The sequence below is a fragment of the Gordonia sp. DT101 genome (assembly GCF_049844895.1).
Classification (GTDB): Bacteria; Actinomycetota; Actinomycetes; order Mycobacteriales; family Mycobacteriaceae; genus Gordonia.
In genome coordinates this window covers 1-56,552 of sequence record NZ_JBNCLX010000007.1, presented here as the reverse complement: position 1 = coordinate 56,552, position 56,552 = coordinate 1, and the positions used below count along the sequence as shown (strand labels likewise).

General features: G+C 65.0%; 53 protein-coding genes and 3 pseudogenes (1 of these 56 running past the window's edge). 29 read left to right on the top strand and 27 right to left on the bottom strand.

Annotated elements, in window-relative coordinates; all coding sequences use genetic code 11:
- Together ACLQ3I_RS21370 and ACLQ3I_RS21365 are read left to right on the top strand one after the other, a co-directional pair.
- Positions 1–164, top strand: partial view of a TetR/AcrR family transcriptional regulator gene (locus tag ACLQ3I_RS21370; protein ID WP_425804563.1) — the 3' portion only. 478 nt of this gene lie to the left of the window's left edge; 164 of the gene's 642 nt are visible here — the last part of the coding sequence; the start codon falls outside the window, past its left edge; the stop codon is at positions 162–164.
- A gap of 78 nt (positions 165–242) precedes the next feature.
- On the top strand, positions 243–1,352 hold the full coding sequence (locus ACLQ3I_RS21365) for an alpha/beta hydrolase (protein WP_425804560.1): 1,110 nt from the start codon (positions 243–245) through the stop codon (positions 1,350–1,352).
- A gap of 24 nt (positions 1,353–1,376) precedes the next feature.
- Here the strand turns inward: ACLQ3I_RS21365 and ACLQ3I_RS21360 are convergent, their stop codons facing one another.
- Positions 1,377–1,931 (bottom strand): nuclear transport factor 2 family protein, encoded by a 555-nt coding sequence (locus tag ACLQ3I_RS21360; protein ID WP_425804557.1) that lies wholly within the window; start codon positions 1,929–1,931, stop codon positions 1,377–1,379.
- Positions 1,928–3,100, bottom strand: coding sequence for a flavin reductase family protein (locus ACLQ3I_RS21355; RefSeq protein WP_425804554.1), 1,173 nt, complete (start codon positions 3,098–3,100; stop codon positions 1,928–1,930). Before ACLQ3I_RS21355 ends, ACLQ3I_RS21360 begins: the two co-directional genes overlap by 4 nt.
- A 180-nt stretch (positions 3,101–3,280) precedes the next feature.
- Here ACLQ3I_RS21355 and ACLQ3I_RS21350 point away from each other — a divergent pair, with 180 nt between their 5' ends.
- The 3 genes from ACLQ3I_RS21350 (at position 3,281) to ACLQ3I_RS21340 (ending at position 5,602) form a co-directional block, all read left to right on the top strand.
- Positions 3,281–4,576, top strand: a complete 1,296-nt coding sequence (locus tag ACLQ3I_RS21350) for an amidase (RefSeq protein WP_425804551.1) — start codon at positions 3,281–3,283, stop codon at positions 4,574–4,576.
- Positions 4,577–4,605: 29 nt separating this feature from the next.
- Positions 4,606–4,887 (top strand): hypothetical protein, encoded by a 282-nt coding sequence (locus ACLQ3I_RS21345; RefSeq protein WP_425792913.1) that lies wholly within the window; start codon positions 4,606–4,608, stop codon positions 4,885–4,887.
- A 61-nt stretch (positions 4,888–4,948) separates the two neighbouring features.
- Complete coding sequence (locus ACLQ3I_RS21340; RefSeq protein WP_425792914.1) at positions 4,949–5,602, top strand: response regulator transcription factor; 654 nt, start codon at positions 4,949–4,951, stop codon at positions 5,600–5,602.
- Between the two features lie 26 nt (positions 5,603–5,628).
- Here ACLQ3I_RS21340 and ACLQ3I_RS21335 read toward each other — a convergent pair whose 3' ends face one another.
- Genes ACLQ3I_RS21335 through ACLQ3I_RS21310 form a run of 6 tightly spaced genes read right to left on the bottom strand, consistent with a single transcriptional unit; the run spans position 5,629 to position 10,767 of the window.
- Positions 5,629–6,579, bottom strand: coding sequence for a PDR/VanB family oxidoreductase (locus ACLQ3I_RS21335; protein WP_425804548.1), 951 nt, complete (start codon positions 6,577–6,579; stop codon positions 5,629–5,631).
- 28 nt (positions 6,580–6,607) lie between these two features.
- The gene (locus tag ACLQ3I_RS21330; RefSeq protein WP_425804545.1) at positions 6,608–7,366 is read right to left on the bottom strand and encodes an SDR family NAD(P)-dependent oxidoreductase; all 759 of its coding nucleotides are present in this window, start codon (positions 7,364–7,366) and stop codon (positions 6,608–6,610) included.
- Between the two features lie 11 nt (positions 7,367–7,377).
- Complete coding sequence (locus ACLQ3I_RS21325; RefSeq protein WP_425792917.1) at positions 7,378–7,872, bottom strand: aromatic-ring-hydroxylating dioxygenase subunit beta; 495 nt, start codon at positions 7,870–7,872, stop codon at positions 7,378–7,380.
- A complete protein-coding gene (locus ACLQ3I_RS21320) occupies positions 7,865–9,142 on the bottom strand; it encodes an aromatic ring-hydroxylating oxygenase subunit alpha (protein ID WP_425804542.1) in 1,278 nt (425 codons plus the stop codon). The genes ACLQ3I_RS21325 and ACLQ3I_RS21320 overlap by 8 nt, the downstream gene beginning before the upstream one ends.
- 47 nt (positions 9,143–9,189) lie before the next feature.
- Positions 9,190–9,546 carry a hypothetical protein gene (locus ACLQ3I_RS21315; RefSeq protein ID WP_425792919.1) on the bottom strand — a complete coding sequence of 119 codons (357 nt, stop codon included), beginning with the start codon at positions 9,544–9,546 and terminating at the stop codon, positions 9,190–9,192.
- A gap of 48 nt (positions 9,547–9,594) precedes the next feature.
- On the bottom strand, positions 9,595–10,767 hold the full coding sequence (locus tag ACLQ3I_RS21310; protein WP_425792920.1) for an acyl-CoA dehydrogenase family protein: 1,173 nt from the start codon (positions 10,765–10,767) through the stop codon (positions 9,595–9,597).
- 193 nt (positions 10,768–10,960) lie between these two features.
- Between ACLQ3I_RS21310 and ACLQ3I_RS21305 the strand changes: the two genes are divergently transcribed.
- The 3 genes from ACLQ3I_RS21305 (at position 10,961) to ACLQ3I_RS21295 (ending at position 15,667) form a co-directional block, all read left to right on the top strand.
- On the top strand, positions 10,961–12,433 hold the full coding sequence (locus ACLQ3I_RS21305; RefSeq protein ID WP_425793458.1) for a PAS domain S-box protein: 1,473 nt from the start codon (positions 10,961–10,963) through the stop codon (positions 12,431–12,433).
- A gap of 244 nt (positions 12,434–12,677) precedes the next feature.
- Positions 12,678–14,207, top strand: coding sequence for a GMC family oxidoreductase (locus ACLQ3I_RS21300; protein WP_425804539.1), 1,530 nt, complete (start codon positions 12,678–12,680; stop codon positions 14,205–14,207).
- 5 nt (positions 14,208–14,212) lie between these two features.
- A complete protein-coding gene (locus tag ACLQ3I_RS21295; RefSeq protein WP_425804536.1) occupies positions 14,213–15,667 on the top strand; it encodes an aldehyde dehydrogenase family protein in 1,455 nt (484 codons plus the stop codon).
- Between the two features lie 65 nt (positions 15,668–15,732).
- On the opposite strand, the gene ACLQ3I_RS21290 is transcribed toward ACLQ3I_RS21295, so the two are convergent.
- Positions 15,733–16,329 (bottom strand): TetR/AcrR family transcriptional regulator, encoded by a 597-nt coding sequence (locus ACLQ3I_RS21290; protein WP_425804533.1) that lies wholly within the window; start codon positions 16,327–16,329, stop codon positions 15,733–15,735.
- A 186-nt stretch (positions 16,330–16,515) separates the two neighbouring features.
- Between ACLQ3I_RS21290 and ACLQ3I_RS21285 the strand changes: the two genes are divergently transcribed.
- The 3 genes from ACLQ3I_RS21285 to ACLQ3I_RS21275 all read left to right on the top strand — a co-directional run bounded on the left by ACLQ3I_RS21285 (position 16,516) and on the right by ACLQ3I_RS21275 (position 20,263).
- The gene (locus tag ACLQ3I_RS21285; protein ID WP_425804530.1) at positions 16,516–17,970 is read left to right on the top strand and encodes an APC family permease; all 1,455 of its coding nucleotides are present in this window, start codon (positions 16,516–16,518) and stop codon (positions 17,968–17,970) included.
- A 34-nt stretch (positions 17,971–18,004) separates the two neighbouring features.
- Positions 18,005–19,363, top strand: a complete 1,359-nt coding sequence (locus ACLQ3I_RS21280) for a flavin monoamine oxidase family protein (protein ID WP_425792925.1) — start codon at positions 18,005–18,007, stop codon at positions 19,361–19,363.
- 108 nt (positions 19,364–19,471) lie between these two features.
- Positions 19,472–20,263 (top strand): SHOCT domain-containing protein, encoded by a 792-nt coding sequence (locus ACLQ3I_RS21275; protein WP_425804527.1) that lies wholly within the window; start codon positions 19,472–19,474, stop codon positions 20,261–20,263.
- 13 nt (positions 20,264–20,276) lie between these two features.
- On the opposite strand, the gene ACLQ3I_RS21270 is transcribed toward ACLQ3I_RS21275, so the two are convergent.
- A complete protein-coding gene (locus ACLQ3I_RS21270) occupies positions 20,277–20,744 on the bottom strand; it encodes an SRPBCC family protein (RefSeq protein ID WP_425804524.1) in 468 nt (155 codons plus the stop codon).
- A 59-nt stretch (positions 20,745–20,803) separates the two neighbouring features.
- Here ACLQ3I_RS21270 and ACLQ3I_RS21265 point away from each other — a divergent pair, with 59 nt between their 5' ends.
- Positions 20,804–21,685, top strand: coding sequence for an alpha/beta fold hydrolase (locus tag ACLQ3I_RS21265; RefSeq protein WP_425804521.1), 882 nt, complete (start codon positions 20,804–20,806; stop codon positions 21,683–21,685).
- A 119-nt stretch (positions 21,686–21,804) separates the two neighbouring features.
- Positions 21,805–22,188 (top strand): histone-like nucleoid-structuring protein Lsr2, encoded by a 384-nt coding sequence (locus tag ACLQ3I_RS21260; protein WP_425792929.1) that lies wholly within the window; start codon positions 21,805–21,807, stop codon positions 22,186–22,188.
- A 329-nt stretch (positions 22,189–22,517) separates the two neighbouring features.
- Here the strand turns inward: ACLQ3I_RS21260 and ACLQ3I_RS21255 are convergent, their stop codons facing one another.
- Both ACLQ3I_RS21255 and ACLQ3I_RS21250 read right to left on the bottom strand, forming a co-directional pair.
- A complete protein-coding gene (locus ACLQ3I_RS21255; protein ID WP_425804518.1) occupies positions 22,518–23,129 on the bottom strand; it encodes a hypothetical protein in 612 nt (203 codons plus the stop codon).
- Positions 23,130–23,203: 74 nt separating this feature from the next.
- Positions 23,204–24,553 (bottom strand): replication-associated recombination protein A, encoded by a 1,350-nt coding sequence (locus tag ACLQ3I_RS21250; protein WP_425804515.1) that lies wholly within the window; start codon positions 24,551–24,553, stop codon positions 23,204–23,206.
- Positions 24,554–24,657: 104 nt separating this feature from the next.
- On the opposite strand from ACLQ3I_RS21250, the gene ACLQ3I_RS21245 reads away from it, so the two are divergent.
- From ACLQ3I_RS21245 to ACLQ3I_RS21210, 8 genes and pseudogenes are all read left to right on the top strand, one after another.
- Positions 24,658–24,966 (top strand): hypothetical protein, encoded by a 309-nt coding sequence (locus ACLQ3I_RS21245; protein ID WP_425792932.1) that lies wholly within the window; start codon positions 24,658–24,660, stop codon positions 24,964–24,966.
- 46 nt (positions 24,967–25,012) lie between these two features.
- On the top strand, positions 25,013–26,347 hold the full coding sequence (locus ACLQ3I_RS21240; protein WP_425804512.1) for an arylsulfotransferase family protein: 1,335 nt from the start codon (positions 25,013–25,015) through the stop codon (positions 26,345–26,347).
- 385 nt (positions 26,348–26,732) lie between these two features.
- Positions 26,733–26,942: pseudogene (locus ACLQ3I_RS21235) on the top strand (helix-turn-helix domain-containing protein); the annotation flags it as partial.
- A 165-nt stretch (positions 26,943–27,107) separates the two neighbouring features.
- Positions 27,108–27,917, top strand: coding sequence for a gamma carbonic anhydrase family protein (locus tag ACLQ3I_RS21230; RefSeq protein WP_425804675.1), 810 nt, complete (start codon positions 27,108–27,110; stop codon positions 27,915–27,917).
- 156 nt (positions 27,918–28,073) lie between these two features.
- Positions 28,074–29,039 (top strand): AurF N-oxygenase family protein, encoded by a 966-nt coding sequence (locus ACLQ3I_RS21225; RefSeq protein WP_425804509.1) that lies wholly within the window; start codon positions 28,074–28,076, stop codon positions 29,037–29,039.
- A 2-nt stretch (positions 29,040–29,041) separates the two neighbouring features.
- A complete protein-coding gene (locus tag ACLQ3I_RS21220; protein ID WP_425804506.1) occupies positions 29,042–30,487 on the top strand; it encodes an FAD-dependent oxidoreductase in 1,446 nt (481 codons plus the stop codon).
- Between the two features lie 280 nt (positions 30,488–30,767).
- Positions 30,768–30,962 (top strand): annotated as a pseudogene (locus tag ACLQ3I_RS21215) (integrase core domain-containing protein); the annotation flags it as partial.
- 258 nt (positions 30,963–31,220) lie between these two features.
- Complete coding sequence (locus tag ACLQ3I_RS21210; RefSeq protein ID WP_267631317.1) at positions 31,221–31,457, top strand: CsbD family protein; 237 nt, start codon at positions 31,221–31,223, stop codon at positions 31,455–31,457.
- A 119-nt stretch (positions 31,458–31,576) separates the two neighbouring features.
- Here the strand turns inward: ACLQ3I_RS21210 and ACLQ3I_RS21205 are convergent, their stop codons facing one another.
- The 3 genes from ACLQ3I_RS21205 to dnaB form a co-directional block, all read right to left on the bottom strand.
- A complete protein-coding gene (locus ACLQ3I_RS21205; RefSeq protein ID WP_425804503.1) occupies positions 31,577–32,512 on the bottom strand; it encodes an NADP-dependent oxidoreductase in 936 nt (311 codons plus the stop codon).
- Between the two features lie 513 nt (positions 32,513–33,025).
- Positions 33,026–34,219 carry a hypothetical protein gene (locus tag ACLQ3I_RS21200; RefSeq protein WP_425804500.1) on the bottom strand — a complete coding sequence of 398 codons (1,194 nt, stop codon included), beginning with the start codon at positions 34,217–34,219 and terminating at the stop codon, positions 33,026–33,028.
- Positions 34,220–34,426: 207 nt separating this feature from the next.
- Entirely contained in the window at positions 34,427–36,676 is a 2,250-nt protein-coding gene (dnaB, locus tag ACLQ3I_RS21195; protein WP_425804497.1) for a replicative DNA helicase, read from the bottom strand.
- Between the two features lie 566 nt (positions 36,677–37,242).
- Here dnaB and ACLQ3I_RS21190 point away from each other — a divergent pair.
- Complete coding sequence (locus ACLQ3I_RS21190; protein WP_425792939.1) at positions 37,243–37,884, top strand: hypothetical protein; 642 nt, start codon at positions 37,243–37,245, stop codon at positions 37,882–37,884.
- Between the two features lie 46 nt (positions 37,885–37,930).
- On the opposite strand, the gene ACLQ3I_RS21185 is transcribed toward ACLQ3I_RS21190, so the two are convergent.
- From ACLQ3I_RS21185 to rpsF, 5 genes are all read right to left on the bottom strand, one after another.
- The gene (locus tag ACLQ3I_RS21185; RefSeq protein ID WP_425792940.1) at positions 37,931–38,194 is read right to left on the bottom strand and encodes a hypothetical protein; all 264 of its coding nucleotides are present in this window, start codon (positions 38,192–38,194) and stop codon (positions 37,931–37,933) included.
- Between the two features lie 282 nt (positions 38,195–38,476).
- On the bottom strand, positions 38,477–38,929 hold the full coding sequence (gene rplI / locus ACLQ3I_RS21180) for a 50S ribosomal protein L9 (protein ID WP_425792941.1): 453 nt from the start codon (positions 38,927–38,929) through the stop codon (positions 38,477–38,479).
- Between the two features lie 17 nt (positions 38,930–38,946).
- Positions 38,947–39,204 (bottom strand): 30S ribosomal protein S18, encoded by a 258-nt coding sequence (gene rpsR / locus ACLQ3I_RS21175; protein ID WP_161060863.1) that lies wholly within the window; start codon positions 39,202–39,204, stop codon positions 38,947–38,949.
- Between the two features lie 18 nt (positions 39,205–39,222).
- Positions 39,223–39,732, bottom strand: a complete 510-nt coding sequence (locus ACLQ3I_RS21170) for a single-stranded DNA-binding protein (RefSeq protein WP_267631311.1) — start codon at positions 39,730–39,732, stop codon at positions 39,223–39,225.
- A 125-nt stretch (positions 39,733–39,857) separates the two neighbouring features.
- Positions 39,858–40,139: a 30S ribosomal protein S6 gene (rpsF, locus tag ACLQ3I_RS21165; RefSeq protein ID WP_425792942.1), complete on the bottom strand. Its 282-nt coding sequence runs from the start codon at positions 40,137–40,139 to the stop codon at positions 39,858–39,860.
- 251 nt (positions 40,140–40,390) lie between these two features.
- On the opposite strand from rpsF, the gene ACLQ3I_RS21160 reads away from it, so the two are divergent.
- Both ACLQ3I_RS21160 and ACLQ3I_RS21155 read left to right on the top strand, forming a co-directional pair.
- Positions 40,391–41,839, top strand: a complete 1,449-nt coding sequence (locus ACLQ3I_RS21160; RefSeq protein ID WP_425804494.1) for a hypothetical protein — start codon at positions 40,391–40,393, stop codon at positions 41,837–41,839.
- A complete protein-coding gene (locus ACLQ3I_RS21155) occupies positions 41,836–42,423 on the top strand; it encodes a GNAT family N-acetyltransferase (protein ID WP_425804491.1) in 588 nt (195 codons plus the stop codon). Before ACLQ3I_RS21160 ends, ACLQ3I_RS21155 begins: the two co-directional genes overlap by 4 nt.
- A 7-nt stretch (positions 42,424–42,430) precedes the next feature.
- Here the strand turns inward: ACLQ3I_RS21155 and ACLQ3I_RS21150 are convergent, their stop codons facing one another.
- From ACLQ3I_RS21150 to ACLQ3I_RS21135, 4 genes are all read right to left on the bottom strand, one after another.
- Positions 42,431–42,835, bottom strand: a complete 405-nt coding sequence (locus ACLQ3I_RS21150) for an HNH endonuclease (RefSeq protein ID WP_425792945.1) — start codon at positions 42,833–42,835, stop codon at positions 42,431–42,433.
- 174 nt (positions 42,836–43,009) lie between these two features.
- The gene (locus tag ACLQ3I_RS21145) at positions 43,010–44,626 is read right to left on the bottom strand and encodes a glycosyltransferase family 87 protein (protein WP_425804672.1); all 1,617 of its coding nucleotides are present in this window, start codon (positions 44,624–44,626) and stop codon (positions 43,010–43,012) included.
- A gap of 61 nt (positions 44,627–44,687) precedes the next feature.
- The gene (locus ACLQ3I_RS21140) at positions 44,688–46,994 is read right to left on the bottom strand and encodes a transglycosylase domain-containing protein (RefSeq protein ID WP_425804488.1); all 2,307 of its coding nucleotides are present in this window, start codon (positions 46,992–46,994) and stop codon (positions 44,688–44,690) included.
- A 160-nt stretch (positions 46,995–47,154) separates the two neighbouring features.
- Positions 47,155–47,544, bottom strand: coding sequence for a DUF5318 family protein (locus tag ACLQ3I_RS21135; RefSeq protein ID WP_190266931.1), 390 nt, complete (start codon positions 47,542–47,544; stop codon positions 47,155–47,157).
- A gap of 172 nt (positions 47,545–47,716) precedes the next feature.
- Between ACLQ3I_RS21135 and ACLQ3I_RS21130 the strand changes: the two genes are divergently transcribed.
- The 3 genes from ACLQ3I_RS21130 (at position 47,717) to ACLQ3I_RS21120 (ending at position 50,559) form a co-directional block, all read left to right on the top strand.
- Positions 47,717–48,415, top strand: coding sequence for a PadR family transcriptional regulator (locus tag ACLQ3I_RS21130; protein WP_425792948.1), 699 nt, complete (start codon positions 47,717–47,719; stop codon positions 48,413–48,415).
- Positions 48,408–49,496: an inositol-3-phosphate synthase gene (locus ACLQ3I_RS21125; RefSeq protein WP_425792949.1), complete on the top strand. Its 1,089-nt coding sequence runs from the start codon at positions 48,408–48,410 to the stop codon at positions 49,494–49,496. Before ACLQ3I_RS21130 ends, ACLQ3I_RS21125 begins: the two co-directional genes overlap by 8 nt.
- A gap of 124 nt (positions 49,497–49,620) precedes the next feature.
- Complete coding sequence (locus ACLQ3I_RS21120) at positions 49,621–50,559, top strand: NADP-dependent oxidoreductase (protein WP_425804485.1); 939 nt, start codon at positions 49,621–49,623, stop codon at positions 50,557–50,559.
- Positions 50,560–50,568: 9 nt separating this feature from the next.
- Here the strand turns inward: ACLQ3I_RS21120 and ACLQ3I_RS21115 are convergent, their stop codons facing one another.
- From ACLQ3I_RS21115 to ACLQ3I_RS21105, 3 genes are all read right to left on the bottom strand, one after another.
- Positions 50,569–52,575 carry an aconitate hydratase gene (locus tag ACLQ3I_RS21115; RefSeq protein WP_425804482.1) on the bottom strand — a complete coding sequence of 669 codons (2,007 nt, stop codon included), beginning with the start codon at positions 52,573–52,575 and terminating at the stop codon, positions 50,569–50,571.
- Between the two features lie 360 nt (positions 52,576–52,935).
- Positions 52,936–54,000, bottom strand: a complete 1,065-nt coding sequence (locus tag ACLQ3I_RS21110; RefSeq protein ID WP_425792952.1) for a DNA polymerase domain-containing protein — start codon at positions 53,998–54,000, stop codon at positions 52,936–52,938.
- A gap of 1 nt (position 54,001) precedes the next feature.
- On the bottom strand, positions 54,002–55,057 hold the full coding sequence (locus ACLQ3I_RS21105) for an ATP-dependent DNA ligase (protein ID WP_425792953.1): 1,056 nt from the start codon (positions 55,055–55,057) through the stop codon (positions 54,002–54,004).
- A 102-nt stretch (positions 55,058–55,159) separates the two neighbouring features.
- Here ACLQ3I_RS21105 and gluQRS point away from each other — a divergent pair, with 102 nt between their 5' ends.
- Positions 55,160–56,083, top strand: coding sequence for a tRNA glutamyl-Q(34) synthetase GluQRS (gene gluQRS, locus ACLQ3I_RS21100; protein WP_425804479.1), 924 nt, complete (start codon positions 55,160–55,162; stop codon positions 56,081–56,083).
- A gap of 140 nt (positions 56,084–56,223) precedes the next feature.
- A pseudogene (locus ACLQ3I_RS21095) lies at positions 56,224–56,552 on the top strand (HNH endonuclease); the annotation flags it as partial.

Below are 56,552 nucleotides of genomic sequence, written 5' to 3'. Positions count from 1 at the left end.
TCGATGCGGAGCTCACCGCGCGCGCGATCGTGTCGATGCTGAACATGTTCTGTTACGACAGCCTCGCGAACGGCCGCGCAGCGGATGCCGACGACGAACGATGCATCAGCACTCTCGCCGACGCCTGGTACCACGCCGTCTACTGGAAACCCGAGTCCGTGTGAGATCCGGGTCTCGACGCCCACCGTCGAACCGGCTATGATACGAATCTGACATCAGGTTCGTATCCTAGGAGAGTTGCCGTGCCCATCGAGCAAACGTTTGTCGGTCTCGAATCCCCAACCGTCGGCCGTGCAGGCGCGGGCGGACATCCGTGCCAGGGCCTGTATCACACTCCGTCACAACGCAAGCCGCGAATTGCCGTGATGGCGACGCATTATCAGATCGATTTCTCCGAGCATTATCTCGCCGAGTATCTGGCACGGCGTGGCTACGGGTTCCTCGGCTGGAATACCCGGTTCCGAGGAGACGAAGCACATTTCCTGCTCGACCATGCCCTGGTCGACATCGGCGTCGGCGTACGCTGGTTACGCGAACAGGCAGGCGTGGACACCGTTGTGCTGCTCGGTAACTCGGGGGGCGGGTCGTTGATGGCCGCCTATCAGTCGCAGGCGTCGCAACCATCCATCTCAGCTGTCGCAGGCTCACGACTCGCCCGCGGCGTCGAGGATCTCCCCGCCGCCGACGGGTACATCTCGAGCGCGGCCCACCTCGGCCGGCCGGATGTGCTGACCGCGTGGATGGACGGCTCCGTCGTCGACGAGAACGACCCGCTGGCAACCGACCCCACGCTCGACCTGTTCAATCCCGACAACGGGCCGTCGTATTCGACCGAGTTCGTGCAGCGATACCGCGACGCGCAGTCCGCGCGTAATCACAAGATCACCCGATGGGTCAAGGACGAACTCGCACGACTGGCAGCGGCGGGATACCACGACCGTCCCTTCTCGGTGTCCCGGACCTGGGCCGACCCGCGCATGGTCGATCCGACCCTGGAACCGACGAAGCGGGAGCCGAACCGGTGTTATGCCGGCACACCGGAGCGCGCCAACAAATCCGTGTTCGGGATCGCCTCGGCCACCACACTGCGGACGTGGTTGTCGCTGTGGAGTCTCGAGGATTCACACACCCGCGCCCACGCCCACCTGCCCCGGATCACGGTGCCCTCCTTGGTGGTCAACGCCAATCGGGACACCGGAGTGTTCCCCTGTGATGCCAACGCGATCCGCGATGGCCTGGGCGCAACGGACAAGACGTTCCACGAGTTCGACACCGACCACTACTTCCAGGAGAACAACGGCCGCGACGACGTCGCCGATCTCATCGACGCGTGGATCGCCCAGCGCTTCTGAGCGCGACGTGAACCGAATGGTGCACTAGGGCTGCATCAGTACCGATGCCGACGGATAACTCTCGGCGAAGCGGTCGGGCAGAGGTGCGATGAAGATGTTCTCGGTCCGGGTGCGACTGACCCGCCATCGTCCGTCCTCCTTGCGGAAGGTGTTGTTCAGACGACTGGATCGCAAAAGTGATCTGCCGTCCGAGAACAGCCAGGGCTGCATGTGGACCCACTGCCCGTCCGCCTCGGCGCCGTCGACATGGATCTGTTCGGACGTGAGGTAGTGGACGTTGAGCAGGAGCGCCGGGTCCCGCTTCTCCCCCCAGAACGCCTGGAAGTGCTTCCGGATGGCGTCTTTGCCCTCCGCCCGTCCGAATTGGCCGTTGTAGTACTCCCCGACGCCCTCCCAGACCGCGTCGTCGGTGTACAGGTCGAGAATGAGGTCGATACGCTCGGCGTCGTCCCGGACGCCGAATTCCGGACACGGGGTGTCGCACAGGAGCATGTACCGGGCCTGGATGCGTCGGATCTCGGCCTCGGCCTCCAGCACCTCGATACGCGCGGTCAATGCTGCGATGGCGTCTGCGGTCATTGTTCCAGAACCTCCACTACTGTCCGTGCCTGTTGTATCCACTCGTTGATGCGCGCGCCCGTCTGCCGGGAGGGCAACTGCCCCAGTCGAAGGGTCATCGAGTGGCCGCCCTTCGGGTCGCGGATGGGAAGAACCAGCGACCCGACATCGTAGATCTCGTGATCGTCAAGGTCACGGAGACGGTAGTCAACCGATGAGCTCTCGATCGACGCGCGGATGCTCCGTTCCTCGGACGGCGTCAACCGACCACTTTCGTAGCGGCGGGTCGCTTCGCGCATCTCGTCATATGCCGCACTGCCCTCGGCCGGCAGGAACGAGATCAGGTAACCGTTGTCCCGGACGAATGCGAGTCGGGCACGGTGGACCGCCTTGACCGTCTCGTCGGCGCCGCGCAGTTTGGCGATCCAGCGTTCCTGGGCGTCGCCATCCTGATCGAAGACATACGAGTCGCCGATCGGCGGGACCATCGGAATGCGATGCGCGAGACCCTCTTCGCGATCGACACCGGCGCCGGTCACCGAGAGCACGGTGGCCATCTCGTCGACGCTGACGGCGGTGAAAACCGTTACCTCGCACCCGATCGACGACGCCAGTTCTTCGACCTGCGATCGGGCGGAGTGGGCAGCGTGAATGGCCGGCAGGATCTCGTGATCCATGCGCGCCATGAGTGAGGTACACACGAAGCTGCCATAGCCGCCCTGGAAGAAGAGCAAGGGCGACACGGGATTGGTGACCGCCAGATCGCGCACCTCGCACAGCGTGATCCAGTGATCACCGGCTTCGACCGTGTCCCACAGAGTGGTGTCGATCCAGGCCACGGAATCGCTCAGGACCGGGTCACCGGACGGCGATGGGAACCAGTCGATCCCGTCGAGCTTGTTCTCCCATCGCTGGGCGACCCGCAGGACGATGTCCTCCTGTTCGCCGCCGAGGATGTTGATGCACAACGACGAGCATTTCTGCATCTTCTCGAACGTGCGGGAGGTCTTCATCGGCATGAACGACACCAGCGGAGGGTCGAGGGACACCGAGCTGAAGGTTCCGACGACCATCGCCAGGACCTCTCCGTCGGTGTCGCGACCCGTCACCACCACGACACCGGTCGGGTAATGGCCCAGAACGTCGCGGAACAGCTTGGGATCGACTGCGGCAGGGGCGTTGGCAGACATGGCTTCTCCTGGATTCACTGGACGTGTCGACGTCGCTGTCACGCGACCGAGCGACCTGATCCGGTCATCTGATGGTGCGAAGCTATTTCGTCACGTCCCTACAGCGGTAGGAGGGAAATCTTTACTGTCGCGGACGGTGCCGAGCGGGCAGACTGGGACTCACCGGAAAAAGGAGGAACGGTGAGCTCGGCCTACTCGACACAGCCTGTCAGTGACCAGGCAACCGCGGTGCACGAGAGTGTGGTGTCCGCGGAGTTGCTCGCGACGCAGGTGCGTGAGGAGATCATCCGCACCGAAACCGATCTGTCCGCGTGGGTCGAGCTGTCGACGACGTACCTCGACGACGCCCGCACCGAAGACCACACGCCCGGCCGACGGCCCTTGCGCGGGGTTTCGGTCGGTGTCAAGGATCTGATCGACGTCGCGGGATTGCCCACGCGGGCGGGCTCGACGGTGACCTCGGACCGGCCGGCGGCGACAGATGCGCCGTGTGTCCGGCGACTGCGCGAGCTCGGCGCCGTGGTCCAGGGCAAGACCGTGACCACCGAGTTCGGCTACTTCTCCCCCGGTCCCACGCGCAATCCGCATGCACCTGATCACACTCCCGGTGGCTCCTCGAGCGGTTCGGCCGCCGCAGTGGGCGCCGGCGTCATCCCGCTCGCACTCGGGACACAGACCGCCGGCTCGCTCACACGTCCGGCCTCCTACTGCGGGGCTGCCGGGATGGTGATGGCGCACGGCACAACCGACCTCGCGGGTATCACGGGGCTCAGCCCCTCACTCGACTCACTCGGATTGCTGACCCGTAGCGTCGCCGACCTCGAATACGTCTACACCGCATTCGCGGGACGGTCCGCCCGTACTCCGCAGCGCCGCATGGTCAATGGCGCACTGTTGTGGGAGGGCAACGAACTCGTCGCCATCGACCCGCAGATGCGAGAGTTGCTCGACTCCCTCCAGGGAATGCTCATCAGGGCGGGCGTCGACTGCCGGCGTCTCGACTGGGACGACCATGTCCAGACCCTCGCCGATGATCACCTCACCGTCATGAGTCACGAGGCCGCCGCCACCCTGAACGACATCGTCGACGCGCACGGTGCGGCCCTCAGCCCCCAGTTGCTCTCACTGGTGGAGGACGGACGTCGAGTCCCCGCCGACGATCACGCCGCCGCCCTCATCCGTCGTGACAGGTCGCGCGAGTTGCTGTCCGAGATCCTGGGTGCGAACGCCGTCATCGTCGGTCCCGCCGCCCCCGGTCCGGCTCCGAAAGGTCTCGGCGCCACCGGTTCCCCTGTGCTCAGCCGCCCGTGGCAGCTCCTGGGTTGTCCCGTCGTGGTGGTTCCCGGCGCACGTACCGGCGACGGCCTTCCGCTCGGCGTGCAGATCGTCGGTCTCCCCGGCCACGAGGCGAACCTGTTCGAATTGGCCACCACGCTGGAGCCCCTTCTGCATGCATCGCCGGCCCGGTCGGCCTGAGCCGCCGCCCCTGAGAGAAGTCGATCACCATGGTCATCAAGCCCCGCCCCGTCACCCACCACCGCATGTTCCTCACCTGCTACGAGGACACGTTCAACTACGGATGGCATCACGTCGACCTGTTCGTCCACGACGAACTCGGACGTGAGGTCAACTGGGTGCACTGGACGGTCGAGGCCGACGGGCCCGAAGCCGCCGACGAATCGGTACGCAAGGAGGAACCGTGGCTGCAGCGCACGTCGGAATGGGAGCATCGGGTCAGTGCGGTCGGCATGAACTATTGGACCGCCGACGCCGCCTGGGATGACTAGGCCGGCCGGGATACCCTCGACACGATGACAGGGCGAGCGCAGCGACGGGAAATTGCCACCGATGACACAGGAACCAGCTGAGACCGCGGCGTCGACGGCCGTGTATGTCGTCGACGACGATCCCGCTCTGTGCGAATCGGTCGACTGGCTGCTGGGGAGTATCGGGATCTCACCACACATCTGTCACAGCGCGGACGAGTTCCTCGACGCGTACCGGGGTGACCATCCGGCCTGCATCATCCTCGACGTCCGGATGCCCCGGATGAGCGGTCCGCGTCTGCAGGAGAAACTCAACGAGTTCGCCCCGCACGTCGCCATCATCTTCGTCTCGGCGCACGGCGACATCCGCATGTCGGTGTCCACGTTGCAGGCGGGCGCTCTCGACTTCCTCGAGAAGCCCTACGACCCACAGCGGTTGCTCGACGCGGTGCAGGCCGGCATGGAGAAGGCGACCGAACGCTTCCACACGTATGCGCAGCGACGGTCCATCGAGGCCAAGGTGGCGTTGCTGACCCCGCGCGAACGCGACATCCTCGCCCTGGTCGTAGAAGGTCTGCCCAGCCAGAACATCGCCCGTCGTCTGGAGATGAGTGTGAAGACCGTGGACGTCCACCGTGCTCGCATCAAGAGCAAGACCGACGCCGACAGCATCAGCACCCTTGTGCGCGACATCCTGAGATTCGATGTGGCGGTGCCGACCGACACCGCCACCTGACCCCACCGCCATCTGTCCCCGGTGGATCAGTAATAGTCGAGCACCATTCGGGGCCCCTTGGCCCGCGACACACAGACGGCGATGACCTCGCCGGATTCACGTTCCACCTTGGTCAGCACATTGTCGCGATGTTCGGGATCGCCGTCGACGATCTGCATGATGCAGGTGCCGCAGATACCCTCCTGACACGAAGTGTCGACGTCACATCCGTTCTCCTCCAGCACTTCCACGATGCTCTTGTCGGCCGGCACGGAGTAGGTCTCACCCTCGAGTTCCACCTCGAACGCGGTGTTGCACTCCGCCGACGGCTGCGCGGTGGCGTGGAAGTTCTCGAAATGCACTGCCCCGGCCGGCACGAACCGCTCCGCCAGCGCGACGACCTTCGTCATGAAACCATCGGGACCGCAGACATATACGTGGGTCCCGTCGACCGCCCGCGCCAGGGCGGATTCCAGCAGGGCGTCCTGTCGGTCACGTGCGACGCCGACGTGTGCGTGCAACTTCTCCGGGCATCGATCACGCAGCAGCGGAAGGAATGCCGCGTCTTCTTCGGTCCGGGAGAAGTAATGCAGTTCGAAGCTGATGCCCTCGACGTCCATGTACCGTGCCATGCTCAGCATCGGCGTGATGCCGATGCCCGCCGCCACCAGGACGTGGTGAGAGGCGTCGGATCCCATCTCCAACAGATTGCGGGGCTCGCTGATCTTGAGTGCGTCGCCGACCTTCACCTCGTGCAATGCCACCGAGCCGCCGCGCGAGTCGGTCTCGCGTTTGACGGCCACGGCGAACGACTCGCGTCCATCCGGTCGGCTGCAGAGCGAGTACTGCCGCGTGATCGCGGTGGGTCCCATGACGTCGATGTGGGCACCCGGCGAGTACGAGCCGATCGGCGTCCCATCGGGTTTGGACAGATAGAAAGTCTTGACTGTCGGTGTCTCCTGGACGACGTCCGAGACGATCACGTCGATCAGCGACATGGTTGTTCTCCTGATAGAACGGACTGGGTCAGCGAACGTAGAGCCCGCCGTTGACGTCCCAGCAGGCGCCGGTGACGAAGTAGGCGTCGTCCTTGGTGAGCAGGGCGACCATGTCCGCGATGAACGACGGACTGCCCAGGCGACCGACCGGGATGCCGGCGATCACGGCATCGAGTCGGTCCGGCGGCACGGTCGCCTTCACCACGGGCAGATCGTGCGGGCCGGGCGCGACCGCGTTGACCGTGACACCGCTGCCCGCGAGTTCGCGAGCGAAGATCTTGGTGACGGTGAGGATCGCACCCTTGGAGGTGGCGTAATGGGCGCCCGTTGCCGTGCCGCCGTTCTGGCCGGCCAGCGAGGCCATGTTGACGATGCGTCCGTAGCCGCGCTCGGCCATCGCGCCACCGAACACCTGGCAGCCGAAGAAGATGCTGTTGACGTTGGTGTTGAGCACCTGGGTGAACTCGTCCTCGGCCAAGGTCATCAGATCCGCGGCCTGGGTGCGCGCCGCGTTGTTCACCATGATTGTCGGTGTCCCCCAGAGGGTTCGGCACTCGTCCAGCGCGCTCTCGAAGTTCGCCTTGTGGCCGACGTCGAGCGTGATCGCCCGCGCCGTGGAGCCGTCCGGCGAGAGCTCGGCCGCAATGTCGCGCGCGGCGTCCACAGCGATGTCGGTGAGAAGGACGCGATGTCCCTCGGCGTGCAGCCGCCGGGCGATGTGGCCGCCCATTCCGCCTGCCGCGCCGGTGACGACGGCGATCCCCGATGTCGATGGTGCTGATGTCATGGGATCACGCCTCACAGAAGGTATCCGGACGCGCTCACCGCGTCCTCGCTGTCGATCAGACGTGCCACCTTGAGCGCGATCTTGTCGCCGTCATCGGAGAGCACGACCTTGTGGGTCATCTCGGCGCCGACCGTCGAGAAGGTGTCGCGCTTGAACGCGTTGAGAATCTGCGCCGATCGCAAGGTGACCGATTCGTCGTCGATCTCCTCGACGGTGAACCGCGACACGATCCGCACTGTGCGGGCTGCGGCGACCGCGGAGGGCGCGTAGCCCTGCATCATCCGCTGGACACGCAGCTGCCGCATGCGCTTGTCGTCGTAGACCATGTTGAGCGACGATTCGAAATCGTCGGTGTCCGGGTCGATCGGGATCACGTAGAGCGCGTCGTCGGTGTACATCGATTCCCAGGCCACATAGTCCTTGGCATCGAGGACGGCGGCCTCGTGCCAGACGAGCTGTATCGCGCGCAGGACCCGGGTGTCGGTGAAGGTGAGTACGTCAGTCATCGCTCATCATCCTCTTCCACATGTCGTAGGACTCCCGCATACCGGTCTCGTCGGTGACATGCGAAGTCGGCCAACCCTCTTCGGTGGTGTACTCGCGGTTTTCCCCGCGGTTGACCAGGATCGGCATGTTGGGGTTGCCGCCCGCACCGATCTGTACGCGGTCCCAGCCTTCGGCGTCGTCGGGACTCCCGAAGCCGAACGGGCCCTGGAAATGCTCGTGGATACGCAGGCGCTCCCGGTTGATGCTCTCTGGACCGCCGTCCATGCCGATCGCCATGTGCCACACCTCGGTCACGTCCACGCTGATCGGGATGAGCACGCGGAAGAACGACGACGACATCGCGATGTTCGGGAACATGTTGAGGTTGAAGCCGCAGCCGTGCATCGAGCGCATGTACCGGCGGATGCGTTCGGGGCTCTCACCTGCCTCCTCGAGCTCGTCGACGAGATGCTGGAAGCGCGGCTGGATCTCTTCGTCACCGTTGTCGACGTCGAGATCGGCATGTGCCGCGGCCATGATCGCGACGCTGTGGCCGTTACCCAGGGCATGGGTCTCGGCGGCCGGATCATCCATGAACGACATCATGTTCGCTGTCTCGGAGTCCACCGATGCCATCCACGACTTGTGCACCATCGGGAAGTGGTAGCCGTCAGTGGTGTTCTCCAGCTGGATCTTCCAGTTTCCCTTGAACCGGAACTTGTGGGCGCCCAGCACCTTGGTCGGGAATCCGTTGGACTGCTTGAGAAAGCGCTCCATCCAGATCTTGGCGTCTCCGAGGAAGTCCTCCAGCGGCTCGGTGTCCAGATCGAACGTCGCCCAGATCATGCCGAGGTAGCTCTCGGTTCGGAGCTTCTGCAGCGGGAAGTCGTTCTTGTCGACCACTCCCTCGTAACCGTCGGGGTACGGGATGCCGCGCAACCGGCCGTCGAGTGTGTATGACCAGTTGTGGTAAGGACACGTGAAGCCGTTGGCCTTGCCGCTGCGCTGGTCGCACACCGTCGCGCCGCGGTGGCGGCACCGGTTGAGCAGAGTATTGAAGTTGCCCTTGCGATCCCGGGTCACGATGACCGATTGGTCGCCGACCTGGGTGGTCTTGAACGACCCGGCCTCGGGGATCTCGCTCTCGTGCGCGACCCACACCCAGGTCCGGTAGAAGATCTTCTTCATCTCCTCGTCGAAGATCTCCGGGTCGGTGTAGAGCGCTCCCGCGACGCGGTCCTTCTCGGCCAGGTCGGAGAATCCGCGGGTCGGCCTCTCAATGGTGGTCATTGCTGTCCTTCACTGTCATCGCCATCGGGTGTGCGGGCTGGGATCGGTCAGACGTCGTCGCGGATCGTGAGTTCGCGACCCATCCGGGCTTCGACCTTGAAGTACTTCCAGAGCGCGAACTCGCCGACCATGGTGGTACGCAACAGGTTGCATGCCGCCGTGACCGTCGTCTGATCGCGTACGTCGGCCAGGACGTAGAACGTCCAGGGCCACCCGTCGGACGGTCCGACCATGTGCGCGTCGTCGTCGAATGTTCCGATGATGTCGACGCCGTCCATGTTCTTCAGAGCGGACAGGAATCGAACGGTGGCTTCCCACACCGGGCCGATCTCGGCCTTCGGCAGATCGAAGAAGTTCTGGTTGTTGCCGACACAGAACAGGGTGCGCAGGGGCTCGGCGGCCATGAATAACTCCTGGTTCGTTGAGAATTGCGGGCTGGTCAGTTCGAGAGATCAGGGGAAGCTGGGAATACCGGCATCGAGGCCGAGCATCAGTGCGCCGGCAGCCTCATAGGTGTTGGTCTGGAGCATGGCGTGCTGCGCGGGCACCAATGCATCTTGCAGATACCGCTGCAACGGGTGGGTCTCGTAAATCGCACCGGTGCCGGCGAGATCGAAGGCCTGCAACACAACTCGGCGCCCCACATGCGCGGCATGAGTCGCGGCGAGGCGGAGCAGCGCCCTGTCATCGGTCGAGATATGCTCGTCGGCAAGCGCTTTGACCCACACCATATCGGTGGCCTCGTAGAAGAACGCCCGCGCGGAACGCAGCTCGGCCTCGGCCGCGGCGAGCCCGGACTTGTAGGCCGGACGGTTACCCTTGCTCGCCCCACCCGTGATGGAGGTGCGTGCGGCGCCGACCTCCAGCGCGTAGTCGAGGGCACCGCGGGCCGCGCCGATTGTGACCACGGCCAGGACCTGGGCGGCGTATGCGAGCGCGGGGTAGCGGGTCAGCGGCTCGTCGATCTGCGGTGTTCCGCCGCGGACGAAGGTCATCTCCTCGGGGACGAAGAGCCGGTCGGCGCGCACGGCGTGAGATCCGGTGGCCTTCATCCCGGCGACGTCCCAGTTGTCGACGATCTCGACATCGGCGGGATCGACCAATGCGGTCAGCGGCTTGCCCTCGGTCTGCGGCCCACCGGCCAGACCGACGCCGATGATGTCGGCGCCCCGGCAGCCACTGGCGAACTGCCAGACGCCGGAACACACATAGCCGCCGTCGACCTTCTCGGCCTCCTGCATCGGGAACAGTCCCCCGGCGTAGGCGATGTCCGGCCCGTCGGCGTAGATCTTCTTCTGCGTCGCCACCGGCAGGGCCGCGAAGTAGACCAGTGACGAACCGAAACTCGAGACCCAGCCGGTAGCGGGGTCGACCGCCGAGATGCGCTCCACCATGGACATGAACTCCGACGGTGGCATCGGCTCTCCACCGAATACCGACGGCGTCGACGCCCGGTAGATACCGGCCCGCTTCAGCAACCCGACAAAGTCGCGTGAGACGTACCGCTGCGCGTTGAACTCGTCACGACGATCCCGGAGGACATCGAGGGCGTGATCGAATGCGGCGTCACGTGCGGCACCGGCCGGTTCCGCCACCACCCGCTCAGTCAGGCTCTCCGTGGTCATCGCTGTCTCCGTTCAGATTCGACATTCGCTCTGGGCGCTACACTATGGACGCGTACGCACCACCGGTATCGGGATTTCCTGCGCTGTCGCTAAGCATTTCCCTTACTTGCGCCGCACCACGAGACGGTCGATGCTGGGTGTCCGGCGAAGGCGAGGTGATGACGTGTTCCCTGCGCGTCGCGACTTCGAGAAGATGATCCTGAACACCGGCACCGGGATTCTCATCCATGAGGCCAGTTCGAAGAACATCCTCTGGGCCAACTCGGCCGCATGCCGCATGTTCGGTTTCACCCTCGAAGAACTCAGGCCCCTCAAGGCCCACCACATGAGCGCTCAGGAGCGGCAGTACCGTCGCGAGGTCGGCGTCGCCTGGCTGCAGTCCGCCGTCGTGTACGGCTCGAGCCGAAAGCAATGGAAATACCGTGCCAAAGACGGCACCGACTTCCTGACCGACGCCCGCGCGACCTTGGTGCGGTGCGAGGACGGTCCGGTCGTGATGGTCGAGTTCCGCAACATGTCCGAAGAAGTCGAGCTGCAGGAAGAGCTCAGCTGGGTGTCGGAATCGCTTCAGCGCATCATGACCCACACGTCGGCCGGACTGGTGGTTCTTGACGACGACAACTGCATCGACGACATCTCCCCGCTCGCCGCGCAGCTGTTCGGCAGCACACCGGCTGCGCTCTCCGGCGTCCACCTCGAGGATCTCGGGCGGTGCGAACCCCGACTCAACAGCGACCATGTGATCGAGCGTCTCGACGGCCGGGCGGGTTCGGTGAGCATCCAGCAGGAGATCATCAAGGATGACGGCACCACCATCTGGCTGGCCGGCGAACTCGAGATCGTGGCCCACGACGGCATCCGATCACGCGTTCTGACGATCCGCGACGTCACCGACCGGGTGGAGTGGGAACGCCGCACCGCCTACCAAGAGGCGAATCTGCAGTACCTGAGCCGCTATCACGCGATGGGCGACATGGCGATGATCCTCGCCCACGAACTGGGGCAACCCTTGGCCGCGTCGACGAATTACCTGAGCGGGCTGAAGGCCCGGCTGTCGTCAGAGACCGTCGACGCCCGCAGCCTCGAATACGGGATCGACCAGATCGAGAAGCAACTCCATCGCGCAGCCGACATCGTGACGTCGGTGAAGCGCTATGTCCGTCGCATCGAGAGCACCACCACTCTGATGGATCTCAACGAGACCGTCGAGGAGAGTCTGTATTTCGTGCGACTCCGTGCCGCCGAGCAGGGCATCCGTGTCTTCGCCGACATTCCCGATCGCAATCTGTTCATCCAGGGCGAGAATGTCCTCATCGGCCAGGTCATCATCAATCTCTGCGTCAACGCGCTCGACGAGATCGCCCAGCCGACAACCGAGGTCAAGGAGTTGGCCGTGGAAACCGGCGACGATGACGGCAGCGCCTGCGTGTGGATCCGGGACCAGGGACGTGGCATGACGGGTGTTCCCACCGACCGACTGGCCACCGGGGTCTTCTCCGCCAAACACGACGGTTCGGGCATCGGGCTCATCATCTCCGAGCACATCCTCGAACGTCACGGCGGCACGATCGAGTACCTGCCGAACGAGCCGTCGGGGACCGCGGTGAAGGTGACGCTGCCGCTGGCCGACGCGCCGGAACCCACCCGACCTGCGGAGACCGGGTAAAGGTTTCTGTACCCCGACGTTGGCAAGACCCAGTAGTGCACCGTCGATGCGCTGGATAGCTTGGTCAGCAGCGGCCACGACAACGGCCGTCGATCGAGACCGACAGCGCCGTCACGTCTCCCACGTCAACCGAAGTCATCAGTGCGGAAACGTGATTCGTGACGGACCAGAACATGCACGCGCAGTTGCAGGTCTTGTCGACGTCGCGCCGAGCCGAGCCGAGCCGCACCAAGGAGGATCACACATGCCCACTCCCGACGTACTCGTGCTCGGCGCCGGTACCGCCGGCTCGGTCATCACCCGTCGCCTTCTGGATGCCGGTCTCACGGTGACCTTGGTCGAGGCCGGCGGCGCCGACACCAACCCGGCGATCCGCGACATGTCGCGCGTCGGCGAACTCTGGCTGGGCCCCGAGGACTGGGGATACTTCTCCGCACCACAGCGCAACGCGATGGATCGCCGGCTGCACGTTCCGCGCGGCAAGGTCGTCGGCGGATCCAACCAGCTCAACGGCACCATCTGGGTGCACGGTTCGCCGTGGGACTACGACCAGTGGGCGGCCGCCGGCAACACCGGTTGGGACTGGGAGTCGGTATCGCCGCTGTTCAAGCAGATCGAGAGTGCACAGAGTCCGGACGGCTTGATCGACACCGTCGAACCCGACCTGTCACCGATCCAGCAGGGCATCCTCGACTCCGCGGTCACCCACGGTCTCCCTCTGAACTCGGACTACAACTCCGGAGACCAAGAGGGTGTATCCCGGATGAAACTCAACCTGCGTGACGGACAACGGCTTTCGACATGGGCCGCGTACATGCGTCCCGTTCTCGACCACCCTCGCCTGACTCTCGAGTCGAGCGCGCTCGTCCATTCGATCATCGTCTCCGACGGCACGGTCCGCGGCGTCCGGATCATCGATGTCGATGGCGGGCACCGAGAACTACATGCCGGACTCGTGATCTTGTCCGGTGGTGCGATCGGATCACCGACGATCCTGCTGCGCAGTGGGATCGGTCCCGCCGATGAACTACGGAGCCACGGCATCGACGTCGTGGCCGACGTCCCCGGCGTCGGCAAGAATCTGCAGGATCACTTCCTGGTGCCGGTGATCTTCGGGACCGAGAAGCCGATCGATCCGCCGCAGCCCTTCCAGCCGGTGACCCAGACGCACTGGTTCTGGAAGAGCGATCCCACTCTTCCGGTGCCCGACACCCAGCCGATCAATTTCAGCGTGCCGTTCTACTATGACGATGCAATGACCGGCCCGACTTCGGGTTTCACGCTGCATGCGGGGCTCATCAGGCCGCACAGCACCGGCAGTGTCACGCTGCGCGACACCGACCCCGCATCGGAGCCGATCATCGACTTCAATCTGTTCGACGACGAGCGCGATCTGAGGGCGCTCGTCCGGTCGGTTCGCCAGTGCCGCGAAGTCGGACGACAGGGACCGCTCGCCGACGAATGGGGCGCGTCCGAGGCCCTGCCCGGTCCCGACGTCGACGACAGCGACGAGGCACTCGCCGCGTGGGTGCGCCGTGCCGTGAACACCTACCACCATCAGGCGGGAACCTGCCGGATGGGCACCGACGCCGACGCCGTGGTCTCACCGGCCTTGCGTGCCGTCGGGGTGGAGAACCTGATGATCGCTGACGCATCGGTGATGCCCTCTGTCACAACAGGAAACACGAACGCACCGACGGCGATGATCGCCGAGCGCGCCGCCGAACTGATCACCGCGGGGTTGACAAGCAACCCACGCAGCACCAAGGAGTAGTCCCGATGATCGACATTTCCACCCTCAACACCGGTCTCTACATCGGCGGCGAATGGCACGACGCCCGCGAGACCTTCACCACCCTCAACCCGGCCACCGGGCAGCCGCTGGCCGACCTCGCCGCAGCGGACGCGAGTGACGTCGATGCCGCGGTGTCGGCGGCCACGACGGCGTTCCGCGGCGACTGGGGCGCCCTCGCACCATCGCGCAAGGGCGCCTTGCTGAACAAGCTGGCCGACCTCGTCGAACGCGACGTCGAACAGCTCGCCGCGTTGGAGTCCCTGGACATGGGTCGTCCGGTCGGCATGAGCGCCGCGATGATGATCCCCAACCTCATCGGGACGTTGCGCTACTACGCGGGCTGGGCGGACAAGATCAACGGCGAGCTGATCGCCAACGACGGCTACATGGGCGGACCGGTGCCGACCCATGCCTACACACGTCGTGAACCGCTCGGTGTGGTCGCGGCGATCGTGCCGTGGAATGCCCCGCTGATGATCCTCGGTTGGAAGCTCGCCCCCGCCCTGGCCTGCGGAAACACCGTCATCATCAAGCCTGCCGAGGACGCTTCCCTCTCGATCCTGCGACTCGCCGAGCTCGTCACCGAGGCGGGCTTCCCGCCCGGCACCGTCAACGTCCTCCCGGGTGTCGGCAAGGTGGCAGGCGAGGCGCTGGCGCTGCATCCCGGCATCAAGAAGATCTCGTTCACCGGTTCCACCGTGACCGGGCGCGCGATCCTGCAGAACTCCGCCGTCAACTTCAAGCGCACCGCGCTCGAACTCGGCGGCAAGGCTCCGCAGATCATCTTCGACGACGCGAATCTGGAAGCCGCGATCCAGGGCACCGCGATGGGCCTGTTCTTCAACCAGGGCGAGGTTTGTGCTGCCGGCACCCGGGTGATCGTCCATCGGAAGGTCTACGACGCCGTCATCGACGGACTGAAGGGCGCCGCCCAGGCGCAGGTGATCGGCGACCCGTTCGACCCGTCGACCACGATGGGCCCCTTGGTGAACGAGCGCCAGCGCGATCGGGTGCTCGAGTACATGAAGACGGGCGCCGGTGAAGGTGCTGACGTGATCACCGGCGGTTCGGCGCCCGAAGGCCCCGGATTCTTCGTCGAGCCGACCGTGCTGGCCGGCAGCAACGAGATGACCGTCGCCCGTGAGGAGATCTTCGGCCCGGTCGGCGTGGTCATCCCGTTCGACAGTGACGAGGAGGCCATCGCGTTGGCGAACGACAACCAGTACGGCCTGTCGGCCACCGTATGGACCAGCGATGTGACTCGCGCTCACACGATTTCGGCGAAGGTCGAGGCCGGCGCGATCGGTGTCAACGGCTGGTCGCCGCTGGCTCCGCAACTGCCCTGGGGCGGCGTCAAGGCCAGCGGTGTGGGTCGCGAACTCGGCTACGAGGGCATTCTGTCCTACACCGAGACCAAGACGGTCACCGTCGTCTTGTGATCGACTCCGGCCGGTGACCACCGGGGTGGGCGATGTGCGGTTTCGTCATCGCCCACCCCGGTTCGTCACAAGGTTGCCGAGGCGCGGCCGGCCAGAATGGTGTCGAGAAGTGCCAGTTGGGCCGACCGGGATGTGCTCGCCGGGTCTAGGACGGCATTGACCTGCAATCCGATGATCGTCGTCATCAGCACCTCGACGCCCGCATCGACGTCGACCGCCGGCAGTTCGTCGCCGTCGATCGCTTCCCGCCAATAGGTCGCCATGCGCCCTTTCCATGCCGCCACGGCCACGTTGTTCACCTCCGCCATCCCCGGATCGGTCATGGCCCGCTGCCACAGCGACACGGCGATCCGTGCCTCGAGCTTGGCCTCGTCGGTGAGCGGCATGATCTCGATGCACAGTCTGTGCAGGGCCTGGCCTCCCCGTCGACGTCCGACGGATGTGTCGATGCGCTGGTTGGTGGCGTCGATGACGTACTCGAACGCGGTGCGCAGGATCTCGTCCTTGCCGGAGAAGTAATGACTCAGCGCGCCGTTGGTGTAGCCGGCCTCCGTCGCCAGGTCACGCATGTTGATGCCGTCGATGCCGCGATCGGCGATGATTCGCCAGGCCGCGGCCACGATCGCCCGACGACGTTCGTCATGGTCCACCAATCTCGGCATCAGATCTCCGTTCTCCCGGGCGACAGCGCAGAGCACGGGGGTAAAGGTTTCCCCGATGTCGGGACCCAAGCACCCGTTGTAACCTCCATCACAACGTTTGATTCTACGTGTGTTGAATCAAATGATTGCAGGCAGCCCACCCACGTCGCGCGATTGTCGCGGGCGACGTCCAGACAGAGGACGGTCATGCTAGAGAATCCCACGGTCACATCGGCGGTCACCGGCGAGAGTGGATCCCGCTCGCTGAAGGGATCGATCGGCATCGCCGGCATCGTGTTCCTGGTGATCGCGGCCGCCGCGCCCCTGACGGCCGTCGCCGGTTCACTCCCGGTGATGATCGCCATCGGCAACGGCGCCGGCGCCCCGATGGCGTACATCGTGGCCGCGCTGGTGCTACTGGTGTTCAGCGTCGGATACGCCGCGATGAGCGCGTCGGTCACCGATACCGGCGCCTTCTACGCGTACGTCACGAAAGGACTCGGCCGCCCGACGGGTCTGGGTGCCGCGGGCCTGGCCCTCCTCGCGTACACCACCATCCAGGCAGCGATCTACGGACTCGCCGCATCCACGTTGAAGGATGTGGTCATCCGGTTCGGTGGCCCCGATTTGCCGTGGTGGCTCTGGGCCTTCATCTTGATGGCGATCGTCGCCGTACTCGGCTATCGCAGTATCGACCTCGGAGCCAAGGTCCTCGGCGTGCTGCTCATCGCCGAGATCGCGCTGATCGTCGCGCTGTCAGTGGCGGTGCTGGCCAAGGGCGGCGCCCACGGTGTCGACTTCGTGTCGTTCACCCCATCCGCGTTCTTCTCCGGATCACCCGGGATCGCCCTGATGTTCGCGATCGGTTCGTTCGTCGGCTTCGAGGCGACTGCCATCTACGGCGAGGAAGCCAAGAATCCGAAACGGACGGTGCCGATCGCGACCTATGTCGCGGTGATCACGATCGGTGTGCTCTACGCCGTCGCCAGCTGGGCCGTGGTCCTCGCGTTCGGCAGCGACAACGTCCAGGCGGCCGCCCAGGAGAACACCGCAGATCTCACGTTCATCGCCGCTTCGCAGTTCCTTGGCGGCGTCACCTCCGACATCATGATGGTGATGCTGGTGACGAGCCTCTTCGCGGCCTTGCTGGCGTTCCACAATACGATCGCTCGCTACATGTTCGCCTTGTCCCGCAACGGCTTCGCGCCACGGCGCCTGACGAATGTGCACCCCCGGCACGGCTCCCCCCACGAGGGATCCGCCCTCCAGACGGCCACCGCCTTCGTCCTCGTCGGCGCTTTCGCCGTCGCCGGCGCGGACCCGGTCCTGCAGCTGTTCACCTGGATGGCCGGTGTGGCGATCGTCGCGATCCTCGTCCTGATGGTGCTCACCAGCGTCGCGATCATCGCCTACTTCCGCCGGTCGAAGGTCGACAACAGGCTGTGGCACACCAAGATCGCTCCCGTTCTGGGAACACTGGGGCTGCTCGGGATCACCGCACTGGTGATCGCCAACTTCACCACTCTCATCGGCGGTTCCCAGGTGCTGGCCGTCATCTTCCTGATCGTCATCGCGGCCACCTTTGCCGGTTGCTGGGTGGCGGGCCGTGCACTCTTGTCGCGCCGCGACGACGCAGGTCCCGTGGACCTGCCACTCCCCTGAATCACCGAGACCTCTACTGACAGGAGACACTTCGATGTCTGACACACCGACCACACGGAAGGTCATCGTCGTCGGCGCCGGATTCGCAGGGCTCATCGCCGCTCGCGAACTCGAGGCGGCCGGAATCGAGGTGCGGATTCACGAGGCCCGCGACCGCATCGGCGGTCGCGCCTGGACCGACGAGCGCCTCGGCGGACACGCGCTGGAGATGGGCGCCACCTGGGTGCACTGGATGCAGCCGTTCGTCTGGACCGAGATCACCCGGTACGGCCAGGAGATCTACCCCAGCCCTGACATCGACGATGCCTACTGGGTCAGCGAAGGCATGGTGCGCAAGGGTACCGAGCACGACCTCGACGAAGCGCTGAGCAGGTTGCAGGAGAAAATCTTCGAGGGTTCACGGGAGTTCTTCCCGTATCCGCATGATCCGTTCGCCATCCTTCGCGACGAATCCACCGATCCCGACCTGATCGAGCGCTTCAGGCAGGCCGACAAGGGCAGTGTGCTCGACTGCCTCCGGGACGGCAGCTACACGCAGGAGGAGATCGACCTCGCCGACTCGTACTGGTCCGCGGGCTACCAGGGGCCGACTGCCACTGCCTCACCGCTGATGGCGAAGCACTGGGCGTCGCTGAGCGATCATCGAAGCTCCCTGATGGACGAGCAGACCCTTCGGTTCAAACTGACCGAAGGCATGCGCGGTCTGTACACCTCGATCGCCGGCGACCTGCGGGCCGACATCGCACTGAACTCGCCGGTCGCGGGTGTCGAGCACTCGACCGACGGGGTCCGTGTGACCCTTTCCGACGGCTCGGTCGAGACGGCCGATGCGGTGATCGTGACCGCACCGATCGGCGCCCTGGGCAACGTGGACTTCAGTCCTGCCCTGCCCGCACCCGCGCAGTGCGTGATCGAGGAGGGCACCAATTCCGTCGGATTCAAGATCTGGATCAAGGTCGCGGGCCGTCACTCGATCATCGCCGGGGCACCGGGTGATCATCCGATCTCCCTGCTCCGCAGTGAGTACTTCCTCGACGACGAGGACGCCACGATTCTCGTCGGTTTCGGCTCCGACCACACGACGATCACTCTTGATGATGCCGCGTCCGCCCAGCAGGCCATCAATGTGTGGCGTGACGACGTGACCGTTCTCGACTGCGGCGGACACGACTGGGTGGCAGACAAGTGGTCGGGACAGACCTGGGCGACGCTGAAGTCGGGTCAGTTCTTCAACGGCTGGAGCCAGTTCCACTCCACCGGCACCCGACTGCGCTTCGCCGGTGCAGACTTCGCCAAGGGATGGAACGGCGTCGTCGTCGACGGCGCCATCGAGTCCGGGATCGTCAACGCCCGCAGCCTGATCAAGGAGTTGGTGGTCGATCGGCGGCGATGAATCGGAGTGCGGGCCGGTTGCCGGTCGCGCGCGGCGCCTCAGTGGAGCGACGACATTCGCGCAGCTTGGGTACGCTCGTGACCGACACCGGACGACGAAAGACACACCATGGATGCAACGGTCACCCCCGAAGCGGAGAGCGCCATCGCCGACATCGCGCAACAGCACGGACTCTCCCGCGAGGCCGTGCTGGCCATGTTGTTCGCGGTGAACAACGGCGGCGGCACGATGGCCCAGTTCTCCATCCCCGAACTCGGCGGCTCCGGACAATGGATGCGCGGCGGCATGACGATGGTCGGCAACACGTCCGACAACGCGCTCAAGGCGCGCGTCGATGCGCTGTGTGGCGAACTGTCGCAGCTGCTGGCCACCACCACGGTGTTCCCGACCACCCCCTCCTCGCCGCAGGGCCAGTTCACCGCGAACAATTGGTGGCCCGGTGACCTCGGCTTCCCGAGCTCGTCGGGCGGACAGAACGACGCGCGCTACGCGATCTTCCCGGCGATGCGACGACTCGCGATCCAAGTCAACGGTGTCACAAGGGTTTTCGACACCGGCGAGCACCACATCGGCGGTGTCCAACAGCAGCAGGGCGGCAGCACCTACGGATCGGTGACCTTCACGAGCCAGTTCGGCACCTTCGACGTCTCCGGTCTGCCGGAACTCGGGACCGAGCAGGTGGCCCAAACACCGGTTGCCGCACCCGCCCCGCAGGAGGTGCGCGATCAGGCACCGCCGCAGCCCGTGCAGCCGCAGTCCGAACCGTTCATGGCGGCCCCGGCCGACGACGCCGCCACGATCATCGCAGCGATCGAATCACTGGCGGGCCTGCATCAGCGCGGGATTCTCTCCGACGAGGAATTCGCGACAAAGAAGGCCGAGTTGTTGGCGCGGTTGTGAACGCAAACCTGGCTCAGGCGAATCGTGCGGCCAGTCCCCGAAGCGTGCTCTCGATACCGGCGCCATTCTTCTTGTCGTAGCCGAGGATCTCGATGATCTTGGGCACCTTGATCGTCGAGTAGTCGAAGGTCTCCGTGACCTCGGTCGTGGTCGGCGACGTCTCGTTCAATTCCCACCGCCAGCGGTGTCCCATCGGGTGCTGCCACTCGACGACCTTGCCGTCATCGAAGTCGGTCACGGTGGAGGTGATCTTGTACGGAACGCCGAACTGCTTCATGCCCACGCTGAACCTCGCGCCCCGGCTCAGGACATCAGGTCCCGACACCGGCGTGTCGCGCACGGTCCCCGACCCGTCCAGTTCGGGGTGCCGGTGCGGGTTGGCGACCAGGCCGAAGATGTCGGCGGCCGGGGCGTTCACGGCCACCCGGCGCGACACCTTGTGGGGGCCGGAATCGACGGTTGTGACGGTTGTGTCTGCCATGGATCCAAATCTACGCCCGCCGACGGCCCGAGGTGTCGATGTGTCGATACAGTGAACCGGTGGATGACGAGTTCGGCCTCCTGGGAGAAGCCGCCGACGAACTCGGGCTACGGGACCCGATCCCGGCTGTCAGGCGCGTCGACACGACGGTCGACGAGCACAATGTCAGCGCGCTGGTCTGGGGTGCATCGAGTCCGCGCGCAGTGTTCCTGCACGGTGGTGGACAGAATGCGCACACCTGGGACAGCGTTCTCCTGACGCTCGGAATACCCGTGATCGCGATCGACCTTCCCGGCCATGGCCACTCCTCCTGGCGCGCGGACGGCGACTACACGCCGGCGCCGAACGCCCGTGCAGTCGCCCCGGTCATCGCGAAGATGGCTCCCGACGCCGAAGTGATCGTCGGAATGTCACTCGGCGGACTGACCGCCATCAGCCTCGCCGCCGCTGTCCCAGACTTGGTACCACAGGCCGTCATCGTCGACGTGACGCCCGAATCCCCGCACCGTGCAGCCGAACTCGGACAGTTGGCACGCGGAACGGTGGCTTTGATCGAGGGCCCGCAGGAGTTCGACAGCATCGACGAGATCATCGGACTCACGGCCGCCGCCGCACCCACCCGATCGCTGTCGTCGATCCGTCGTGGCGTCATCCACAACACCCGCCGGCGCCCGGACGGACGCTGGGTATGGCGATATGGCCGATTTCGTGAAGCGCCTGCGGCGCAACCGATCTGGGATTCTCTCGCCGTGACCACAGCCCCCATGACGCTGGTCCGTGGTGGCCGCTCCCCCTTCACCACCGATGAAGACGCAGAACGCTTTCGGGCGCGGCCCGGGCCCACCGACATCATGACGATCGAGGACGCCGGACACTCGGTACAGAGTGACGCACCGCTACAACTCGCGGATGTGATCGCACGCGTGCTGACCCACGAATGACGACCCGCGCGCGACTTCCGCAGTTCACGCGACAACGTGAAATCGGGACTCGGGAATGCCTTTAGTAGGGTGTAGAGGCTCAACACCCGGCAACCGCAGATATCGACGATTGGTGAGTCATGGCCAAAGTAGAACGCGTGGAGTTCATTGATGACCTCGATGGCAAGCCGATCGATGCGGACGATCTCAACCGCGTCGAGTTCGAGGTCAAGCTGCCCGGCCGCCAACCGGTCAGATATGGCATGGACCTCCGCACGGCCAGCGTCGCCAAGTTCGAGCGGGACATGGGCAAATACATCGCCAAGGCAGACAAGATGCAGCGCAACGGCAGAGCGGCGACCAGACCCGTCCGCGCATCCGTCGATACCACCCCCGCCCCGGCAACTGCCGCCCCAGAACAGACGCGCACCATCCGCGAATGGGCGATCGACAACGGTTACGAAGTGTCCGAGCGCGGCCGAGTACCGGCCAAGATCGTGGAGGCCTTCGAGGCCGCGCACTGAGCGAAGGACGCAGACACCCGGCGCAGCAGGTCGGTGGTCGCGAGATCGAGCTTTGACCGGGATCGCCCGCGCCGGGCCGCTGGCGACAGGCGGTGAATGTGAGAGAGGCGGCGCCCTCTCCGTCGCCGACCTGCCGATCCGAGCGATTCGCCGCCACCGCCGGCAACCGTGGTGATCGCCGGCGGAACGGGGAACGTTGGGCCGCAGGATCGCTGACGACTTCGCCAGGCCGCGGCATCGACATCGATACCCACGAACGAGTGGTGACGATGTACCCGACGTCGATCAGCTCTTGCTGCGGGACTGGATCGAGGGGCGTGCGGGCGCGATCAGAGGTCGAGGCTGGGCGCAGGGGCACCCGGTTGTTGCCGTGACGCACGGTCCCACAGTTGTTGAACAAATGCGAAGTAGACCTCATTGTTGTTCAGTTCCAGATTGCTGGCCACCAACTCACCGCCGTAGAACCCCGGCACGATCGAGCCGGCGCAGTTGGTGAGCGACAGAGGCTCGATCTGCTGGACGCGGCGCCATTCCTCGAAGAGTTCCGGCTTGAGTTGCTGCTGAACCACTTCCAAGGAGATCACGGATTCGAATGCGCCGATTGTCAGACCCCACGGTTCGGTGACGATATCGAAGGGGTCGAGGGCCACGATCATGGCCGCCGCCTCGCCGTGACCGACGCGGCTCCCGTCCGTGTCGAAGCTGGTGCTGAGTGCGAACTGCTTGGCGCGCCAGTCGAATGCGAACACCTCAGCGTGAACGCCGAGCGATCCAAAGGTGTCCTCCACAAACTGCTGGGCGATCGGACCCGACTGGGCGTCATGAAAGCGCAGTAGGCCGGCATTCCCGGAGACCCCGCACAACCCTTTGTCGGCGAAGTAGGAGCCGACGAGCTCGGGCTGCCACAGCCCCGTGGAGAGGCGTTCGAATGTCCATTCCACGAGCGACACCTTCCTGCTTGCTTCGACACCCTCGAGTTAGACACCTTGTCCCCGACGTCTGCTCAGGGGTCATGTCAATCAGAGTCGGTGTCGGCGGCGCCGTCATCGACGCCCGGCGCTTGGTGTTCGGCGCGTAGCTCCCGCCAACGGGCGAGGCGGTCGGCGATGGTGCGTTCGTACCCGTTGCCGTTCGGTTGGTAGAAGCTCTGTCGCGCCACGCCGTCGGGGAAATAGTCCTGCCCGGAGAACCCTTCGGGAGTGTCGGGGTCGTATCGGTAGTCCTTGCCGTACCCGAGCTGTTTCATGAGTGCGGTGGGAGCGTTGAGGATATGCGCGGGCGGCATCAAGGAACCGGTGCGCTTCGCAGAACGCATGGCGGCGTTCAATCCTCGGTACACGGCGATCGACTTAGGAGCCGTGGCGAGGTACACGACGGCCTGGGCGATCGCGAGTTCTCCTTCGGGGGAGCCGAGACGTTCATAGACATCCCATGCGGCGAGGGTCTGGTGGATCGCCTGCGGGTCGGCCATGGCGACGTCCTCGTTGGCGAACCTGACCAGTCGACGTGCGATGTAGAGCGGGTCCTCACCGCCCTCGAGCATGCGCGCGAGCCAGTACAGCGCGGCGTCGGGGTCAGAACCACGCATGGCCTTGTGCAGCGCGGAGATCAGGTTGTAGTGCGATTCCCGGGTTTTGTCGTAGAGCGGAGCGCGTTTGAGCACCACCTCCGCCAGTCCACCTGCATCCATGGGCTCCGTAGTGGCAGGGAGTGTGAGCAGCTGTTCGATCATGTTGAGCAGATAGCGACCGTCCCCGTCGGCCATCGCGATCAGCGCGCTCGTGGCGCCGCCGTCCAGCGGAAGTCCGCGCCCTGCCAGATGCTCGGCCCGGTCGATGAGGGTGCGCAAGGCGGCATCGTCGAGGCGGCGTAGCACGAACACCTGGCACCGGGACAGGAGTGCACCGTTGAGTTCGAAGCTCGGATTCTCCGTGGTCGCGCCGACGAGGACGATGGTCCCGTCTTCGACGTAGGGCAGAAAACTGTCCTGTTGCGCACGATTGAAGCGGTGGATCTCGTCGACGAACAGCAACGTGCCCTGACTCACCTCACGCCGTTTGATGGCAGCGGCGAAGATCTTCCGCAGATCGGCGACACCCGAGAACGTCGCCGATAGGGGTTCGAACTGCAGACCGGTCCGATCGGCCAGCAGCCGGGCTATGGTCGTCTTGCCGGAGCCGGGCGGCCCCCACAGGATCGACGACGCCAGCCTTCCTTGCGCCACCATGCGGCCCAGCGGCGCATCCCTCGCGAGCAAATGCTCTTGTCCCACAACATCCTCGAGCGTTTGTGGGCGGAGCCGATCGGCAAGGGGTCGTGATGCGTCGTCGACCTCGAAGAGCGAAGCGGGTTCTTCCGGCGTCATGTGGCCTCCTATCCTCACCACCGAGTGTGCTCCCAGCACACCTCAGCTGTCGCGCCCTCGTCGATGTCTCGTGCCAGGAGCCCTCAGCGGGGTGTCGATGCTCAATGCCCGGCAACCGCGTCGAGTTCGAGGTCAAGCTGCCCGGGCGCCTACCGGTCAGATATGGCATGGACGTCCGCACGGCCAGTGTCGCCGAGTTCGAGAAGGACGTGGGCGAGTACATCAGCAATGCAGAGAAGATGCAGCGCAACGGCAAAGCGGCGACCGGTTACCGGTCACCATCTGATTCTCATCCACTTCGCAACATCCGCCCATACACTCGGCATGGTGCGGATCAGACAGAGCTGGATGCCGGCGATTCCTGTCGTTGCGATGATTCTGGTTTTCGCAGGTTGTGGCAGCGGTGGCGATGACACCTCGTCGACCACAACTGCTCAGAAGTCCACGTATACGGTGAACGTGAACGACGTCGCGGGTGCGACGGGCGGTTATGTGTTCTTCAACGAAGGTCAGACACCGGCCAGTGCGATCGTCGGCAAGCGGTCCGTCCCTGGGCCCGGCACAGGATCCAAACTCGTCATCGCCGACAAAGAGGGCCGCACCGTGTGGTCGCGGACGGCGCCCGCCGGCCAATCGATGGCGAACTTCCGAGTACAGACCTTGCACGGCAAACCGGTACTCACCTGGTGGCAGGGCAGTCTCGAGTCGGGACAGTCCGGCGTCGATTACATCGCCAACGACCATTATCAGACCATCGCGACCATCGACGCCGGCCAGACGCCGGGCGCCAACATCCACGACTTCCGACTCTCCGACGACGGCCACGCGTGGATCACCGTGTATCAACCGATGAAGGCGGATCTGACATCGGTGGGCGGGGCCGAGGAGGCCACCATGTACGACGCGGTGGTCAAAGAAGTCGACGTCCATACTGGCAACGTTCTAGTCGAATGGCATGCCTCCCAGCATATTCCGATCAGCGATTCTTATATCACACCGTCTGACACCGTGGACAATTCCGGCGGAGTCTACGACCCTTATCACCTGAACTCGATCTCTCTCGCCTCGGATGGCAACATGATCCTGTCGATGCGACACACCTCGACGATCTACGAAGTCGACCCGACGACCGGTGCGGTGGTCTGGCAGCTCGGCGGCAAACGATCGTCGTTCACTCTCGGTGCGGGCGTGCAGTTCTCGTTCCAGCACAATGCCGAGATGCAGGACGCCCAGACGCTACGGCTGTTCAACAACAACACTGACGGGGAGACCACCAACGGCGCGTCGAGCATCGAGTGGATTCACCTCGATACCGCCACCCGTACCGCGACGTCGGTACGCAACCAGACCCATCCCGGCGGCGTGAAGTCGGCAGCCATGGGCAACGCTCAATTGCTCCCCAACGGAAATGTTTTCGGCAGCTGGGGCACCGGCGCACACATCGCCGAGTTCACCCCGTCGGGGCAGATGGTCTACGACGCGACGCTCGCGCCCGCCGGCGCCTATCGCGCGTTCTATCAGCAATGGTCGGGGACCCCGCTCGACAGCCCCGACATCACGATCTCCGACGACAAGAAGACACTCCACGCACACTGGAACGGCGCGACCCGAGTGGCCAAGTGGCGAGTCCTACACAGCACGACCGCCACCGATCTGGCACCGGTGACCACCGCCGACTGGCGGGGTGCGAACACCGCGATCACCTTGCCGGAGTCAGCATCCGGGTACTACGAGATCGAAGCGCTCGACGCGAGCGGCGCGGTGATCGGCAGATCCGTTCCCGTTTCTGCTTGAGGAGCTGTACGACGCCTCGGGTCCACGCACGGTAGGCGCTGATATAGGCGTCGCCGGGCCGTGATCGGTGCTCAACGTCGCGGCCACGGACCCTCCACGCATATTGGCACACCCACCTCCCAGAGCAGCTCAGCCGCAACGGTTCCCGGATGACTCTCAGATGTCCGCCCCGGGTCTGCTGGGCACTGCACACGCCGGCACCTGCGAACTCTACGGTGCTGTCAAAATACCAACGAGGTCTTCAGCACGTTCGATGAAAGCCACCGAGACCTCGGCAAATCGTCCACCTGGGAAACCTGGCAGCGTTGCGGAACGAGTTACGGATCGTTGTTGCGACAATGGCAACCACCTATGCTTGACTAATGGGTAATATACTGCTCGGTAAATGTTGCGCTCGAGCGCTGGCGGTAACGCTTTGAGCACTGCAGGAAGCAAGGGCGTACCCCGCGCAGTACGCGAAACGCAATTTCTCGACATCGCCGCTGAGCAGATTGCACGGACCGGCTATGCAGGGCTGTCGATGAAGGAAGTCGTCGCCCAAGCGGGAGTGTCGAAACCTCTCGTATACGCCTACTTCGACACAAAGGATGGGCTGTATATCGCGTGTGTCGAACGAGCTGCGCGGATTCTCAGTGGTGCAATCGAATCCGCAGCCGCGGGGAGCGCGCGCGAACGAGCAAGGGAAACTCTTCGCAGTGTGTTCACGGCGCTGGAGCCGCGCCCGAGTGACTGGGGCGTCCTCCTCGACAGGTCACATCCCGTGGAAGGACCCGCTGCCGATGCCGCACGGAATGCTCGCGATCGCATCGCCGCACAGACGCGTGAAGGTGTCGCCGCCGCCCTTGCCAGCAGCGGAACGGTGGTGGACGAGGTCGCGTTGTCCGCACTCACCGGCGTCTGGATGAGCACCGTCACGACAACTGTCGACTGGTGGTTGCAGCACCCGGACATCAGTGCCGACGTCATGGTGGACCGCGGCCAGGAACTCATCGACAATCTCGTCCGTGTCGCAGCCGCCGCGAGCACATCCACGAAGGGTGCCACGATCCTGACGCTGGCCGACAAGGTGCCGACGATCGACGAGTCCGCGTGGGTCGCTCCGAACGCAACCATCATCGGTAACGCCGAGATCGGCGCGGGAGCCAGCGTCTGGTATCGGGCAGTACTGCGCGCCGACACGGAGGCGATAGCCGTCGGTGAGCGATCGAATATCCAAGACGGATGCGTCCTGCACGCCGATCCCGGATCTGCCCTGCGGATCGGTGCCGGCGTGTCCGTCGGCCACAACGCCACCCTGCATGGATGCACGATCGACGATGACGTGCTCGTCGGGATGGGCGCAACAATTCTCGACGCCGCCAGAATCGGCAGGGGGTCGATCATCGCGGCCAATGCACTCATCCCGCAAGGCGCCGATATCCCGGCAGGCTCGCTCGTCGCCGGGGTTCCCGGCGAGATTCGCCGACCCGTCACCGCCGACGAACTCGCAGACATTCGGGCCACCGGGACCTCCTACGAGCGGCTGCGCGAGCAACACCGCAACCAGGCCCGAGTCCTCGCGGCCGGCTGAAGTTGCCGTAGCGGCCACCGAGCCGGACAACCACGGTCGATCGACCGTTGCGCCCTTGGCGTGCCGTGAGCTGGGCCGATCAACGCGCTTGCCCCGCAATTGACCAATTGGTAATATACGCTTCAGTCATATAGGGCACACCAAAGGAGCACGTCAATGACGCCGACCACCGGATACGCCGACAAGCTCAATGCACTCTCCGTCGCGTCGGTTCGCAAGAACTTCGATGCCTTTCTCGACATTCCTTGGGATGAACCCGATTTCGCGATCGATTGGACTGACCCACGGTGGAAGCTGCCCAGCGTCGATCCCCTCGGCAGCCACCCGTGGTACCTGGCGCTTCCCGAGAACCGGCAGATCGAAATCGGTTTGATGCGGCAGGCGAATCTCGCCAGGATCGGCGTTCACTTCGAGAGTGGGCTCATGCGAGGGTTGCTCTCGTACATGGTGCTGCTGCCGAACGGTTCGCCGGAGTTTCGCTACGGCATGCACGAGGTGACCGAGGAAACCCACCACAATCAGATGTTCCAGGAGTTTGTGAACCGCACCGGCGTCGATGCACCCGGAGCGCCCGCATGGTTCCGGATGGTCGCGCACCTCGCTCCGTTCATGGCGGCCGCGCTGCCCGAGCTGTTCTTCTCGATCGTCCTGCTGGGTGAGGAACCACTCGATCACGCGCAGAAGACGATCCTGCGCGCCGAGGAACCGCTACACCCGCTGTTGGAACGCATCATGCAGATTCATGTGGCAGAAGAAGCACGCCACATCTCCTTCGCCAACGAGTTCCTCGAAGAGCGTGTGCCGCAGTTGCATCCGTTCCGGCGGGCCTTGCTGGCGGTGTTGCTTCCGGTGATCGCGCGGGCGAACGCTTCAGTGCTGGCGCCATCATCGAAGTTCGCCGACGTGGCCGGCGTCCCGCGCTCGGTCATCAAGGAGTTGTACTTCGATTCCAAGGAAGGCAGAGTCGCGCTGTCGGAGATGTTCGCCGACGTGCGTCGCCTCGTCGACCGGATCGGTCTGCTCAACAGGGTGACCCGTCCGATCTGGAATCGGCTAGGGGTCGGTGGGCGCCCCTCGCGATTCCGCGGGGAGACGCACGAATACGTCGCAGTGAGCCGATAGCAATGCCTCACGTCGTCACCCAATCCTGCTGCAACGACGGATCGTGCGTTGCCGCATGTCCGGTGAACTGTATCCACCCCACGCCGGCCGATCCGAGCTTCGGCAAGTCGGCGATGCTCTACATCGACCCGAATGGATGCATCGACTGCGGGGCCTGTATCACCGCGTGCCCGGTCGAAGCGATCAAGCCGGAACGGTTGTTGAATCCGGACGAAGTGGTGTTCGCCCGACTGAACGCGGACCACTTCGAGGAACATCCACACGCCGACCGCCCGCCCCTGGGGCAATTACGCTCACGTAGCCATCTCGACGATGCGATCGCCCGGAAGCTCCACGTGGCAATCGTCGGCTCGGGCCCGGCCGGCATGTACGCCGCCGACGAGATCCTGCGATACCCGGGCGCGCGAGTGACCGTCTACGAGCGGCTCGACGAGCCGTTCGGACTCGCGCGATTCGGTGTCTCGCCCGATCACCGTCGTACCCGGGCGATCACAGACCGGTTCCGGGTCATCACCCGGCAGAAGGGCTTCCGCTACCGCATGGGCGTCGAGGTCGGCAAAGACGTCACCCATGAGCAACTGACTGCGAAGTACTCGGCGGTCATCTATGCCGTCGGCGCGTCCCATGATCGCCGCCTCGGCATCGCCGGCGAGGATCTGCCCGGAAGCATGGCCGCCACCCGTTTCCTGGGTTGGTACAACGGCCATCCGGACCATCGCGACGCTGACATCCGACTCGATCATCCGCGCGTGGTCATCGTCGGCAATGGCAACGTTGCCCTCGATACCGCACGCATTCTCACCGCCGATCCGGACCGGTTGGCCCCGACCGACATCTCACGTGACGCCCTGACCGCACTGCGCGCCAGTGAAGTTCGTGAGGTTGTGCTGCTCGGCCGACGCGGCCCCGCGCACGCAGCGTTCACGTTGCCCGAACTGATCGGACTCCAGAATCTGCCAGACGTGGAAGTCATCGTCGACAACCGTGGTGAACCCATCTCCGGTGATTCCGACGTCGAGCAGATCTTGGCATCCTTCGCCACCGAGCCCGCGAACCCATCGGCGCGCCGGATCGTGCTGCGGTTTCGCACCGCCCCGGTCGAGATCGTCGGAACCGATGAGGTCTCAGGTATCCGGGTCTCGCACACGAACCTCGTCAGATCGACCAACGGGTCGGTCCGAGCCGAACTCGGTGACGACACCGAAATCATTTCTGCCGGAATGGTACTGCGGTCGATCGGCTACCGCGCTCAACCCGTACCGGGACTGCCGTTCGACGACGAGAGCGGGACCGTCCCGAACGAGAATGGTCGGGTCACGGCTGGAACGTACGTCGTGGGTTGGATCAAGCGCGGCCCGACGGGGTTCATCGGAACCAACCGTACCGATGCTGCTGAGACCCTGGCGAGTCTCGTGGCAGATCTGAAGGTCCTGGAGATGAGTCAATAGGGGCCACGGCAATTTCAAAGTCGCTGGCCCTCAGTCTTCGAGCTGACGGAGCGAGCGCTGTCTGCTGCGCCTCGCAATCTCCACCGATGGGTCAGTCTCAACCTTCAGATGGCCGAACAGCTTTAGCCTCGATCCATCGGTCTGCAGGTGAATCCACGGAGCGGGATAGATAAAATGCCCTGTCTGAGTGACAGAATGGCACTTTCTTAGGGTTGCGATCGCCCGGACGCTCGGGTGATGGGTGCGGAGCTGGCGAACGCGCACATTCCGGCAGGGGTCGTCAATCGGATGCAGGGGCCCAATACACGCGCTGATCGAGTCCGCCAACGGCCTCTACAAGACCGAATGCATCCGCACCACGATCTTCCACCATGGCCCGTACAAAACCATCGCCGACGTCGAATACGCCACCGCGGCCTGGGTCGACTGGTACAACTGCAGCCGCTTGCACTCAAGCATCGGCCTGGTCCACCCAACGAGTACGCCCCCACATTGGGGGCGGCACAAAACGTGGGGTGATTCAGTATCAGAGACGAGTACGTTGGTTTTCCCTGTTTTCCCTGCTCTGCGTCATCCCGATGACACGTGCCCCGGTGGCATGCGAGGGGCTTCACCATACGAAGCGCATCGATCCCGTGCGGTGGCACGTTTGGCCGCGTGGCAAGTCGGGTATGTCGACTCCAAGGGTGTTCAGCCCTTCGACGAGTGACGAGCTACTGCAAGGAGTGCATTCATGAGTGAGAACAGCGGACCCGCCGAGGGAATCAAGGGCGTCGTCGAAGACGCGAAGGGCAAGGCCAAAGAAGCCGTCGGCGCGGTCACAGGGCAAGATTCGATGACCCGCGAAGGCCAAGCGCAACAAGACAAGGCAGAATCCCAACGGACTGCCGCTGAAAAGGAAGCCGAAGCGGAAAAGGCTCGCGCCGAGGCTCGCGTTGACGAGGAACGCCAACGGAGCGAACAGGAGTAGCTCGCTGCGGCGTCGTCGCCTCATGCTGACGGCAAACGCCTGAGATATCGAAGGTCCGGTACGCGGGTATCACCCGCGTACCGGACCTTCGACGTTCCGATTCGATGGGCGCATCGACGTCACACGCGAACGACGACCTTGCCGCGCACGTGGCCGGACTGGCTTCGCTCGTGCGCACCGGCGGCATCGACGAGGTCGAACACCTCGGCGATCTCTGGCTTCAGCTCGCCCGCCTCGCCGAGCCGGGCGAGTTCGGCGAGATCCGCCGCATCGGGCCGCACCCAGACGTACTGTCCGCCGAACTCGTCGCGCGCCCGGGCATCCGTGATGGAGGCAACTGTGCCACCGTCGCGCAGTAGATCTGGCACCGTGTCGAGCGCGTCACCACCCACGTAGTCGAGAATGACGTCCACACCCTGCGGTTCGAGCGCGCGCACGCGGTCGATCAGTCCCTCTCCGTAGGTCACGGGCTCGGCGCCAAGAGTTCGGAGGTATTCGTGATTGGCTTCCGATGCCGTGCCGATCACCCGCGCGCCGAGGGACCGAGCGATCTGTACCGCGAACGATCCGACACCGCCCGCGGCGGCATGGACCAGCGCCGTGTGGCCTGATTGCAGGCCCGCCCGGCGAATCGTCTGGAAAGCAGTGAGCCCGGCGAGCGGAGTGGCCGCAGCTTCCTCGAACGACCACCCGGCAGGCTTGCGCGCGAGTGTGCGCACCGGCGCCGCGACGAACTCGGCCAGCGTTCCGCCCGCCACTTCCCCACCGACGACGTCCTTCCGGACGTAACCGAACACCTCGTCGCCCACCTGGAACTCGGGTGTGTCCAAGCCGACCTGCTCGACGACCCCAGCGACATCCCAACCCGGAACGACCGGGAACACCGTATCCATGACCTCGGCGAGGTAACCCTCCCGGACCTTCCAGTCGACGGGGTTCACGCTCGAGGCGCGGACGCGCACAAGTACCGAGTCGGGACCGACCTTGGGCGTGGGGAGATCCGTCAGCGTCAGGACATCGGAGCCGCCGAAGCGGTCATATGTGATTGCTCGCATATCGGCACCAACGGGCTGCCCGACCGATTGATTCCGGAAATCGTCGAAACAGGGACAGTTCGAGACCAAGGGCACGTCCAGTGGACGGCGGTTACCGAAACCCGATCGACGAGCCCGCTCGATCGCCAACGGACACGGTGACGAGGTCCGTTGGCTGACGCGATCGCCCATGCATTCCGGGACCGTCGTCGACGGCTCAGGCTAGGTGCGCGATTTGTCGAAGCTGTCGAGATGCAGCGAAGATTGACAAGAATCGTGAGGGCACTTAGACAACTTCTCCGAGTGTCGCCGTGCATTGTCAATGTTCACTGTCGCGTGACTGTGCGGTTGTATCCACAAGTGAGCGGACAGACCACCGCGGATCGCGGAGGAGAATGCCTCGGGCGTCTAAGCCAAACGGCCGCTCTCTTCTACGGCCAGTCCTGCGTGCCGATCTCGGAAGATTGCCCACGAATTATCGCGTTGGCCCTGCGAGCCGAAGCCGTCGCCTGAGTGTGCAGCCTTGTGCCGACGTCATTCGCCGGCGAATGTCCTAAGCGGCACTTTCGCGATGCCGGGGATACCGTCCGTGTACGTTTCATTCAACTGTCGCCACGACAGATTCAGCAAAAATGATGTGGCACTGTCGCCAGAATTGGTCGCATAGAACCGCCCTGGCTCGTCCGGCGTGACGCACCTCTTCGCGGACACCACAGCGCCTGGCACGGGATGCTGCGACTGCACCCAACCCGCTGCCAGCCCCCGGTCGAGCCACTGCAGGTTCGTCACCGGCAAGATCGTCGGCCGGTACCGCATTCTGGTGGGCCCGGCGACATTGCGTCCGACGAAGTAGCGGGCGGCGTCATCGAACCTACCGAACCACGCCGTCGGCCTGTCCAAATACCAGTCGCCGCGACTGCGTGTCGTTGCCCGGAGGCTGTAACCATCGGATTCTTTACGGATCGAGTAGTCGGTGAATCCATCAGAGTCCTCAGCGTTACCCGGCCCACGTGGAATCACCAGCCGCCCAGCCGCCACATACGGCAGCCCGAACAACGGAGCCCCACGCAAGCAGCCCTGCTCGTCCAACACCAGCTGCACAGCAGCCCAGTAGCGCAGGGCGGCAACGAAATCAGTCAGGCCTTCGATGTCCTCGACAACCCAGTCGCGGTGCTGCTGGACCTGCAGTGTCGGTGTCCGCTGTTCTGGTGGCCTGGCATCGCCATCTGCGCTGTCCGCATCTGCGTCGCACAACGCCGTGAGGTAGCCGGCGATGGGCGGCGGGACAAGCTCGATGGGCAGCAGAATCCTGGGCCCGCGGGCGGGGACGATCAGCACCGCCGTCCCGAGGTCTCGCAGATGGCTCACCTCGTCGAGTCGGATACGGCCGCTTCTGCCCAGGAAGTAGGTGATGGCATCGTGATGGAATTCCGCCGACATCCTCGTACCCGGCGGGAGCCTCCGCCGCCAGAGTGCCGTCACGATCACCAAGCTCGCCAACGCTGCGAACCACACCGCCAGAACCACGCCGACCGCAGCTGCCACGGCCAATCCCGCCATCGACGTGTCACCTAGTGCGGCGACCACCGCCATCGGAGCCAGCATCAGCACGACCGCGACCGCGATACGCCGGCGAACGCCGCCGCGAAGCGTGGCACGGCTCATCCGTGTCGGCAGACCGCGATCGGCAACAACGTTGATCTGGTAGCGCAGCAACGGCGGAATCACTAGATCGGACAGGAGAATCCACCCCCTCCGTGGTGCCATTCACGCGACGGGCAGCCAAAGTGGGAGATGCCGGAACGGGCTCAGCATCATCGGATGCCGATCAACTGCGATATGGTCAGGAGACATCACTTCTTGTTTGACATTGGGCCTGTTGAGCGAAAACGTCGCGCCGGTATCCACCTGGACTGAAGGCTCGGGCAGCAATTGCTACCCGCGCGCCATATCCACGAACTTGCTCAAATGCAGTTGGTGCGCAACAGTAATCGTCGCCGTTGGACCGTTACGATGCTTGCCCAAAATGATGTCCGCCTCGCCTGCGCGCGGGTCGTCACGCTCGAATGCGTCTGGGCGGTGCAACAATATGACCATATCCGCATCCTGTTCAAGGCTGCCCGACTCGCGCAGATCCGACACCTGCGGCTTCTTGTCCGTCCGCTGTTCGGGCCCACGGTTCAGCTGACTGATCGCGACCACCGGAACCTCGAGTTCCTTTGCCAGCAGCTTCAATTGGCGGGAGAACTCGGAGACCTCCTGCTGCCGGGACTCCACCTTCTTACCCGAGGTCATCAGCTGCATGTAGTCCACCACAACGAGTTTCAGGTCCTGGCGCTGTTTCAGCCGGCGGGCCTTGGCGCGGATCTCCATCATCGTCAGGTTGGGTGAGTCGTCGATGAACAGCGGCGCCTCGGAGATCTCACCCATCCGTCGTGCGAGCCGAGTCCAGTCGTCGTCGGTCATCGTTCCGCCGCGCATGTCGCCGAGTTTCACCTTCGCCTCCGCCGACAGCAGTCGCATGACGATCTCGGTCTTGCTCATCTCCAGCGAGAACATGGCGCTCGTCTGGTGATTGGTGATCGAACACGAGCGCAGGAAGTCCATCGCCAGCGTCGAGTTGTGCGTTGGCACCATCGCCTCGCCGGCCAGGTACATCTGCTCGTCGTTGTCGACCTGCACGCACCGCACCGGCACACTGTCCACCGGCCGCACGGAGATCAGTCGTCGCACGCCCGCTCGGCGACGGAGTTCCTTGTGCCGGATGGCCTTGTGATGAACCGTGAAGACGTCATCGTCGGCATCGACCCGCAGCCAGCCCGTCACCGAGCGCTTGTAGTTGTATCCGAGTCCGGCCACCAGGTCGGCGACGACGGCGGTCATGTGCCGCGTGGCGGCGGGCACAGTGATCCAGCCGTCGTCGTCGACCGTGGCGCGGGCGTCGAGCAACCCCGCGAGCAGTGCTCGACGCTGCGCGATCGACCCCCGAAGATATTCGAACGGTATCCGGCCACCGAGGTCGGCCATCAACGTCATCACGTCGACGGGACCTTCGGCATCGATCCGCATGGCGATCTCGGGATCGTTGAAGGCCATCCCGGCCAGCGCCGCAACCGTGTACGGGCCGTATGCCAGGCGCTTCCGCGGCAATTCCAGCGGTTGGGTGTTGCGGATCACGGCACAGCCGACGTGGGCGCGCATCGCATCGGTGGTGACGGTCTGTCGTTTGCCGTCGATGTCGGCCACCCACTGGTGCTGTTCATCGGCGACGAGGATTGTCCCGTCGTTGAATTCGACCTCATAGCAAGGGCGTTCGGTCATCACCTCGGTGGCTGCGACAACCTTGGTGGGAGTGCCCTGGGCGTCGAGCAGCATGTCACCGACACCGACCTTGCCCATCGTGGTCCAGCCGGTCGGCGTGGGCAACGGGGTGTCGAGGGCCAGCGCCTTGCCGACACCGGGTCGCGCGGCGACGATGATCATCTGCCCGGGATGCAGGCCGTTGGTGATCTTGTCGAGGTCGACGAAGCCGGTGGGCACACCGAGCGAGATACCGCCGCGCGAGGCGATCGAGTCGATCTCGTCCATGGTCGGCTGGAGTAGCTCTTCGAGCGGCACGTAGTCCTCGGCGGTGCGGCGCTCGGTGACCTCGTAGACCTCGGCCTGCGCTCGGTCGACCACCTCGGCTACGTCCTGGCCGTCGGCGCCGGCGTAGCCGAACTGGACGATGCGTGTCCCCGCCTCCACGAGTCGCCGCAGGATCGCCTTCTCCGCGACGATCTCCGCGTAGTAGCCCGCATTGGCGGCTGTCGGCACCGTGGAGATCAGCGTGTGCAGATAGGGTGCCCCGCCCACCCGACGGAGCTCACCGGCACGCTCGAGCTCGTTGGCGACGGTCACCGCGTCCGCGGGCTCGCCCTTCCCGTAGAGCTCGAGGACCGCCTCGTAGACGGCCTGGTGCGCAGGACGGTAGAAGTCGGCGGGCCTGAGTTTCTCCACCACGTCGGCAATAGCGTCTTTCGACAGCAACATGCCGCCCAGCACCGACTGCTCCGCAGCCAGATCCTGGGGCGGCTGCCGGCCGAAATCCTCGGCGGGGACACCATCGTCCCCCCGACCCGCTCGCCCGCCGGCAACTGACTCCAGATGTCCTGGATCGTGCCCGCGGTCATCGACAACTGCCACGCGTGTCAAACCTCTCGCAGTACTTTGCACCACTCGACTTCGAGTGGGTCCGACTCTGTGTGGCGTCCACGGCATCCGCCGCCGACGTCGGTCGTGCTTGCTCCGTGATAGCGACGACCACCGACAAAAGGCCGCGGAACGCCCAGCGCTATCGCAGAGGCACTGTCGGAGCACACTAGAGCGACCTTCGCGTCCGGTTCAAACGGAGCTGTGCACAACATTGTCAGCAAACTGTGGACCGTCTGTGGACGCTGGCGAGTGGCTTGTGCACCCCCTGTGTACAGCGTGGGGATTTGTTCTGTGAGCAATTGAGTAACTGCAGGTCAGGGCCATGAAAGTTTTCCACAGCAGGTCAAAGAATTCGTCTCGGCGTGTCACGCTGGACACGTCGTTCGGCGTGTTGCAGGTCAAGCCCGAACCACCTGCAACCAACAACTCGGTAAACATTCGGTGTGACTTGGGTTACACCTGCTCAGAGGCGGTCCGGATGTGCGGTTGTGGACAAACGTCCCACAATCTCCGGAGTTTCGGTCCACCCGGCCGCGGGTCGTGTTCCAATATTGGCCATGGGGCGGTATCGGGCGACACGGGGTCGAGAACTTCGATGGCAGCGACTCGTCGTGGCCGGAGTCGCCGTCGTGCTCGCCACGGTCGCCCCGTGGGGTACGGCATCGGCAGCACCCTCGTCGGCGCCGACGATGCCGGTCGAGTTCGACCTCTCCAGATACGCACCGGTCAACCCGGCCGCCTACCGGCCGCTGGCGTACGCCGACAACGGACGCGGATTCCTGCGGGCCGGACGATGGTTGTGCCAGATCGGTCCGACATACCGCTACGTTGGCTGTCAGGGCACGCCGGCGACGGCACCGCCCGATGTTCGCGGTGCGGCGATCTCCGGCGACCAGCAAGGGCCCTGGTGGGTACCCAACTGGTCGAACTACCGATTCGGCGCGCCGTCGGGGTTCCGCGCACCGACCCTGCCCGTCGGCAAGCGGGTCACCATCGGCGGGGTCACCTGCACCGCTCCCCGACCCGACAGCGTCGCCTGCCGCACCGGCTCCCGGGCCCTGATCTTCACCGCGGGCTGGCACAAGTTCTTCTTCCCCAGTGGCGACACCGCGCACAGCAACAACCCGGCACCTCGGTATCTGCCGCCACGACTGCAGTACTGGAATCAACTACCGGCGACGCCGGCCCCGCCGCGCTGATCTACTCGAAACTCTCTGTGCCACAGTCAGTTCAGCAGTGGGATGATCAGAACAACAACTTCATCTGCGTGGCGAACTCCAGAACCCATGCGCGCGAAGGCCTGGACACGGGCGGCCGGGGGACGGCGGTCTCGACGGCCGCCGACTCGGGTGGTGCCGATGCCAGCTGTTTCCGAATCGACTTCGGCTGCGCACGGTCGCGGATGCCAATCAGTTGCCGCGCTTGATGATCCTGAAAGTCCAAGCTGAGCAACCGAAAGAACAGCAGCGCGAAGATGATGGCGCTGGTGATGACGAAGATGATGAGCATGGCGAACGCCTCCTGGTGTGAACACGATCGGTTGTTCACGAGTCCTGTGGACGTTGCGCTCCTTTGCGGTCGATCCGGCCCCCCGGATCTGATGAACTCGTAGCACTGAAACTACGACTCGGCAGCACGCGTGAAACGCGTAGTCGACTACCCGAGTCGTGAGGTCTTCCACCACGCATACGCCAGGGGTTACTCACGGTTGCGCGTGCGTGCCCCGAAGAGACGACGAGGCCGGGCGGACCATGTCCGCCCGGCCTCGTGCCAGGTACTGCGTCGGTGTGCTCAGCCGGCGGTGACAGCCAGCTCAACAGTGGCCGCCACGTCGGGGTGCAGACGCACGACGACGGGGTAGCTACCGGTGGCCTTGATGTGGCCCTGCGGCAGCTCGACCGAACGCTTGTCGACGACCGGACCACCGGCCGACTTGATCGCGCCTGCGACGTCGGCGGCGGTCACTGAACCGAAGAGCTTGCCCGAGTCATGGGTCTTGACACCCAGCGAGATCGCGGTGAGCCCTTCGAGGGCCTGCTTGAGCTCGTTGGCGTGCTCGAGACCGCGGACCTCGCGGGCCTCCTGGGAACGACGGATGCCGTCGACCTGCTTCTGAGCGCCGCGGGTGGCCTTGATGGCCAGGCCGCGGGGCAGCAGGTAGTTGCGGCCGTAGCCGTCCTTGACCTCAACGGTGTCGCCTGCTTCGCCGAGGTTCTCCACGGCGGCGGTAAGGATGAGTTTCATGTCAGCTCCCTTTCCGCTCAGCGACCGGTCGAGGTGAAGGGCAGCAAGGCCACCTCACGCGAGTTCTTCACGGCCACAGCAACATCGCGCTGGTGCTGGACGCAGTTGCCCGTGACGCGACGCGAACGAATCTTGCCGCGGTCCGACAGGTAGCGCCGCAGCAACGCGGTGTCCTTGTAGTCGATGACAGCCTTCTTGTCCTTGCAGAAGTTGCACGCCTTGGTCTTGGTGACCTTCTCGACGCGCGGCTTCCGGCTGCTTTTTGCCTTTGCCATTGGTACTCCAGTGTGTTTCTAGAAAGGTGGTTCGTCGTCGCCCCCGCCGAACGATCCACTCGCGGGCGCGCTGCCCCACGGATCGTCGGCGACCTGCTGGCTTCCGCCGCCTCCCCCGCTGCGGCTTCCGCCGCCGCCCGAGGAGAAGCCTCCACCGCCGCCCCGCGAGGCCTTGTTGACCTTCGCGGTTGCGTACTTCAGTGAGGGGCCGATCTCGTCGACCTCGAGTTCCACCACTGTGCGCTTCTCGCCCTCGCGGGTTTCGAAGGATCGCTGCTTGAGGCGACCCTGCACGACGACCCGGGTTCCCTTGGACAGACTCTCGGTCACGTTCTCCGCGGCATCGCGCCAGATGTTGCAGCGGAGGAACAGCGCTTCGCCGTCCTTCCACTCGTTGGTCTGACGATCGAAGGTGCGCGGCGTGGAGGCCACCGTGAAGTTGGCCACCGCGGCTCCCGACGGTGTGAACCGGAGTTCCGGGTCTGCCGTCAGGTTGCCTACAACGGTGATGACCGTGTCGCCTGCCATGTGTCTCCCCTTGGGTCGTGGTTGGGCACTCGTTGATCGACGTGCACCGGGCATTGGTTCAACGCTATGCGTTCAACCCTAGAGCCCGGCACCGACTGCTTACGTGTCGATCGAGGAACTGTGGATTACTTCCGCAGGACCTTGGTGCGCAGAACCGACTCGTTGAGCTTCAGCTGACGGTCGAGCTCCGTGACCGTCTTGGGCTCGGCGTTGAGATCGACGACGGCATAGATGCCTTCGTTGTGCTTCAAGATCTCGTAGGCGAGACGGCGCTTGCCCCAGATGTCGACATTGTCCACCTTGCCGCCGTCGTTACGGACAACGTTGAGGAAGGTATCCAGTGAGGGTGCAACGGTGCGCTCGTCCAGATTCGGATCGAGAATGACCATCAATTCGTAGTGACGCATAAGACCACATCACCTCCTATGGGCTAGTTCGGCCACGGACTGTCCGTGGCAGGAGGGTCGCCTGCGTCGGCAACCGCTCCAAGATACACGACGTACCCCTGACCAGCGAAATCGCCATCCGCAACCGCGACGGTTTCCGTCATCCGCGACGGCGATCCTGGGGCGCGGATGACGGGAACGGTCGCGGCTGCGGATAGGGGTCGGGGATAGGGGGTCGGGGAGTGGGCGTGTGACCACTTAGTCTGTAGCGCATGTCCGACGTCCGCCGAGCGCCATCGCGGGCGTCACGTATCTCCACCACCATGGCCGGCCGTGGCCAGATGGCCGTGGTCCTGCTGACCTCGCTGCTCACCACCTGTCTGTGCATGTTCTGGAGCTATTCGGCCAAGATCGTGTGTGGCGGGCCGCCGTTCCTCGCCGAGGGCCGGAGTTCGCATTGGCCGGTCGGTGACCCGAACGCAGTCATCCCCTGCTACTCGGACCTGATGTACCTGTGGGTCGGACGCGACATCAACAATCACGTGTTCCCGTTCATCCACGGGGGGATCACACCGGACGGCAAGCTGTTCGGCGGCGTCGTCGAATATCCGGTGTTGTCGGGCATGTTCATGTGGCTGGGCGCGATCGGCGCGCACACGGATACCGAGTTCTTCCAGCACTCGGTGTGGTTGCTCGTCCCGTTCGGCCTCGCGGTCACGGTGATGCTGGCGCTGATGACCCGCTGGTCGGTCCTCTGGTGGGCCGCGACCCCGCCACTGGTGCTCTACGCCTTCCACAACTGGGAACTGCCCGTGGTGGCGACCGCGGTCGGCGCGGTCGCGGTGATGGCCTGGGGTTCGACGATCAGTCCACGCACCGCCGAGCGACGCCTGTCCGTACGCACCGCCGCGATCCTCGCCGCGATCCTGCTCGGCATCGGGTTCTGCCTGAAGCTCTATCCCGGCTTCTTCGTGCTGCCGTTGGCGATCTACGTGCTCACCTATGGAACGGCGCCGGGCCGCGACGGCGAAGCCCCGATCCGCCGGACTCTCGACTGGGTCGGCGCGGTGTGGGTCGCGGCCGCGGCGACGCTCACGGTCATCGCGATCCAGCTGCCGTTCATGGTGCTCGGATTCGACGGGTGGAAGGCCGCTCTCTCGTTCCAGGGCAAACGGAAGTCCGACGTCGACACCAATTCGATCTGGTACTGGGGACTCCGTCACTTCACCGGCGGCCAGACCGACACCTACAACTCGCTGGTGGGCCTGCTGTCGCCGATCCTGATCGTCGCGGCGTTCGCGACGGCTGTCTACCTGGGCTGGCGGGTGTATCGCCGAGACGGGCTGTACCCGTGGATCGGGGTCTCGGCGTCGATGCTGGCCGGGTTCATGCTCTTCCACAAGGTGCACTCACCGCAGTACACGTTGTGGATCCTGCCGTTCTTCGTGCTGCTGAAGATCCGCTGGCCGGTCATCGTCGGCTATCTGGTCGCCGACTTCATCCTCGATACGACGATCTTCCGGTTGTTCGGCATCTACACGTCGGGGTCGCCGATGAAATGGTGGGTGATCACCGGGGTCAACGTCGGCGTGTGGGTGCACGCGGTGTTGTTGGCATACCTGCTCGTCGCGTTCGTCCGTGCGCCTCTCCGAGAACCGTTGGCGTCGTTCGGTCGTCGCCCGAGCTCGCCGGAACCCGAACTGGCCCTGGTCCGCTCATGAGCAGCTGGCTCGGCACCGAGACATTGTCGACCGAACGGGTAACCTTGCGGCCCTTGATGTTCGACGACGTCGACGCTCTCGCCCAGGTGGTGACGAACCCTGAGGCCTACCGGTGGACGACGGTACCCACAGACACCGATTCCGCCCTGTCGTGGATCGAGTCAGCGCTCGCCGACCCGTCACGTCGAGTGGCCTACGCCGTCGTCGACAACACCGACGGACGACTGGTCGGGTCAACGAGCTTCTATGACATCGATGCCGACAACCTCACCACCGCAATCGGATACACGTTCTACGCGGAGGACGCCCAGGGCACGGCGATCAATCCGACGGCGAAGTTCCTGCTGATGCGTCACGCATTCGAGGAGTGCGGAGCGGTACGGCTGGTGTGGCACACACACGAGAACAACGCACAGTCGCGGGCGGCGATCGCGAAGTTGGGCGCCACCTTCGAGGGATTGTTGCGCAAGCATCGCCGCTTCGCGGGGGGCTGGCGGACGACAGCACAGTACGCCCTCGTCGACGACGACTGGCCCGCGGCGAAACAGGTTTTACTGGAGCGGATCTCGTCCGAGGAGAGCTGACTCGGCGTCAGCCGCACTGGGCCTCGGATTCGACAAGGTCTGGCGGATCGAGTTTCGGCGAGTCGAGATCCTCGAGTTCGGCCGCCGTCGTCACGGCGCGCAGTCGTCGGAGGAACGCCTCTTCGTCGAGACCCTTCCGTCGCATCCACCCGGTGACCTCCGCATTGCATTTGCTGGCGTTGCACGATCGGCAGGCCGGCACGACGTTGAGCACGGTATACCTGCCGCCCACCGACAACGGCTGCACACAATCCCGTTGCAGCGGGGTGCCCGTTCGCCCGCAGTAGGCGCACCCGCCCCACGCCTCCTTGATCTCGAGCCATTGCTCGGGACTGAGGTCGTTGTCGGCGTTGCGCATCCGACGCTGTCGTTTGCGCCCGGCCCGCGCCCGCCTGGAATTGGTGCTCGCCATGTGCCGATCCTAGGCGGACTAGTGCGACCGGATGGTGAGGCACGACGCGAAGGGTGCCGTCGCCGGGATCTTGGTTGCTGTCGGCGGGATCTGCGTTGCTGTCGGCGGGGTTCCGGTTGCTGTCGGCGGGATCTTGGTTGCCGTCGGCGGGATCTGCGTTGCTGTCGGCGGGATTCAGGTTGCCGTCGGCGGGTAGGCGGGTTCGGTCGGCGGTCGGGCGGTGCGTGGGCGCGACGGGAAGGTGAGCCGGTCGGGTGCGCCGTCGAGGACGCCACCTGCCGGGTCGTCGAGCATGCCGGCGGGCCGCGCACGGATTCCGTCGCCCGAGCGTCTGCGAACGAGGTCGTCCTCGGGATGCCAGATCTGCCATAGCACGACGGCACACAGTGCGAGCACCATCGCGGCCCGCAGCAGGATCGCCGCCGTGAACCATTGCTCAGGTAGCCATCGTCGGTCGGGATCGAGGTACAACGTCATCCGCGGAATCCAGACCAGCGCGTCGACGACCATCCAGGCGAACAGGAGACGTGTGTGCGGGATGGCCAGCACCGCGAGCGGGACCAGCCACAGCGAGTACTGCGGGCTCCACACCTTGTTGACGAGGAGGAAGCCGGCGATCATCAGGAACGCCATCTGCGCGAGCCGTGGGCGTTGGGGTGCGCGCAATCCCACGGCACCGAGGCCGACGGCGACCACCACGACCAACCCCAGCGACACGAGGTTGAGCACGTCGAGGTTCCAGGTGAACCCGCCTGCGTCGCTGATGATGCGATACAGGCTGTCCTGCTCGGCGGCACGATCGCTGTTGTACCGGAAGAACTCCCACCATCCCTGCGGATACAAGATCAGGATCGGGAGGTTGACGGCCACCCACGTGAGCGCTGCCGCGGCCGCGGCAGCGGCGAACTCACGCACCCGGCCCGCGCGCAGACAGAGGATCAGCAACACCACCAGCAACAACACCGGATAGAGTTTCGCCGCGGTTCCGAGCCCGATGAAAACACCTGCCAACCAGGGTCTTCGGCGTGCCCAGCAGAGGATGGCGAGCGCCACCATCGCCATCGCGATCGCGTCGAAGTTGGTGAAGATGTGCACGATGACCAGCGGCGACAAGGCCGCCATCCAGGTCGCCCAGACACGGGTGCGTGCAGTGAGTGCGGTGGCCCAGATGGTCACCAGCCAGAACAGGGCGAGCCCCAGCGCGGCGAGGTCGAAGAACAGCACCACTTCCAGCGCGCCCGGCACCCCCCACCTCTGGTGCGCCGAATCCCATTGATGCGCAAGCCAGGCCACGCCGTACATGTACATACCGGTGACCACGGGGTACTCCATGTACCGCTTGACCTGCTGCCCGTCGGCGCCCTTCTCGAACCAATAGGTCCGATACGGGAGAGCGCCGTCGTCGAGCTTCTCGGCCCCGAAGAGCCCGATCACGTCCGAGTAGCAGAGGTTGGTGTACTGGCGTTGGTTGTCCCAGTCCAGGCGCAATTGTGTTCCGGCCGCGGAATTCCCGTCGGCGGGTGCCTGCTGGAGACAGGCGGCCTTGCCGAACCAGCCGAATGCCATGGCGCAGAGGGCGAGGAGGAACAGCACACGGATGGGCGTCCACAGCCAACTGCGGCCGATGGCCGCATGCCTGCCCACCGGTCCGCCGACCACCTCGGAGGCCTCACGTGCCACCACATCGGTGCGGCTCGGCAGGACCCGATCGGTGTCGATGCGCCGATCCACCGCGAGCGGGGCCGCCGCATCCCAGGATTCGGGCCCGTCCGGATCATGCCCGACGAGCACCGGATTCGCGTCCGGGGATTCCGGACCTGTCGAGTTCTGCTCCGCCACGGCGACTGTCGGCTCAGCCGACCGGAGGGGGCTCCGGAACGTCTCCACCGCCGGTATCGCCGCCGCCGGTATCGCCACCGGTGTCACCGCCACCGGTGGCGCCGCCGTCACCCGTGCCGCCACCGGAGTTGCCGCCACCCTGGCCGCTGTCGCCGCCACCCGGTGCCGCGTTACCCGGCAGCGGGATCGTCACGCCGGGGGCGAGCGTGATGCTGCCACCACCGCCACCACCGCCCGGGTATCGCTGAGACGGCCCTTCGTCGTCGCCGGTGCGCGGCGAGCGCGTCCGCGGCGAGTCGTCGTAGGTCACCGGTGGTGGCTCATAGGGCACACCTGCCTGACCGCCGACGGCCTCGGGTTCGGGGAACTGCTGGATGGGCTTGCCGTCGAGCGCGCCGTTCATCGTGGACTGCCAGATGTCGGACGAGAGCATGCTGCCGTAGATCGGCGAGCCGCTGTAGTTCTTGAGTGCGCTGCCGTTGTCGGTGCCGACCCAGACCGCGGTGGACAGCTGGGGCGTGTAGCCGACCATCCAGGCGTCCTTGTTCTGACCGGTGTCGCCGAGCTGCGCGGTTCCGGTCTTGGCGGCCGACGGCCGTGACCCGAGGCTCGGGTCGCTGAGGGAGTGTCCGTTCGAGTACGACGCGATCGGTTCGAGCGCGGCCGTCACGTTGTCGGCCACCTTGGCCGGGAAGACCCGCTCACCCTGGCTGGCCTGATGGTCGTAGAGGACCTCGCCGTCGGAGGTCTCCACCTTCTGCACGAAGTACGGATCGTGCTTGACACCCGACGCGGCGAGCGTCGCATAGGAGGACGCCATGTCGAGCACCCGCGACGGATACTGACCGAGTACCACGCCACCCTCGATGTTGCCGTCCTTGCCCTCCAGGGTCTGCTGGATGTTGCCGAAACTCTGCGCGACGCCTGCCTTGTGCGCGGCAGCCGCAACGGCCTTCGCCTGCCCGTCGAGATCCATCATCAAGCGGTAATAGACGGTGTTGAGCGACATCTTCATCGCGGTGGCGAGGTTGCACGATCCGCAGCTCTCGCCGTCGGAGTTCTCGACGGTCAGGCCGCCGGGCGCGTCGTAGGGCGCCGAGCTGTAGACCTTCGAGAGCGGGATGCCCTGCTCGAGCGCGGCGACCAGGGCGAAGACCTTGAACGACGATCCGGTCTGCAATCCGGCCTGGGCGTAGTCCCAGCCGTTGGCATCATTGCCACCGAAATAGCCACGGATGCCGCCGCTGCGCGGATCGACAGACACGACCGAGGTGCGCAGATTCGACGGCTCGCCCTTGAGCTTGTCATTCGCCGCCTCGACGGCGGACTTCTGCGCCTGCGGATTGATGGTCGTGGTGATCTTCAGGCCCTCGGTGCGGACCTGCTGCTCGGAGATGTTCAGTCTGCCGAGCTCGGCGAGCACCTGTTGCTTGATGAGGCCGTTCGAGCCGGGGGTGTCGTCGGACTGGGCCCGGGCGTTGGGCACCTTCGGGTACTTCATCGCGGCGCGATCGCTCGGTTTGATCGACCCGATCGCCACCATGCCGTCGAGCACATAGTTCCAGCGCGCCTCGGCCGCCTCGGGATTGATCTCCGGGTCGTAGTACGAGGGCGACCGGATGGCGGCGGCGAGGACCGCGGACTCCTCCGGTGTGAGGTTCTTGACGTCCTTGCGGAAGTAGGCCTGCGAGGCCGCGGACACTCCGTAGGCGCCGCGACCGAAGTAGATCGTGTTGAGGTAGGCGGCCATGATGTCTTCTTTGGACCACTCGTTCGACATCTTGGTCGCGAGCGCGAGTTCCTTGAACTTGCGTTCATAGCTGTGTTCATCACCGACGAGCGCGTTCTTCACGTACTGCTGGGTGATCGTCGAACCGCCGCCGGCCTCACCGCCGTTGCCGGTCACCTGACCGATCGCCGCGCGCGACAGCCCGCGGACCGAGAAGCCCGAGTTGCTGCGGAACTCGCGGTCCTCGGCAGCGATCACCGCATCCTGCATGGACTTGGGGACATCGGAGATCTTGACGTCGCTGCGGTTGCCCTCCGGCGGGACCACGCGGGCAAGGGTCTTGCCGTTGTCATAGGTGATCGTCGCGACCTGGTTCTGCTTGATGTCCCCGGGAGCGGGAACGGACGCACCGAAGTACGTCAGCATGAACGCCAGGATGCCGACCAGCGCGATCGCCGGGACGACGGCGCCGATGATCCCGAAGCCCCAGGCGAGCCGTTTGTGACGCCGGCGCACCGGGTCGTCGGCCTGCGCGCGCGGCGTCCGGCCGCCGCCGCGTGGGGCGGACGACGTTCCGCGTGTGCTGCTCATCGACCCACCTTCCTATCGTCGCGACCGACCAATTCAGCGCTCTTCACAGACCTTCTCCGTTGTTATTCGTGATCCCACTGTGACCCACGCAGACGTGTCCGGGCAAAATCCGTACATCCGGGGTCGATGGGCGATCCGCGGCAAGGCGGTCACCCGGCAGTTACTTCGCCACCCGTCGCGTGCGCGTGGAACGTGGCGGCAAACCCGTAACGTACGACTGCACGAGATGGTTCCAACTGCACGTCCGGCACACCTCGACCACGTGCACCGAGAACTCTTCGGCGGTGGCGGCGAGGCCGGCGATCTCGTCGTTGGTGCGGGCCGACCCCGACACCTGCCCGAGCTTCTCGCCGAACACCCAGGAAACGAGGGTGACCTGCTCTTTCCGGCAGATCGGGCAGAGCGCGTCGGATGGGCGGCCGTGGAACTTGGCCGCACGCAGCAGATACGGACTCGCGTCGCAGACGTCGGCCATGGCGGTCCGTCCGGAATGGACGTCGGACAGCCGTGACCTCCTCTGCAGGGCGTAGTCGACGATCTGGCGTTGCACGTGTTCAAGGGTACGTGGTCGATCAGGCAGCTGTCGGTGTGACGGTCATCCCGAAAGAGCGTGTCGAACTGATCGCCCACACGGTGCACCCGCTGTAGACGCGAGTTATATCGCTGCGATACATTGGTAATCACATCAGAGCGACGTGTCGAACGGGAAGGAGTGAGTACCGATGTTGGAGCTCGCGATTCTCGGATTACTCCTCGAGTCCCCGATGCACGGCTATGAGCTGCGGAAACGCCTCACCGGGCTGCTCGGTGCGTTTCGCGCGTTCTCCTATGGATCGCTCTATCCGACACTGCGTCGCATGCAGGCCGACGGCATCATCGACGAGGCAACGGCGCCGACCGGGGTGAAGGTGCGCCGCGGCCGTCGCGTCTATCAGCTCACCGACGTCGGCCGGGAGCGGTTCAGCGAGCTGGTCGCCGACACCGGACCGCAGAACTACACCGACGACGGATTCGGCGTGCACCTCGCGTTCTTCAGCCGGACACCGGCCGTCGCGAGAATGCGAATCCTGGAAGGTCGTCGCCGCCAGGTCGAGGAGCGTCGCGAGGGTCTCCGGGAGATCGTCGGCCGTTCCAATCGGGCCGTCGACCGCTACACCCGCCAGCTCCATCAGCTCAGCCTCGAATCCAGTGAGCGCGAGGTGCGCTGGCTGAACGAGCTGATCGCGGCGGAGGCTTCGGAGAACGAGGCCGACGCCGTAAACCGACGGGACCCGCTCACGGACACCGTCGACAGTGACTTCCATGTTGCGGGCTCAGAGCAGAGCCGCGACGTGGGGCAAGAAGAAACCGAACACCAGAGAACACCGGTGGCGCAGCGATCTGCGACGCCCCGAGTAGAAGGAGAACCCGACCATGGGTGAGCCAAATAAGGTGCGCGTGGCCATTGTGGGCGTAGGAAACTGCGCTTCATCCCTGGTCCAGGGCGTGCAGTATTACAAGGACGCCGACGAGAATGCCAACGTGCCCGGCCTGATGCACGTGAAGTTCGGCCAGTACCACGTGAGCGACGTCGAGTTCGTCGCCGCATTCGACGTCGACGCCAAGAAGGTCGGCTTCGACCTCTCCGACGCGATCTTCGCGAGCGAGAACAACACCATCAAGATCGCCGACGTCCCGCCGACCGGCGTGACCGTCCAGCGCGGTCAGACCCTCGACGGCCTCGGCAAGTACTACCGCGAGACCATCACCGAGGCCGATGGCAGCGGCGTCGACGTCGTGCAGACACTCAAGGACGCCGAGGTCGACGTGCTGGTCTCCTACCTCCCGGTGGGCTCCGACCAGGCCGACAAGTTCTACGCACAGTGCGCCATCGACGCGAACGTCGCGTTCGTCAACGCCCTGCCGGTGTTCATCGCCTCCGACCCCGAGTGGGCCCAGAAGTTCACCGACGCCGGTGTCCCGATCGTCGGCGACGACATCAAGAGCCAGGTCGGCGCCACCATCACCCACCGCGTCATGGCGAAACTGTTCGAGGATCGCGGCGTGACGCTGGACCGCACCTACCAGCTCAACGTCGGCGGCAACATGGACTTCAAGAACATGCTCGAGCGCGAGCGCCTGGAATCCAAGAAGGTCTCCAAGACCCAGGCTGTGACCTCCAACCTCACCGGCTCGCTGGCCGGCAAGATCGAGGACAAGAACGTCCACATCGGACCGTCGGATCACGTCGCGTGGCTCGACGACCGCAAGTGGGCCTACGTGCGCCTCGAGGGTCGCGCCTTCGGTGACGTGCCGCTGAACCTCGAGTACAAGCTCGAGGTGTGGGACTCCCCCAACTCGGCCGGCATCATCATCGACGCCGTGCGCGCCGCCAAGATCGCCAAGGACCGCGGCATCGGCGGCCCGATCCTCCCGGCCTCGGCCTACCTCATGAAGAGCCCGCCGAAGCAGCTCGCCGACGACGTCGCACGTCAGGAGCTCGAGACGTTCATCCACGGCTGATCACCGGCACTGATTCACTGAAATCGTCCCCGTGAGCTGGGTGCGAGGGCATATCCCCTCGGACGAAGCTCACGGGGACGATTTTCGTCGGCGCACACCCGCCGGCCGACGCTAGCCTGGGAGCATGCGGGTTCAACGCTGGGTGGCGACCGGATTCGGCGGTCTCGACGACTTCGCCTTCGTCGACGATGAACTGGGACCACCGGGTCCTGGTGAGGTCACCATCGGGGTTCGGGCGGCCGGAGTCAATCCCGCCGATCTCAAGCACGCGCAGCGCGGCACCGACCCCTCGCAGTTACCGCTCCCGGTCGGCTACGAGGTGTCCGGTCAGATCCTCGAGCTCGGCCCCGACACCGAGATCGCATCCGGTGGTGGCGCCGCCGGGGATGCGGTACTGGCCTTTCGGGTCCGGGGCGGCTATGCCACCGCACTCACCGTGCCGGCGGAGAAGGTGTTCGCAAAACCGGCGTCCCTCGACGAACCGGCCGCCGCCAATCTGCTGCTGGCCGGCTGCACCGCCGCCGATATGCTCCGCGCCGCGCGCGTGGAACGCGACGAGACCATCCTCCTGCACGCCGCGTCCGGCGCGGTCGGTGTCGCGGTGCTACAGCTCGCCAGGCTCCGCGGCATCACGGTGATCGGCACCGCGAGACCGGAGAACTTCGAGCGGGTCCGCGAGTTCGGCGGTGTCCCTGTGCAATACGGCCCCGGACTGGCCGGCCGGGTACGCGCCGCCACGCACCGTGGTATCGCGGCCGCTCTCGACGCCGCAGGCACCGATGAAGCCGTCGACACCTCGCTCGAACTGGTGGCGGATCGCTCCCGGATCGTCACGATCGTGTCTGCGCAGCGCGCCTCTGTCGACGGTTTCATCGCGCTGGGCGGAGGCCAGCCGGAGAGCCTCGAGTTCCGTGATGCGGTGCGCTCGTTCCTCGTACGGCTCGCCAGCGCAGGCGATCTGGTCGTGCCCGTGGCGTGCACCTTCCCACTCTCGGACGCGCGTGCCGCGCTCGAGTTCGTCAGCGGTGGCCATCCGGGTGGAAAGGTCGCGTTGATTCCCTGATCGGCATCGTCAGCTGATCTCGCCACTGTGCTGCAGCACGGTCTCCTTCGCCTCCTGCACATCCGACTCCCCCTCGGCCGCCAGTCGCGGGATGAGCCCGCCCGCGAGGACATCGGCGACCTGCCGAGGCGACAGACGGTGCCGAACCAGGAATTTCCTTCCCTTCGTGACATTCTCGATGGTCAGCTCGTCGCTCGACCCCAGACTGTTTCGAAGGCCGGACACCTTCAGGACGTCGTCCCGGTCGATCGCATCGTGATCGGCGGGATCGCCGAACTCGACTGCCAGCACACCGAAGTTCGCCAGATTCTGCCAATGGATGCGAGCGAAGGATTTCGCGATCACCATCCGGAGACCGAGATATCGGGGAGCGATTGCGGCGTGCTCTCGCGACGAACCCTGACCATAGTTCTCGCCACCCACGATGATGTGCCCGCCGGCAGCCGCCGCGGCGCGTTCGGGGTAGGTCTGGTCGACCTGAGTGAAGCTGAACTGGGCCAGCTTCGGGATGTTCGACCGGAAGGGCAGTGCCCGCGCACCGGCGGGCGAGATCTCGTCGGTGGAGATGTTGTCGCCGACGGTCAGCAACACGGGCGCCTCGATGACATCAGGCAAATCGTCGAGTTCAGGAAGGTCGGAGATATTGGGGCCCTTGACCGGTTCGACCTTCGCGGCGGCCTCCGCATCGATCGGCGCCACCAGCATGGCGGTGTTGATCGAACGCTCGCGCGGCAGGTCGAGTTGCGGATAGGTCATAACGACGTCGGCTGCCCAATCCCGCGGATCGGTGATCCGCCCGGTCAGCGCCGATGCCGCGGCGGTCTCGGGGGAGCACAGCCACACCGAGTCCTCCCGGGTTCCCGAGCGCCCGGGAAAGTTGCGCGGCATGGTGCGCAACGAGTTCCGGCCGGTCGCCGGCGCCTGCCCCATCCCGATACACCCCATACAGCCGGCCTGATGGATGCGTGCACCGCCGATCACGAGCTGCGTCGTCGAACCCATCTTGGTGAGGTCGGTGAGGATCTCGCGCGAGGTCGGGTTCACATCGAAGCTCACCTCCGACGCCGTCTGTCGTCCATCGACCATCGCTGCGGCGATGGCGAAATCCCGGAGCCCGGGATTCGCACTCGAGCCGATGACCACCTGGGAGATCTCCTCTCCCGCGACATCACGGACCGGCACCACGTTGCCCGGCGACGACGGCTTGGCGATCAGCGGCTCGATAGTGGACAGGTCGATGGTGTCGGTCAGGTCGTACTCGGCGCCGTCGTCGGCCAACAGTTCGGTCCAGTCGTCCTCGCGTCCCTCGGCACGCAGGAACTCGCGCACGGCGTCATCGCTCGGGAACACCGTTGTGGTGGCGCCGAGTTCGGCGCCCATGTTCGCGATGACGTGGCGGTCCATCGCGGTCAGGCCCTCAAGCCCGGGACCGTGGTACTCGATGATCCGGTTGACGCCGCCCTTCACGTCGTGGCGACGCAGCATCTCGAGGATCACATCCTTGGCCGAACACCACTGCGGCAACTCGCCTTCCAACCGGACGCCCCAGATCTCCGGCATCCGGATGTTGAGCGGATGTCCCGCGATCGCCAACGCGACCTCGAGTCCGCCGACGCCGATCGCGAGCATGCCCAGCGACCCGGCCGCCGGGGTGTGCGAGTCAGATCCGACCATCGTCTTGCCCGGCGCACCGAATCGCTGCATGTGGGTCGGATGCGAGACCCCGTTTCCGGGTTTGGAGAACCAGAGCCCGAATCGCTCGCAGGCCGTGCGCAGATACTCGTGATCTTCGGCGTTCTTCTCGTCGGTCTGGAGCAGGTTGTGGTCCACATACTGCACGCTGACCTCGGTTCGGGCCCGATCGAGGCCGAGTGCCTCGAGTTCCTGCATGACCAGGGTGCCGGTGGCGTCCTGCGTGAGGGTCTGATCGATCCGGATCGCGATCTCCTCACCGGCCGTCATCTCGCCACGCTCGAGGTGTGAACCGATCAGTTTGCGGGCGACGTTGTCGGGCATCACGCACTCCTCGCCGCAGGTCGTCCGCAGCGGCGACGTCTCCCGACAGCTCGGGTCCGAGCAGATGGGCTGTCGTCGAACCGTCGGTGGGGCCCGCCTCGGACCCGGCCGCTGCGACGCGATCTGACGTTGCGCTCGGACTGTCTCCATGGTTCCAGGCCTGGGCCGATCGTGCCAGGTGGGATTTGTGGTGTTTCTGGTGTCACTCGGCAGGAACCGCGGCCGACCCCTGAGGAGCCTCGCGAGGAACGAGCGATGCGTCACTAGGGGCCCTTCGAGACGCTCGCAAGCTCGCTCCTCAGGGAACGGGGACCGCTCGCAAGCTCGCTCCTCAGGGAACGGGAAGCTGTCGGCGGAGGCTCAGTCCTCGATCCGATTTCCCTTGTCGTCCCAGTGCGCGGCGACCTTCTTGCTCGGCTGGACGCGTGGCGGTTCGCCCGGCATCTTGGGGTAGCTCGGGGGATACGGCATGTCGCCGAGGCCGTTGGCGTCGTCGCGCTGCACCATCTCCAACAGCGGTTCCAGTCCGCGGCGGTGATCGGCGATGTCGGCCATCGGGTCTCCGCGCCGGGCAACGAGATCCGGAACCGTCGCGATGGTGCAGTCGTCGGGATTCACGTCGGCTAGCTCATCCCACGTGAGCGGTGTGGACACGCGTGCGTTGGGACTGCGGCGTGCCGAGTACGGCGAGGCCATCGTCCGGTCGCGGGCGTTCTGGTTGTAGTCGACGAAGATCCGCTCGCCGCGTTCTTCCTTCCACCACGACGGAGTGACCGCATCGGGATCGCGACGTTCCATCTCCCGGGCGAGGGCGATCACGGCCCGGCGACCGGCGATGAAGTCCCACTTCGGCTCGATGGGCACGTACACGTGGATGCCGCGGCCACCCGAGGTCTTCGGGAAACCCGTGTAGCCCAACTCATTCAACAGCGGCGCCAGGACCTCGGTCGCGATCCGGCGGACATCGTCGAAGTCGGTGCCGGGTTGCGGGTCGAGATCGATGCGCAACTGGTCGGGGTGATCGTTGTCGGGGTGGATGGTCGGCCAACTGTGGAAGGTGAACGTGCCCAGGTTGGCGCCCCACACGATGTCGGCGGGAACGGTCGGCTTGATCGCGTCACCCGTTCTGCCCGAAGGGAACACGATCCGGGTGGACTCGACGTGGTCGGGCCGCTTCTTCGCGATGTGCTTCTGATAGATCTCCTCCCCCTCGACCCCGTCGGGGAAGCGCTGCAAGAAGGTCGGCCGATCGCGTACCGCGGTCATGATCGCGCCCTGCAGTGCGATCTCGCGGTAATAGCCGACGAGATCCCTCTTGCGGCCGCCGTCCTCGCCGAGTTCCGGAAAGTAGATCTTGTCCGGATTGCTCATCCGCACGGCGACGCCGTCGACGTCGAGTTCCTCCGCGGGCGACCGGGATGCCATGTCAGGAGGCTCCTTCCAGCACATCGTGCAGGTCGTAGGTGAGCGGGACCTCGAGCTGGTCGTAGGTGCAGCTCTCCGGCTCGCGGTCGGGGCGCCATCGGATGAACTTCACGGTGTGCCGGAAGCGGTGGTTCTCCATCTGGTCATAGGCGACCTCGACCACGAGCTCCGGACGGATCGGAATCCACTCACCCGACTTCTCCGATCGCCACCGCGTCGGTTCGCCCGGGCTGGGTTTGTCCGGATCGGTGCGCATCGGTTCGAACATCTCCTGCAGTTCGATGCGCTTGGCATCCGAGAACGCGCCGGCCCCGCCGACCATCCGCATCTCGCCATCGGCGTAGAGCCCCAGCAGCATGGAGCCGAGTCCGGTGCCGCTCTTGTGCACGCGATAGCCGAAGACGACGCAGTCGGCGGTGCGCTTGTGCTTGACCTTGACCATCTCCCGCTTGCCTTCGACATATCGGCCGTCGAGCTTCTTGCCCACCACGCCGTCGAGACCGGCGCCCTCGAAGGCGGTGAACCAGTCGGTCGCCAGCGCCGGATCAGCGGTCACGCGGCTCACCCGCAGTCGCCGGTCGGCACCGACGGCCGGGTCGATCGCCTGCAGCAAGGCCTCACGACGTACCGGGAACGGCTCGCCCACAACGCTCGCCTTGCCCAGCGCGAGCGCGTCGAAACCGATGAAGATCGCCGGTGTCTTCTCCGCCAGCATCGTGACCCGCGATTGCGCGGGATGGATGCGCTGCGCCAGCGAGTCCCAGTCCAACCGATGCGTCTCGCCGATCAGCGCCGGCACCCCGATTTCGCCGTCCACCACTGCTTTCTCGGGCAGCTCGGCCTTGGCCGCCGCGACGAGTTCCGGGAAGTAGCGCGCCAGATCCTTGCCGCCGCGCGAACCGATGGCGACCTCGTCACCATCGCGAAAGATCAACGCACGAAAGCCATCCCACTTGGGTTCGTACGACCACACCGGATCGCCGTCGGGCTGGTCGGGAACCGACGTGACGGCTTTGGCGAGCATCGGCGCGATCGGTGGCATTACCGGGAGGTCCACGGATCTCATGGTACGTGCGGAGCGGTCTCGACATGCCTGACTCGCTACGCTCGCCGAGCTGCTCGACCAGCGGGGCCGGCGGGGACAGTAGTGTCTTGCGCAATGGACCAGGGAGACACCTTCCGGCCGGCGGGACGGTACGCGCCGTCGCCGTCCGGTGACCTGCACCTCGGCAACCTTCGAACCGCCGTGTTGGCCTGGTTGTTCGCCCGGACCACTGGTCGCTCGTTCTTCATCCGGATGGAGGATCTGGACCGCACCGCCGTCGGCGCCGATCGTCGGCAACTCGCCGATCTGACAGCTCTGGGGATGGATTGGGACCCACCCGTGGTCTACCAGTCGACGCGCCTCGCCACTTATCAGTCGGTGATCGACGGGCTCCGAGACCGCGGGTGTACCTTCGAGTGCTTCTGCACCCGCCGCGAGATCCTCGAGGCGCCGTCGGCGCCGCATGCTCCGCAGGGCGCGTATCCCGGCACCTGTCGCGACCTCACCGATGCCGAGCGAGCCGAACGTCGCGCCACGGGTCGTCCGCCGGCGATCCGCCTGCGCACCGACGCCGAGCTGTTCAGCGTGTCCGATCTGCTGCACGGCAGCTACGCGGGCGTGGTCGACGACTTCGTCATCCAACGCAACGACGGCACACCCGCCTACAACCTCGCCGTCGTCGTCGACGACGCGGCGCAAGGCGTCGATCAGGTGGTCCGCGGCGACGATCTCCTCTCGTCCGCGCCTCGCCAGGCCTACCTCGCATCGCTGCTGGGACACACACCTCCGACCTATGCCCACGTACCGATGGTGCTCAATCCCGATCACGTTCGACTGAGCAAACGCGATGGCGCGGTCACCATCGCCGACCTCGCCGAGCGCGAAGTGACTGCGGCACAGGTGCTCTCGCACATCGCGCAGTCGTTGTGGCTTGCCGATCGTGGCGAGGTGGTCGACATCGCGATGCTGAGCGAGCGATTCCGTCCCGATGCACTGCCTCGCGAGCCGTGGATTCTGATGGCTGATGAGTGCGAGTGATTAGAGGATTGCTCGACGTCGGAACTGTCGGAGTCTGTCGGTAGAATCGGAAGGTTGTCCGCCGCAGATTTCTGTCGAAACAAACTGCGGCACAGAAGTTTTCCTTGACTCGAACACATGTTCGAGCCATACTGGATGGCATGGGGGAGATCAGCTCGATCATTGCTTGTGCGCGTGAGGTCACCGTCGCCGATGCGGCGTCGGGGCGGCAGGTGTTCGACGCCACCAAGGCGTTGCTGGAACTGCGCAATATTGTCGATCACCTGTTGGCGGCGCATGCCAGTGCGTTGGATCGATTGGGGGTCGCACCACAGTCCGGCGGCACGACGCGCAACCTGCTGATCGAGATGGGTGCCGCACCCGGCGTCGCGTCACGCTGGTTGCGGATCGGTACAGCACTGGCGTCCCTGCAACGACTGCCGGGCTACGCAGGAGATGGGGTGTTCTCCGGTGAGCATGTCGATGCGAT

Bases quoted from the DNA above. Each gene is read 5' to 3' on its own strand.
- rplI (WP_425792941.1), bottom strand. From the start codon at position 38,929: ATGAAACTCATCCTTACCGCCGCCGTGGAGAACCTCGGCGAAGCAGGC.
- gluQRS (WP_425804479.1), top strand. From the start codon at position 55,160: ATGGACCAGGGAGACACCTTCCGGCCGGCGGGACGGTACGCGCCGTCG.
- ACLQ3I_RS21190 (WP_425792939.1), top strand. From the start codon at position 37,243: ATGGGGCGGTATCGGGCGACACGGGGTCGAGAACTTCGATGGCAGCGA.
- ACLQ3I_RS21360 (WP_425804557.1), bottom strand. From the start codon at position 1,931: ATGACCGCAGACGCCATCGCAGCATTGACCGCGCGTATCGAGGTGCTG.
- ACLQ3I_RS21345 (WP_425792913.1), top strand. From the start codon at position 4,606: ATGGTCATCAAGCCCCGCCCCGTCACCCACCACCGCATGTTCCTCACC.
- ACLQ3I_RS21300 (WP_425804539.1), top strand. From the start codon at position 12,678: ATGCCCACTCCCGACGTACTCGTGCTCGGCGCCGGTACCGCCGGCTCG.
- ACLQ3I_RS21220 (WP_425804506.1), top strand. From the start codon at position 29,042: ATGCCTCACGTCGTCACCCAATCCTGCTGCAACGACGGATCGTGCGTT.
- ACLQ3I_RS21275 (WP_425804527.1), top strand. From the start codon at position 19,472: ATGGATGCAACGGTCACCCCCGAAGCGGAGAGCGCCATCGCCGACATC.
- ACLQ3I_RS21280 (WP_425792925.1), top strand. From the start codon at position 18,005: ATGTCTGACACACCGACCACACGGAAGGTCATCGTCGTCGGCGCCGGA.
- ACLQ3I_RS21285 (WP_425804530.1), top strand. From the start codon at position 16,516: ATGCTAGAGAATCCCACGGTCACATCGGCGGTCACCGGCGAGAGTGGA.
- ACLQ3I_RS21310 (WP_425792920.1), bottom strand. From the start codon at position 10,767: ATGACCACGGAGAGCCTGACTGAGCGGGTGGTGGCGGAACCGGCCGGT.
- ACLQ3I_RS21270 (WP_425804524.1), bottom strand. From the start codon at position 20,744: ATGGCAGACACAACCGTCACAACCGTCGATTCCGGCCCCCACAAGGTG.
- ACLQ3I_RS21110 (WP_425792952.1), bottom strand. From the start codon at position 54,000: ATGGCATCCCGGTCGCCCGCGGAGGAACTCGACGTCGACGGCGTCGCC.
- rpsF (WP_425792942.1), bottom strand. From the start codon at position 40,139: ATGCGTCACTACGAATTGATGGTCATTCTCGATCCGAATCTGGACGAG.
- ACLQ3I_RS21250 (WP_425804515.1), bottom strand. From the start codon at position 24,553: ATGACGCCGGAAGAACCCGCTTCGCTCTTCGAGGTCGACGACGCATCA.
- ACLQ3I_RS21330 (WP_425804545.1), bottom strand. From the start codon at position 7,366: ATGACATCAGCACCATCGACATCGGGGATCGCCGTCGTCACCGGCGCG.
- rpsR (WP_161060863.1), bottom strand. From the start codon at position 39,204: ATGGCAAAGGCAAAAAGCAGCCGGAAGCCGCGCGTCGAGAAGGTCACC.
- ACLQ3I_RS21245 (WP_425792932.1), top strand. From the start codon at position 24,658: ATGCCCGGCAACCGCGTCGAGTTCGAGGTCAAGCTGCCCGGGCGCCTA.
- ACLQ3I_RS21320 (WP_425804542.1), bottom strand. From the start codon at position 9,142: ATGACCACCATTGAGAGGCCGACCCGCGGATTCTCCGACCTGGCCGAG.
- ACLQ3I_RS21160 (WP_425804494.1), top strand. From the start codon at position 40,391: ATGTCCGACGTCCGCCGAGCGCCATCGCGGGCGTCACGTATCTCCACC.
- ACLQ3I_RS21185 (WP_425792940.1), bottom strand. From the start codon at position 38,194: ATGCTCATCATCTTCGTCATCACCAGCGCCATCATCTTCGCGCTGCTG.
- ACLQ3I_RS21295 (WP_425804536.1), top strand. From the start codon at position 14,213: ATGATCGACATTTCCACCCTCAACACCGGTCTCTACATCGGCGGCGAA.
- ACLQ3I_RS21305 (WP_425793458.1), top strand. From the start codon at position 10,961: ATGATCCTGAACACCGGCACCGGGATTCTCATCCATGAGGCCAGTTCG.
- ACLQ3I_RS21335 (WP_425804548.1), bottom strand. From the start codon at position 6,579: ATGTCGCTGATCGACGTGATCGTCTCGGACGTCGTCCAGGAGACACCG.
- ACLQ3I_RS21150 (WP_425792945.1), bottom strand. From the start codon at position 42,835: ATGGCGAGCACCAATTCCAGGCGGGCGCGGGCCGGGCGCAAACGACAG.
- ACLQ3I_RS21155 (WP_425804491.1), top strand. From the start codon at position 41,836: ATGAGCAGCTGGCTCGGCACCGAGACATTGTCGACCGAACGGGTAACC.
- ACLQ3I_RS21355 (WP_425804554.1), bottom strand. From the start codon at position 3,100: ATGTCTGCCAACGCCCCTGCCGCAGTCGATCCCAAGCTGTTCCGCGAC.
- ACLQ3I_RS21325 (WP_425792917.1), bottom strand. From the start codon at position 7,872: ATGACTGACGTACTCACCTTCACCGACACCCGGGTCCTGCGCGCGATA.
- ACLQ3I_RS21125 (WP_425792949.1), top strand. From the start codon at position 48,408: ATGGGTGAGCCAAATAAGGTGCGCGTGGCCATTGTGGGCGTAGGAAAC.
- ACLQ3I_RS21205 (WP_425804503.1), bottom strand. From the start codon at position 32,512: ATGCGAGCAATCACATATGACCGCTTCGGCGGCTCCGATGTCCTGACG.
- ACLQ3I_RS21120 (WP_425804485.1), top strand. From the start codon at position 49,621: ATGCGGGTTCAACGCTGGGTGGCGACCGGATTCGGCGGTCTCGACGAC.
- ACLQ3I_RS21290 (WP_425804533.1), bottom strand. From the start codon at position 16,329: ATGCCGAGATTGGTGGACCATGACGAACGTCGTCGGGCGATCGTGGCC.
- ACLQ3I_RS21210 (WP_267631317.1), top strand. From the start codon at position 31,221: ATGAGTGAGAACAGCGGACCCGCCGAGGGAATCAAGGGCGTCGTCGAA.
- ACLQ3I_RS21170 (WP_267631311.1), bottom strand. From the start codon at position 39,732: ATGGCAGGCGACACGGTCATCACCGTTGTAGGCAACCTGACGGCAGAC.
- ACLQ3I_RS21130 (WP_425792948.1), top strand. From the start codon at position 47,717: ATGTTGGAGCTCGCGATTCTCGGATTACTCCTCGAGTCCCCGATGCAC.
- ACLQ3I_RS21315 (WP_425792919.1), bottom strand. From the start codon at position 9,546: ATGGCCGCCGAGCCCCTGCGCACCCTGTTCTGTGTCGGCAACAACCAG.
- ACLQ3I_RS21225 (WP_425804509.1), top strand. From the start codon at position 28,074: ATGACGCCGACCACCGGATACGCCGACAAGCTCAATGCACTCTCCGTC.
- ACLQ3I_RS21140 (WP_425804488.1), bottom strand. From the start codon at position 46,994: ATGAGCAGCACACGCGGAACGTCGTCCGCCCCACGCGGCGGCGGCCGG.
- ACLQ3I_RS21340 (WP_425792914.1), top strand. From the start codon at position 4,949: ATGACACAGGAACCAGCTGAGACCGCGGCGTCGACGGCCGTGTATGTC.
- ACLQ3I_RS21260 (WP_425792929.1), top strand. From the start codon at position 21,805: ATGGCCAAAGTAGAACGCGTGGAGTTCATTGATGACCTCGATGGCAAG.
- ACLQ3I_RS21115 (WP_425804482.1), bottom strand. From the start codon at position 52,575: ATGCCCGACAACGTCGCCCGCAAACTGATCGGTTCACACCTCGAGCGT.